55 protein-coding genes and 1 tRNA gene (1 of these 56 cut by a window edge) are annotated in these 56,137 nt (G+C 63.0%); 29 read left to right on the top strand and 27 right to left on the bottom strand.

Annotation, left to right across the window (positions count from 1 at the left end; genetic code table 11):
- Positions 1–504: 504 nt before the first annotated feature.
- Positions 505–1,602 carry an HD-GYP domain-containing protein gene (locus JQ597_RS27845; protein WP_212268690.1) on the top strand — a complete coding sequence of 366 codons (1,098 nt, stop codon included), beginning with the start codon at positions 505–507 and terminating at the stop codon, positions 1,600–1,602.
- 144 nt (positions 1,603–1,746) lie between these two features.
- Here the strand turns inward: JQ597_RS27845 and JQ597_RS27850 are convergent, their stop codons facing one another.
- On the bottom strand, positions 1,747–3,333 hold the full coding sequence (locus JQ597_RS27850; protein WP_212268691.1) for an AMP-binding protein: 1,587 nt from the start codon (positions 3,331–3,333) through the stop codon (positions 1,747–1,749).
- Between the two features lie 199 nt (positions 3,334–3,532).
- Positions 3,533–3,952, bottom strand: a complete 420-nt coding sequence (locus tag JQ597_RS27855; RefSeq protein WP_212268692.1) for a VOC family protein — start codon at positions 3,950–3,952, stop codon at positions 3,533–3,535.
- A gap of 132 nt (positions 3,953–4,084) precedes the next feature.
- Between JQ597_RS27855 and JQ597_RS27860 the strand changes: the two genes are divergently transcribed.
- The 11 genes from JQ597_RS27860 to JQ597_RS27910 all read left to right on the top strand — a co-directional run bounded on the left by JQ597_RS27860 (position 4,085) and on the right by JQ597_RS27910 (position 11,640).
- Complete coding sequence (locus JQ597_RS27860) at positions 4,085–5,062, top strand: Bug family tripartite tricarboxylate transporter substrate binding protein (RefSeq protein ID WP_212268693.1); 978 nt, start codon at positions 4,085–4,087, stop codon at positions 5,060–5,062.
- Positions 5,063–5,154: 92 nt separating this feature from the next.
- Positions 5,155–5,412 carry a DUF3551 domain-containing protein gene (locus JQ597_RS27865; RefSeq protein WP_212268694.1) on the top strand — a complete coding sequence of 86 codons (258 nt, stop codon included), beginning with the start codon at positions 5,155–5,157 and terminating at the stop codon, positions 5,410–5,412.
- A gap of 58 nt (positions 5,413–5,470) precedes the next feature.
- Positions 5,471–5,938 (top strand): ArsR/SmtB family transcription factor, encoded by a 468-nt coding sequence (locus JQ597_RS38345; protein ID WP_212268695.1) that lies wholly within the window; start codon positions 5,471–5,473, stop codon positions 5,936–5,938.
- Positions 5,905–6,282 carry an SRPBCC family protein gene (locus tag JQ597_RS27875; RefSeq protein WP_212268788.1) on the top strand — a complete coding sequence of 126 codons (378 nt, stop codon included), beginning with the start codon at positions 5,905–5,907 and terminating at the stop codon, positions 6,280–6,282. Before JQ597_RS38345 ends, JQ597_RS27875 begins: the two co-directional genes overlap by 34 nt.
- Positions 6,283–6,304: 22 nt before the next feature.
- Positions 6,305–7,042, top strand: a complete 738-nt coding sequence (locus JQ597_RS27880; protein ID WP_212268696.1) for a DUF899 domain-containing protein — start codon at positions 6,305–6,307, stop codon at positions 7,040–7,042.
- Positions 7,043–7,100: 58 nt separating this feature from the next.
- Entirely contained in the window at positions 7,101–7,460 is a 360-nt protein-coding gene (locus JQ597_RS27885) for a DUF1428 domain-containing protein (RefSeq protein ID WP_212268697.1), read from the top strand.
- A gap of 125 nt (positions 7,461–7,585) precedes the next feature.
- Positions 7,586–8,203 carry a hypothetical protein gene (locus JQ597_RS27890; protein WP_212268698.1) on the top strand — a complete coding sequence of 206 codons (618 nt, stop codon included), beginning with the start codon at positions 7,586–7,588 and terminating at the stop codon, positions 8,201–8,203.
- The gene (locus tag JQ597_RS27895) at positions 8,187–8,570 is read left to right on the top strand and encodes a transcriptional regulator (RefSeq protein WP_409363595.1); all 384 of its coding nucleotides are present in this window, start codon (positions 8,187–8,189) and stop codon (positions 8,568–8,570) included. Before JQ597_RS27890 ends, JQ597_RS27895 begins: the two co-directional genes overlap by 17 nt.
- A gap of 34 nt (positions 8,571–8,604) precedes the next feature.
- Positions 8,605–9,351 (top strand): di-trans,poly-cis-decaprenylcistransferase, encoded by a 747-nt coding sequence (locus JQ597_RS27900; protein WP_212268700.1) that lies wholly within the window; start codon positions 8,605–8,607, stop codon positions 9,349–9,351.
- A gap of 148 nt (positions 9,352–9,499) precedes the next feature.
- Positions 9,500–11,026, top strand: coding sequence for a magnesium-protoporphyrin IX monomethyl ester anaerobic oxidative cyclase (gene bchE / locus JQ597_RS27905; protein ID WP_212268701.1), 1,527 nt, complete (start codon positions 9,500–9,502; stop codon positions 11,024–11,026).
- Positions 11,027–11,205: 179 nt separating this feature from the next.
- Positions 11,206–11,640 carry an aminoacyl-tRNA deacylase gene (locus JQ597_RS27910; RefSeq protein ID WP_349628889.1) on the top strand — a complete coding sequence of 145 codons (435 nt, stop codon included), beginning with the start codon at positions 11,206–11,208 and terminating at the stop codon, positions 11,638–11,640.
- 84 nt (positions 11,641–11,724) lie between these two features.
- Here the strand turns inward: JQ597_RS27910 and JQ597_RS27915 are convergent, their stop codons facing one another.
- The 3 genes from JQ597_RS27915 to JQ597_RS27925 form a co-directional block, all read right to left on the bottom strand.
- Positions 11,725–11,928 (bottom strand): hypothetical protein, encoded by a 204-nt coding sequence (locus JQ597_RS27915; RefSeq protein ID WP_212268702.1) that lies wholly within the window; start codon positions 11,926–11,928, stop codon positions 11,725–11,727.
- Between the two features lie 163 nt (positions 11,929–12,091).
- Positions 12,092–13,213 (bottom strand): amino acid ABC transporter permease, encoded by a 1,122-nt coding sequence (locus JQ597_RS27920; protein ID WP_212268703.1) that lies wholly within the window; start codon positions 13,211–13,213, stop codon positions 12,092–12,094.
- Positions 13,214–13,217: 4 nt separating this feature from the next.
- Complete coding sequence (locus JQ597_RS27925; RefSeq protein ID WP_502754664.1) at positions 13,218–14,405, bottom strand: amino acid ABC transporter permease; 1,188 nt, start codon at positions 14,403–14,405, stop codon at positions 13,218–13,220.
- 95 nt (positions 14,406–14,500) lie between these two features.
- Between JQ597_RS27925 and JQ597_RS27930 the strand changes: the two genes are divergently transcribed.
- The 4 genes from JQ597_RS27930 to JQ597_RS27945 all read left to right on the top strand — a co-directional run bounded on the left by JQ597_RS27930 (position 14,501) and on the right by JQ597_RS27945 (position 18,496).
- Entirely contained in the window at positions 14,501–15,376 is an 876-nt protein-coding gene (locus tag JQ597_RS27930; RefSeq protein WP_212268705.1) for a MurR/RpiR family transcriptional regulator, read from the top strand.
- Between the two features lie 5 nt (positions 15,377–15,381).
- Entirely contained in the window at positions 15,382–16,731 is a 1,350-nt protein-coding gene (locus JQ597_RS27935; protein ID WP_212268706.1) for an aspartate aminotransferase family protein, read from the top strand.
- Positions 16,732–16,742: 11 nt separating this feature from the next.
- A complete protein-coding gene (locus tag JQ597_RS27940; protein ID WP_212268707.1) occupies positions 16,743–17,753 on the top strand; it encodes an amino acid ABC transporter substrate-binding protein in 1,011 nt (336 codons plus the stop codon).
- 110 nt (positions 17,754–17,863) lie between these two features.
- A complete protein-coding gene (locus tag JQ597_RS27945; protein ID WP_212268790.1) occupies positions 17,864–18,496 on the top strand; it encodes an aspartate/glutamate racemase family protein in 633 nt (210 codons plus the stop codon).
- A 6-nt stretch (positions 18,497–18,502) separates the two neighbouring features.
- On the opposite strand, the gene JQ597_RS27950 is transcribed toward JQ597_RS27945, so the two are convergent.
- Both JQ597_RS27950 and JQ597_RS27955 read right to left on the bottom strand, forming a co-directional pair.
- A complete protein-coding gene (locus JQ597_RS27950; protein WP_212268708.1) occupies positions 18,503–18,880 on the bottom strand; it encodes a hypothetical protein in 378 nt (125 codons plus the stop codon).
- 65 nt (positions 18,881–18,945) lie between these two features.
- Positions 18,946–19,022, bottom strand: a tRNA-Arg gene (locus JQ597_RS27955).
- Positions 19,023–19,205: 183 nt separating this feature from the next.
- Between JQ597_RS27955 and JQ597_RS27960 the strand changes: the two genes are divergently transcribed.
- A complete protein-coding gene (locus JQ597_RS27960) occupies positions 19,206–19,679 on the top strand; it encodes a universal stress protein (protein WP_192736345.1) in 474 nt (157 codons plus the stop codon).
- A 39-nt stretch (positions 19,680–19,718) separates the two neighbouring features.
- On the opposite strand, the gene JQ597_RS27965 is transcribed toward JQ597_RS27960, so the two are convergent.
- The gene (locus JQ597_RS27965; RefSeq protein WP_212268709.1) at positions 19,719–20,123 is read right to left on the bottom strand and encodes a YccF domain-containing protein; all 405 of its coding nucleotides are present in this window, start codon (positions 20,121–20,123) and stop codon (positions 19,719–19,721) included.
- Between the two features lie 169 nt (positions 20,124–20,292).
- Here JQ597_RS27965 and JQ597_RS27970 point away from each other — a divergent pair, with 169 nt between their 5' ends.
- A complete protein-coding gene (locus tag JQ597_RS27970) occupies positions 20,293–21,372 on the top strand; it encodes an LLM class flavin-dependent oxidoreductase (RefSeq protein ID WP_212268710.1) in 1,080 nt (359 codons plus the stop codon).
- A gap of 24 nt (positions 21,373–21,396) precedes the next feature.
- Here the strand turns inward: JQ597_RS27970 and JQ597_RS27975 are convergent, their stop codons facing one another.
- From JQ597_RS27975 to JQ597_RS27985, 3 genes are all read right to left on the bottom strand, one after another.
- On the bottom strand, positions 21,397–24,504 hold the full coding sequence (locus JQ597_RS27975) for a bifunctional diguanylate cyclase/phosphodiesterase (protein WP_212268711.1): 3,108 nt from the start codon (positions 24,502–24,504) through the stop codon (positions 21,397–21,399).
- A gap of 211 nt (positions 24,505–24,715) precedes the next feature.
- Positions 24,716–26,533 (bottom strand): putative bifunctional diguanylate cyclase/phosphodiesterase, encoded by a 1,818-nt coding sequence (locus JQ597_RS27980; RefSeq protein ID WP_212268712.1) that lies wholly within the window; start codon positions 26,531–26,533, stop codon positions 24,716–24,718.
- A gap of 181 nt (positions 26,534–26,714) precedes the next feature.
- Positions 26,715–27,692 carry a sensor histidine kinase gene (locus tag JQ597_RS27985; protein WP_212268713.1) on the bottom strand — a complete coding sequence of 326 codons (978 nt, stop codon included), beginning with the start codon at positions 27,690–27,692 and terminating at the stop codon, positions 26,715–26,717.
- Between the two features lie 182 nt (positions 27,693–27,874).
- On the opposite strand from JQ597_RS27985, the gene JQ597_RS27990 reads away from it, so the two are divergent.
- The 3 genes from JQ597_RS27990 (at position 27,875) to JQ597_RS28000 (ending at position 30,646) form a co-directional block, all read left to right on the top strand.
- Positions 27,875–29,131: a serine hydrolase domain-containing protein gene (locus tag JQ597_RS27990; protein ID WP_212268714.1), complete on the top strand. Its 1,257-nt coding sequence runs from the start codon at positions 27,875–27,877 to the stop codon at positions 29,129–29,131.
- Positions 29,132–29,163: 32 nt separating this feature from the next.
- Positions 29,164–30,000 carry an SDR family NAD(P)-dependent oxidoreductase gene (locus JQ597_RS27995; RefSeq protein WP_212268715.1) on the top strand — a complete coding sequence of 279 codons (837 nt, stop codon included), beginning with the start codon at positions 29,164–29,166 and terminating at the stop codon, positions 29,998–30,000.
- Positions 30,001–30,142: 142 nt separating this feature from the next.
- Complete coding sequence (locus JQ597_RS28000; protein ID WP_212268716.1) at positions 30,143–30,646, top strand: cupin domain-containing protein; 504 nt, start codon at positions 30,143–30,145, stop codon at positions 30,644–30,646.
- Between the two features lie 120 nt (positions 30,647–30,766).
- On the opposite strand, the gene JQ597_RS28005 is transcribed toward JQ597_RS28000, so the two are convergent.
- Positions 30,767–32,143: a cytochrome P450 gene (locus JQ597_RS28005; RefSeq protein ID WP_212268717.1), complete on the bottom strand. Its 1,377-nt coding sequence runs from the start codon at positions 32,141–32,143 to the stop codon at positions 30,767–30,769.
- Positions 32,144–32,334: 191 nt separating this feature from the next.
- Here JQ597_RS28005 and JQ597_RS28010 point away from each other — a divergent pair, with 191 nt between their 5' ends.
- Positions 32,335–33,150: an SGNH/GDSL hydrolase family protein gene (locus JQ597_RS28010; protein ID WP_212268718.1), complete on the top strand. Its 816-nt coding sequence runs from the start codon at positions 32,335–32,337 to the stop codon at positions 33,148–33,150.
- 48 nt (positions 33,151–33,198) lie between these two features.
- Here the strand turns inward: JQ597_RS28010 and JQ597_RS28015 are convergent, their stop codons facing one another.
- The gene (locus JQ597_RS28015) at positions 33,199–34,440 is read right to left on the bottom strand and encodes an LLM class flavin-dependent oxidoreductase (RefSeq protein WP_212268719.1); all 1,242 of its coding nucleotides are present in this window, start codon (positions 34,438–34,440) and stop codon (positions 33,199–33,201) included.
- A gap of 187 nt (positions 34,441–34,627) precedes the next feature.
- On the opposite strand from JQ597_RS28015, the gene JQ597_RS28020 reads away from it, so the two are divergent.
- Both JQ597_RS28020 and trpS read left to right on the top strand, forming a co-directional pair.
- Positions 34,628–35,332, top strand: a complete 705-nt coding sequence (locus JQ597_RS28020) for a VOC family protein (RefSeq protein WP_212268720.1) — start codon at positions 34,628–34,630, stop codon at positions 35,330–35,332.
- A gap of 263 nt (positions 35,333–35,595) precedes the next feature.
- On the top strand, positions 35,596–36,621 hold the full coding sequence (gene trpS / locus JQ597_RS28025) for a tryptophan--tRNA ligase (RefSeq protein WP_212268721.1): 1,026 nt from the start codon (positions 35,596–35,598) through the stop codon (positions 36,619–36,621).
- A gap of 216 nt (positions 36,622–36,837) precedes the next feature.
- On the opposite strand, the gene JQ597_RS28030 is transcribed toward trpS, so the two are convergent.
- On the bottom strand, positions 36,838–37,818 hold the full coding sequence (locus tag JQ597_RS28030) for a formylglycine-generating enzyme family protein (RefSeq protein ID WP_212268722.1): 981 nt from the start codon (positions 37,816–37,818) through the stop codon (positions 36,838–36,840).
- Between the two features lie 103 nt (positions 37,819–37,921).
- Here JQ597_RS28030 and JQ597_RS28035 point away from each other — a divergent pair, with 103 nt between their 5' ends.
- Positions 37,922–39,538 (top strand): hypothetical protein, encoded by a 1,617-nt coding sequence (locus JQ597_RS28035; protein ID WP_212268723.1) that lies wholly within the window; start codon positions 37,922–37,924, stop codon positions 39,536–39,538.
- Between the two features lie 47 nt (positions 39,539–39,585).
- Here JQ597_RS28035 and sthA read toward each other — a convergent pair whose 3' ends face one another.
- A complete protein-coding gene (sthA, locus tag JQ597_RS28040; protein WP_502754666.1) occupies positions 39,586–40,968 on the bottom strand; it encodes a Si-specific NAD(P)(+) transhydrogenase in 1,383 nt (460 codons plus the stop codon).
- 165 nt (positions 40,969–41,133) lie between these two features.
- Here sthA and JQ597_RS28045 point away from each other — a divergent pair, with 165 nt between their 5' ends.
- Both JQ597_RS28045 and JQ597_RS28050 read left to right on the top strand, forming a co-directional pair.
- Positions 41,134–42,555 carry an MFS transporter gene (locus JQ597_RS28045; RefSeq protein WP_212268724.1) on the top strand — a complete coding sequence of 474 codons (1,422 nt, stop codon included), beginning with the start codon at positions 41,134–41,136 and terminating at the stop codon, positions 42,553–42,555.
- 126 nt (positions 42,556–42,681) lie between these two features.
- Positions 42,682–43,929, top strand: coding sequence for an extracellular catalytic domain type 1 short-chain-length polyhydroxyalkanoate depolymerase (locus tag JQ597_RS28050; protein WP_212268725.1), 1,248 nt, complete (start codon positions 42,682–42,684; stop codon positions 43,927–43,929).
- Between the two features lie 27 nt (positions 43,930–43,956).
- On the opposite strand, the gene JQ597_RS28055 is transcribed toward JQ597_RS28050, so the two are convergent.
- From JQ597_RS28055 to JQ597_RS28065, 3 genes are all read right to left on the bottom strand, one after another.
- A complete protein-coding gene (locus JQ597_RS28055) occupies positions 43,957–44,661 on the bottom strand; it encodes an MBL fold metallo-hydrolase (RefSeq protein WP_249148257.1) in 705 nt (234 codons plus the stop codon).
- Between the two features lie 102 nt (positions 44,662–44,763).
- The gene (lpxD, locus tag JQ597_RS28060) at positions 44,764–45,813 is read right to left on the bottom strand and encodes a UDP-3-O-(3-hydroxymyristoyl)glucosamine N-acyltransferase (protein WP_212268726.1); all 1,050 of its coding nucleotides are present in this window, start codon (positions 45,811–45,813) and stop codon (positions 44,764–44,766) included.
- 243 nt (positions 45,814–46,056) lie between these two features.
- The gene (locus JQ597_RS28065) at positions 46,057–47,193 is read right to left on the bottom strand and encodes a vWA domain-containing protein (protein ID WP_212268727.1); all 1,137 of its coding nucleotides are present in this window, start codon (positions 47,191–47,193) and stop codon (positions 46,057–46,059) included.
- A 159-nt stretch (positions 47,194–47,352) separates the two neighbouring features.
- Here JQ597_RS28065 and JQ597_RS28070 point away from each other — a divergent pair, with 159 nt between their 5' ends.
- Positions 47,353–47,838 carry an MmcB family DNA repair protein gene (locus tag JQ597_RS28070; RefSeq protein ID WP_192736364.1) on the top strand — a complete coding sequence of 162 codons (486 nt, stop codon included), beginning with the start codon at positions 47,353–47,355 and terminating at the stop codon, positions 47,836–47,838.
- Between the two features lie 40 nt (positions 47,839–47,878).
- On the opposite strand, the gene JQ597_RS28075 is transcribed toward JQ597_RS28070, so the two are convergent.
- The 5 genes from JQ597_RS28075 to JQ597_RS28095 all read right to left on the bottom strand — a co-directional run bounded on the left by JQ597_RS28075 (position 47,879) and on the right by JQ597_RS28095 (position 51,915).
- Positions 47,879–48,061: a hypothetical protein gene (locus tag JQ597_RS28075; protein WP_212268728.1), complete on the bottom strand. Its 183-nt coding sequence runs from the start codon at positions 48,059–48,061 to the stop codon at positions 47,879–47,881.
- A gap of 191 nt (positions 48,062–48,252) precedes the next feature.
- Complete coding sequence (locus tag JQ597_RS28080) at positions 48,253–49,110, bottom strand: 3-hydroxybutyryl-CoA dehydrogenase (protein WP_212037907.1); 858 nt, start codon at positions 49,108–49,110, stop codon at positions 48,253–48,255.
- A gap of 138 nt (positions 49,111–49,248) precedes the next feature.
- Positions 49,249–50,706, bottom strand: a complete 1,458-nt coding sequence (locus JQ597_RS28085; protein ID WP_212268729.1) for a DUF5107 domain-containing protein — start codon at positions 50,704–50,706, stop codon at positions 49,249–49,251.
- 143 nt (positions 50,707–50,849) lie between these two features.
- On the bottom strand, positions 50,850–51,431 hold the full coding sequence (locus tag JQ597_RS28090; protein WP_212268730.1) for a CAP domain-containing protein: 582 nt from the start codon (positions 51,429–51,431) through the stop codon (positions 50,850–50,852).
- A 124-nt stretch (positions 51,432–51,555) separates the two neighbouring features.
- Entirely contained in the window at positions 51,556–51,915 is a 360-nt protein-coding gene (locus tag JQ597_RS28095; RefSeq protein WP_212268731.1) for a hypothetical protein, read from the bottom strand.
- 262 nt (positions 51,916–52,177) lie between these two features.
- On the opposite strand from JQ597_RS28095, the gene JQ597_RS28100 reads away from it, so the two are divergent.
- On the top strand, positions 52,178–52,615 hold the full coding sequence (locus JQ597_RS28100; protein ID WP_212268732.1) for an ester cyclase: 438 nt from the start codon (positions 52,178–52,180) through the stop codon (positions 52,613–52,615).
- 244 nt (positions 52,616–52,859) lie between these two features.
- On the opposite strand, the gene JQ597_RS28105 is transcribed toward JQ597_RS28100, so the two are convergent.
- The 4 genes in view from JQ597_RS28105 to JQ597_RS28120 are tightly spaced (at most 24 nt apart) and all read right to left on the bottom strand, a layout consistent with a single transcriptional unit that may run on beyond the window.
- The gene (locus tag JQ597_RS28105; protein ID WP_212268733.1) at positions 52,860–53,867 is read right to left on the bottom strand and encodes a zinc-dependent alcohol dehydrogenase family protein; all 1,008 of its coding nucleotides are present in this window, start codon (positions 53,865–53,867) and stop codon (positions 52,860–52,862) included.
- A gap of 24 nt (positions 53,868–53,891) precedes the next feature.
- Entirely contained in the window at positions 53,892–54,662 is a 771-nt protein-coding gene (locus JQ597_RS28110; protein ID WP_212268734.1) for a glucose 1-dehydrogenase, read from the bottom strand.
- 15 nt (positions 54,663–54,677) lie between these two features.
- On the bottom strand, positions 54,678–55,445 hold the full coding sequence (locus JQ597_RS28115; protein WP_212268735.1) for an SDR family NAD(P)-dependent oxidoreductase: 768 nt from the start codon (positions 55,443–55,445) through the stop codon (positions 54,678–54,680).
- Positions 55,442–56,137: the 3' portion of an ABC transporter ATP-binding protein gene (locus JQ597_RS28120; RefSeq protein WP_212268736.1), read on the bottom strand. The gene runs 420 nt beyond the window's last position; 696 of the gene's 1,116 nt are visible here — the last part of the coding sequence; the start codon falls outside the window, past its right edge — the gene reads right to left on this strand; the stop codon is at positions 55,442–55,444. The genes JQ597_RS28115 and JQ597_RS28120 overlap by 4 nt, the downstream gene beginning before the upstream one ends.

The raw sequence follows: 56,137 nt of genomic DNA on the forward strand, positions 1-56,137 counted from the left end.
AGCTAACGCTTCCGAGGGGCGACGGTGGCAATAGAGGCCGTCTCACCGGGGAGAGCGCGTCATAAGCCGTAAAGCCATTGCGCAGGGAATGTCGGATGCTCTCCGCTGCCCTGTATGCTCGTGTGCACCATCTTGTTGCACAATCGCACACGAGACCGCGGGTGCAGCGCGCATCCGGCATTCCCTGCGCCCTCTGAAATTTTGGGGGCGAAGAATTTGAAAGCCTCGGGCGCAATGCGTCGCGAGAATGCGAAACTATATCCACGTCGTCCCGGCGAAGGCCGGGACCCATACGCCGCGGCCTATCGGTTAGAGCGCCGGCGTTAGTGACCTTCGACAGCAACGACCGCCGCGGCGTATGGGTCCCGGCTCAAGGCCGGGACGACGAATCCCTAAAATTCTATCGATCCCGATCAATCAACATTCACGATACGTCTTAAGCCACAAGGAACTCCTTATCCGGTAGCTTGGCGGACGGTCATCACCGCAAGGCCCTGGGGTCCTATGACAGCATTAACCAACAAGACTCCGTCCAAGCGCCGGCTGCTGCTGGCGTCGGATCGGAGCGATCAAAGCAGCGAACTGGCCGGCATTCTGCAGTCGGTCGGCCAAGTGGACATGATCGCCACGACGGATATTCCCGACGCGCCGGCGCGCGATCTCTCCGGCATCGTGGTCGACATCAATTTGCGCTCGGCCGAGAGCGTGCAGATGGTGCGCAACAAGCTGCGCACCGAAGCCTATCGCGAAATGCCGCGGCTGTTCGTGCTGGCGGACGCGCTGCATCACGGGTCGATGCAGGCCTGGGCGCTCGGCGCCACCGACACCATCGCGCGCCCGTTCGACGCGCAGGGCATCCTGCAGCGCATCCGGGCGGCCTTTCCGGACGACAGTTCATACAACGAGACCGACCGCGGCAAGGCGCTGAACCGGGGCGTCGAAGCCGCGCACGGCGTCATGGTCAGGATTTTCAACGGCATGCGGGCCGGCGAGCCGCTGAAATTCAGCGACATCGTGCAGGCCGAAAACAAGATTCTGAAAGCCATCAAGCACACCTCGCTGCGTGAATGGCTGACGACCGTCGGCTGCCACCACACCGACAGCTATCGGCATTGCCTGTTCGTGACCGGCTTTGCGGTCGCGTTCGCCCAGCATCTCGGCATGCGCGAGGACGACCAGCGCCGTCTCGCCCGCGCCGCGCTGTTGCACGACGTCGGCAAGGCGTTCATCCCGGTCGCGATCCTCGACAAGCCGGATCCGCTGACGCCGGAGGAAATGGAAGAGATGCGCCAGCACCCGCGGCGCGGCTATGACGCGCTGGCGGCGCAAGGTGGTTTTCCGCCGGAAATGCTCGACGTGGTGCTGCACCACCATGAATTCCTCGACGGCACCGGCTATCCCGACGGCCTCTCCGGCAAGGAGATCAGCGACATCGTGCGCCTGACGACCATCGTGGACATCTACGCCGCCCTCGTCGAGAAACGCGCCTACCGGCTGCAGTTCACCCACGTCAAGGCGTTCGGGGTGATGGAAGAGATGGGCGACAAGCTCGATCAGCACCTGCTGCAGGCCTTCCGCCCGATCGCGTTCGGTTATGGGTGAGAGCCCGTCATTCCGGGGCGATGCGCAGCATCGAACTACGGTGCGCAATTGCGCACCTGAGAATCTCGAGATTCCCCGGTGCGCAATTGCGCACCTGAGGTCTGGTCCTTCGGACCATCCCGGAATGACGTGCTAAGGCGCACGTTACTCCAGCAACTTCCGCAATTCCGCCTTCGCCACCTTCTCCAGCGTCGAGCGCGGCATCTCGTCGACGAAGATGATCTCGCGCGGCACCTTGAAATCGGCCAGCGCATTGCGACAGGCCGCCATCACGGCATCATGCAGATCGGCCGGCGCGGCCGCGACGCCCGCCAGCGGAATGATGAACACGACCGGCACCTCGTCCAGCATCGGATGATTCTTCGCCACCACCGCGGCCTCGCGCACTCCGGGCACCAGCGCGACCACCTGCTCGATCTCGGAGGCCGCGACGTTCTCGCCGCCGACCTTCAGCATGTCCTTGGCGCGGTCGCCGAACTTGATGAAGCCGTTGTCCAGCAGCGTGACGCGGTCGCCGGTGATGAAATAGCCGTGCTCGTCGAAGCTCTCGCGCGTCGCCTTGTCGTTGTGCAGATACTCTGAGAACAGCGACAGGCCGGGAATGCCCTTGATCAGGGGATTGCCGGTGTCGCCGACTTCGGTCGGCCGGCCGTCGTCACCGGTGATGCGGATCTCGTATTCCGGCGCCGCGCGGCCGATCGACATCGGCGTGTTGGGCTGATCGACCTCGCCGACGATGCCGTGGGTGATGGTCTCGGTCATGCCCCACCAGCCGATGGTCTTGACGCCGAAGGCGGCGAAAGGCGGCGGATCGTTCACCGCCGTGCCCCAGAGCCGGAATTTGTGATGCTTCGGAATCTCGTGCTCCAGCAGCGCCTTCAAGCAGAACGGGATCGTCGAGGTCCAGGTGCAGCCATGTTCCAGCGCGACGTTCCAGAACCGGCTCGCGGAAAACCGCGGCTGGATCACGCAGGACGCGCCGACCCACAGCGTTGCGAGCATCGAATAGGCCAGCGCGTTGGTATGGAACAGCGGCAGATAGGTCTGGTGCACGTCGCCCTGATGCAAGTCCTCATGGGCGGCGTTGATCTTGCCGCCCCACAGCGCGTTGGCATGCGTCCACAGCACCGCCTTCGGGCGCGACGTGGTGCCGGAGGTATATTGCACGCTGCAGGGCGCAAACGGGTCGGTGGCGCGGCGCGGCCGGTCCGTGCTGTCGGCGAACAACGATTCGAAACTATCGCCGCGCGGCGCGCCTTTGCCTTGCGCGGGCACGGCGCCGGCGTCATGCGAGATCACGGCGATCCAGCGCAGGTCGCGGCAATGGGCCGAAATCAATTCGGCATAGGCCGGCTGGGTGATCGCGGCGACCGCGCCGCAATGGCCGGCGAAATATTCCATTTCGGCAGCGGCCGAGCGGGTGTTGGTGGTGACGGCGATGGCGCCGAGCTCGACGCAGGCGAACCACGCCAGCATCGCCTCGATGCAATTGTCGAGATGAACAAGCACATATTCGCCGGGCTTGATGCCGCGTTTGACGAGGCCCGCCGCGAGCGCGCCGACGCGTTCGTGAAATTCGCCGTAGGACCAGCTCCGCGCCGGGGCCTCGAACGGCGCCCAGATCAGGAACGGATGGTTGCGGCGGCTCTCGGCCCGCATCCGCAGCAGCCATGGCACGTCGAGGCCTGCGAATGGTCCGACGACGCCCGGCACGGCCTGTGAAATAGACATATCTTCTCCCCGGTGCAGCTTCGACCGCTGCCTTGGTTATTGCTTGGGAGCAGTTCTGCCATTGGATGGCGGGATGATCAAATCGTAGAAGCTCGTCATGCCCAGGCTTGTCCCGGGCATCCACGTCTTCACGGTATGGCGGCGAGAAAAGACGTGGATGGCCGGGTCAAGCCCGGCCATGACGGAAAAGCAAAACGCCTTACGTCACATCCCCCTCATACGACGAAATCTCAATCAAACTCCCGTCCGGATCCCGGCAATAGACCGAGCGCAGCGTGCCGCGCGCGCCCTGCTTGGCGACCGGGCCTTCCTCGATCGCGACGCCGTTGGCCTTAAGGTGCGCGACCACCTGGTCCGGCGTGCTCGCGGTCAGGAAGCACAGATCGTCGCTGCCGGCGGTCTCATGATCGGCCGTGAACCATTCGACCTTGTCGGCATCGCGCGGCCGCACGTTGATCTTCTGGTTCCCGAACACCAGCGACGTCCGCGGCGTTTTGCCCGGACCCGGATCGAACACCTTGATCTCCATGCCGAGGATGTTCCGGTACCACTCGGCGGAACGCGCCACGTCGGAGACATTGATCACGAGATGATCGAGCGCATTCACCTTGACGGACATGCCTAATCCTTTGGTCGCGCCTGTGGGCGTTGCGTCGCACTGGTCGCATGGATGTTTGTTTGTTACAACGCGGCCCTTGTTCAGTTCAATAGAAACGGCCCGGGTGAACCCGGGCCCCAGGGAGAATAACTCATGATTTCACGCCGTACCGCGATCTGCCTGACGGCCATCGGCCTTTCGATGGCCGCTTCGATCGGCACTGCCTTGGCGGCGGATTATCCGACGCGGCCGGTCAAGTGGGTGGTCGGATATCCGCCCGGCGGCGCCACCGACATCATTGCGCGCCTGCTCGGCCAGCGGCTGTCGGAGCGGCTTGGCCAGCAATTCGTGATCGAAAACAAGCCCGGCGCCGGCAACAACATCGCCACCGAATCGGTGATCAACGCCGAACCGGACGGCTACACGCTTCTGCTGGTCAATCCGGCGAACTACATCAACGCATCGCTGTACGCCAACCTGAAATTCAACGTCGTTCGCGACATCGCGCCGGTCGCGGCGTTCAATCGCGTGCCGAACGTGATGACGGTCAACAATAACGTTCCGGCGAAGACGGTTGCCGAGTTCATCGCCTATGTGAAGGCCAACCCCGGCAAGGTGAACCTGGCGTCATCGGGCAACGGCACCTCGGTGCATCTGTCCGGTGAAATGTTCATGATGATGGCGGGCACCAAGATGCAGCACGTGCCCTACCGCGGTGCCGCGCCCGCGATCACCGATCTGCTCGGCGGCCAGGTCCAAGTGATTTTCGACAACATGCCCTCGATCCTGCAGCACATCCGTGCCGGTTCGCTGCGCGCGCTGGCGGTGACCTCGACGGTACGGTCCGAGCTTCTGCCCGACGTGCCGGTCCTCGCCGACACCATTCCGGGCTACGAGGCGAGCGCGCTGTTCGGCATGGGGGCTCCGAAGAACACGCCCAAGGAGATCATCGAGAAGCTGAACAAGGAAGTGAACGCGGTGCTGGCGGAGCCTGCGATCAAGGCGAAGCTGGTCGATCTCGGTGGTGAGCCGCTGATCGGGCCGCCCGAAGCGTTCGGCAAGATGATCGTGGAAGAAACCGAGAAGTGGAAGAAAGTGATCGACAGCGCCAATATCGAGAAGGTGCAGTAAAGCACCTCTCGGGAACCTTCTCCGGGTCGCGAGGTTTTGAACCTGAGGCGACCCGGCGATGCGGTATATTTACCGTGGAGGAGGATTCGATCATGCGCAACGCGAAGCTGGCCATGTTGGTTTTGCTGGCGACTGGAACGGCCACGGTGGCTGGCCCGACGCCGGCCGCCGCTTACGATTACCCCTATTGTGTTCAGGGCCGGGGCGTCGGCATTCCCGGCGACTGTTCTTACCAGACCTATCAGCAGTGCATGGCCTCGGCCTCCGGCCGCGGCGTTTATTGCAACGTCAATCCGCGCGCGGCGTTGAACCAGCAGCCGCGGCGCGGCCGGGTCTATCGGGATTACTGATCAGGAAAATCAGCAGCAGGCGCTTGACGCCTGATCTTTTGCGCATATACTAAACCATATGGTTAAGTATCAAGAAGATGTCCTGGACCGTACCTTCGCAGCCCTCGCCGATCCGACGAGGCGCGCGCTGGTGGCGCGGCTCGGCGACCGCGAAAGCCTATCCGTGAGCGAACTGGCGCAGCCCTTTGCGATGTCGCTGCCCGCGATCATGAAGCATCTCGACGTGTTGTCGGATGCCGGCCTGATCGCGCGCGAGAAAACCGGCCGCACCGTGGCGTGCCGATTGACCGCCAAGCCTATGGAGCAGGCGATGGACTGGTTGAACCGCTACCAGCGCTTCTGGTCCGACAATCTCGACCGACTTGCAGCTTTTGTGGAGGAAGACCCATGGCCACCCAGTCAAGCATCCAGCCGGATTCCCGCCGCGACACCGGTCTCGCAACCAGCCCAAGCCTCACCCTCAAACGTCGTATCAGTGCGACGCCGGCGAAAATCTACGCCGCGTGGACCGACCCGGAAAAACTAGCGGCGTGGTTCGGGCCCTCGAAGGTCAGGGAAGGTTCGGTGCAGGCGGAGACCGATCTGCGCGTCGGCGGCCGCTACCGCATCAGCTTCCATGCCACCGACGGCGAGTATTTTCAGGCCGGCGGCGTTTATCGCGAAATCGTGCCGAACGAGCTGCTGGTGATGAGCTGGGCCTGGCATTCGACACCGGAACGCGAATCGCAGCTCACCATCACGTTGAAACCGGACGGTGCCGGCACGCTGCTGACGCTGCATCACGAGCAGTTCTTCAACGAGGCCGCGCGCGACGGCCATGAGAAGGGCTGGACCGAATTGCTCGGCAAGCTCGAACAATTTGTCAGCTGAACGATCAACACAGGAGCCGCCTATGCAGCCGCATATCGTCGTCTCGCGCGAAGCGTGGATCGCCGCGCGCAAAGCCCATCTTGCGCATGAGAAGGAACTGACCCAGGCGCGCGAGCGCCTGAGCGAGGAGCGTCGCGCGTTGCCCTGGGTCAAGGTCGATAAGGATTATTTGTTCGACGGACCCGGCGGCCGGATGACGCTGGCCGACCTGTTCAAGGGACGCAGCCAGCTCGTGGTGCAGCATTTCATGTTCGCCCCGGACTGGAACGAAGGTTGCAAGCACTGCTCGTTCTGGGCCGACGGATTTGAGCGCATCATTCCGCATCTTGCCGCGCGCGACACCACGCTGGTCGCGATTTCGCGCGCGCCGGTCGAAAAGCTAGCCACGTTCAAGGCGCGGATGGGCTGGACCTTCGACTGGCTGTCGTCGGGGAACAACGATTTCAACTACGATTATGAGGTGTCGTTCACGCCGGAGGCGCTCAAGTCAGGCGACAACAGGTATAATTTCGGCACCACCCGCTTCGGCACCGAGGAAGCACCCGGCATCAGCGTGTTCTATCGCGACGAGGCCGGGAACATCTTCCACACCTATTCCTGTTTCGCGCGTGGCCTCGACATGATGAACGCCGCCTATCATTATCTCGACCTGACGCCGCTCGGTCGTCACGAGGAGGGTCTGCCATATCCGATGGATTGGGTGCGGCTACGTGACCAATACACACCGGCGCCGGTTCAGGCATCCTGCTGCCACTCCTAACAGAAGTCGTCGCTTGCGCTCCTTGCAATGACGCGAACAAACAGAGGGAACAAAACCCATGGCCTATGTCGACGGATTCATCGTCGCAGTTCCAAAGAAGAACATCGCGGCCTATCGCAAGATGTCCACCAAGGCCGGCAAGGTCTGGCGCGAATACGGTGCGCTGGATTACTGCGAATGGGTTGCGGACGACGTCAAGGTCGGCAAGCTCACCTCGTTTCCGCGCAGCGTCAAGCAGAAGCCGGGCGAGACCGTGGTGTTCGCCTGGATCACCTACAAGTCGCGCGCGCAGCGCGACAAGATCAATGCCAAGGTGATGGCGGACCCCAGACTCAATTCGATGGGCGACATGAAGTCGATGCCGTTCGACCCCAAGCGGATGATCTACGGTGGGTTCACAAGCCTGGTAAAGGTCTGAAGCCGCCGTCGGCCGTCGCGCATGCACAAGTCGATGATTTAACCACGCAATCGCGGGCTTCGCGCATCCCCCTTGCATCTACTTTGTAATCCGGTATACTTTGCAATACAAAGTAAGGGTGATCGATGCGCGACCTCGACAAGGCGTTGGCCGATATCCTGGCGATCCGCAGCCAGATTGCGGCCGGCACCGCGTTTCGCGGCTATGGTCCGGCAACGGTTGCCGCCACCAGCGGCATCGCTCTGCTTACCGCGATCCTGCAATTCCTCTGGCTCAACGATCCGACCGGGCAGCCGGTCATTTTCTTTGCCGGTTGGGCGGCCGCCGCGCTGTTTTCCGGCGCGCTGATCTGGATCGAGATGCTGGCGCGCTCGCGCCGGCACCATTCGGGCCTCGCCGACGCCATGATCCAGCAGGCGTTCGAGCAATTTCTCCCGCCCGGCGTCGCCGGCCTGCTGCTGGGGATCATGCTGTGGAAGTTCGCGCCCGAAACGCTGTGGATGCTGCCGGGGCTGTGTCAGGTGCTGGTCAGCCTTGGCGTGTTCGCCTCGGTGCGCACACTGCCGCGCAGCATCGCCTTCGGTGGTGCCTGGTATTTCGTGTCGGGCTTTACGGTCCTCCTGCTCGCCAGCCAAAACCATCTGCTGTCGCCCTGGATGATGGGCGTGCCATTCGCGGTCGGGCAGCTCCTGATGGCCGCACTGCTGCATTTTGCGTCCGGAGAGAATGATGCCGAAGACTGAACCCAACAACGCGCCGTTCTCCTATGACGGGCTCGATCGCGTGATCCACGAGAAGGCGCGGCTCGGGCTCCTGACCTCGCTGATGGCTCATCCCAAGGGATTGGCCTTCGCCGACCTCAAGCAACTCTGCGGCCTCACCGACGGCAATCTCAGCCGGCATCTGCAGGTTCTGCAGGAGGCAGGCCTGGTCGAGGTCACCAAAGGTTACGAAGGCAACCGTCCCCACACCACCTGCCGCCTGACCAAGAGCGGCCGCCGCCGTTTCCTCGATTATCTTGCCGTGCTGGAGCGTCTGGTGCGCGACGCCGCCAAGGCCGCCGGCAAGGAAGACACCGCCATCGCCCGGCTCGGCATCCTGCCGGTCTGACCGCCATCCCCTTTTTTTAATCGGAGACTTTGTGATGCAAAGTAATCTCTCGCCCAAACTTGGAGACACGCCCGACGCGCGGCTGCATGTCGGCATCATCATGGATGGCAATGGCCGATGGGCGACGCGGCGCGGGATGTCGCGGTTGCGCGGCCACGAGGCCGGCGTCGAAGCGATCCGGCGCGTGGTCGAGGCCGCGCCAGGGCAGGGCGTCGGTGCGCTGACGCTGTATGCTTTCTCCAGCGATAATTGGCGTCGGCCGAAGACCGAAGTCTCTGCGCTAATGGCGCTCTTGCGATTCTATCTCGCCAACGAGGTCGAGGCGCTGGTCCGCAACGGCGTTCGTCTCACCGTGATCGGACGCCGCGATCGCATTCCCGAAGGCATCGCCCATGCCATCACCCACGCGGAGGCGGCTACCGCCGCCGGCGACGCGCTGCATCTGCGCATCGCGATCGATTACTCGGCCCGCGACGCCATCCTCAACGCCGCAACGCGCGCGGCGGGCATTGTCGATCTCACCCGCGAAAGGCTTGCCGAACTCATCACCGGCGAAAAAAACCTTCGCGACGTCGACCTCATCATCCGCACCAGCGGAGAAAAGCGGTTGTCGGACTTTCTGCTCTGGGAAGGCGCCTACGCCGAGCTGCACTTCACCGAACGGATGTGGCCGGAATTCGAGGCGCAGGATCTTGCCGAAGCCCTCGGCGCGTTCCATCGCCGCGAGCGCCGCTTCGGCGGTCTGCAGGCGATCGCACCGGAAGAGGTACCGAGCCTCTAGACTCTTGTCTTGACGCGTTTTCTTCACGCGAACCGGTGTCCACTTCGCTCGAAAACGCTCTAGTACCTCACCAAGCGCCGGCCGGGGGGCCGGGCTTTTCCACGCATGCGGGGACGAACGATGACGCCAACAAAGCGGAGCGACGTCCATGCGCATTCTTCTGATCAACGTGCCACACTCTTCGATCGGCAGCCGGATCCCCGATGACCATTTGCCGCCGCTCGGCCTGCTGTCGATCGGCGGCCCCCTGATCGACGACGGCCACGAGGTTCGCCTCATTGATGGCGAGTTCGGCCCGATGCCGGTACGATCAATCAAAGCCGAGGCGCTGGCATTCGCGCCGGACGCCGTGCTGTTCGGCCATTCCGGCTCGACCTCGGGCCATCCCGTCATCGCCGAGATCGCGCAGGCAATCGTGCGCGCCATGCCCGATGTTCTGATCGTCTATGGCGGCGTGTTCCCGACCTATCATTGGCGCGAGGTCCTGCGCGAGGAGCCCTATGTCACCGCGATCGTGCGCGGCGAGGGCGAGGAGACCGCACGGCGACTGATGCGCGCGCTCGAATTTGGCCACGAGCTCGGCAATGTCGCGGGCATCGCCTTCCGCGACGGCAACGATGTCAGCGCCACTCAGCCCGCGCCCGTGATCCGCGATCTCGATGCCTACCGGGTCGGCTGGGAACTGATCGATCACGCGCGTTACAGCTACTGGGGCGGCCTGCGCGCCGTGGTGGTGCAGTTTTCGCGAGGCTGTCCGCATCTGTGCAATTATTGCGGCCAGCGCGGCTTCTGGACCCGCTGGCGCCACCGCGATCCCGTCCGATTCGCAGCTGAGCTGGCGCGCCTGCATCGCGAGCACGGCGTCAAGGTGATCAATTTCGCCGACGAGAATCCAACGGTATCGAAGAAGGCCTGGCGCGCCTTTCTCGAGGCGCTGATCGCGGAGAATGTCGATCTGATCCTGGTCGGCTCGACCCGCGCCGACGACATCGTTCGCGACGCCGATATTTTGCACCTATACAAAAAGGCGGGCTGGCAGCGCTTCCTTCTCGGCATGGAGAACACCGACGAGAAGACGCTCGAACTGATTCGCAAGGGCGCCACCACCACCACCGACCGGGAAGCGATCCGCTTGATGCGCCAGCACGGCATCCTGTCGATGGCGACATGGGTGGTCGGCTTCGAGGAGGAGACCGATCGCGATCATTGGCGCGGGTTGCGGCAGCTGTTGTCGTACGATCCCGACCAGATCCAGATGCTCTATGTCACGCCGCACCGCTGGACGCCGTATTTCCGGCTCGCGGCCGATCGCCGCGTGATCCAGACCGACCGCCGGCGCTGGGATTACAAGCATCAGGTGCTGGCGACGCGCCATATGGCGCCGTGGCGCGTGCTGCTCTGGTTCAAGTTCACCGAAATGGTGCTGCAATGCCGCCCGAAGGCGATCCTGCGCGTCCTGTTTCATCGCGACGCCGGCCTGCGGCACGCGATGCGCTGGTACACGCAGATGGGGCGCCGGGTCTGGCCGCATGAGATTTGGGGATTTCTGCGCGACATCAGGCTGAAGAATGGACCGACGGTGGCGCAATTCTGGGGCACGCCGCAGGACAGCGAGGAGGAATCGATGTCAGCAGCGCGGCCCGAGCGCCGCGTCGGCGTGCGCGAGGCTGCATGAAAGCCCGCGCATGCCGCTCTGCGGAATTGCAGAGGCGGCCGCTTGTGAAAGCAATGCGTAAGCCCTTATCAAGGCTGCGGATAACTGGCCGCGGCTGCTGGACGGGTGCCTTAGCGAGGAAATACTCTCGCCTCCGATCGCACAGAACAAAAAGAACCGTCGCGGTCCGAGGCGTTGGCGTGAGCATACAGGTTGCTATTCTGAAGGTCCTGGCCAGTCACGGCAGCGGCCGGGCCACGCTTGCTTCGCTCAAGCGAGACGTCGTCATTCTCTCCGCCAGCGGCCCGGACTGGGACGCGCGCATCAAACGCTTGGCCCGACGCGTTCCGGCGATTGACATCTTTGGCGCCGGCTATGTGCTGCGTGACGACGAGGGATGGCAAATCACACAAGCGGGCCGCGACTTTCTCGCGGCGCTCGAAGCCGTGAGTCAGGATAACCAGCCCCCTGAAACGCATTTGCCTGCATCGCAGGCGGCCGATGGCGCCGGGCGTCGTCAAGGTGCCCTCATCGTCGTCGGTCACCGTTTCAAAAACCGGATCCGCAGGGATCGCGATCCCGCCCAGCTGCAACGCGATCAGCGCCGGCGTCCGCGACACGATTCAAACGCCTGACCATCGTGGCAATGTGCGGGCGCCGTCAGTCCGTGTTCAGCGTCAGCGTGGCTGCGATGAACAATCCTCGCGCCATCCTGCGCATCAGGACGCCTTCGCCACGATCTGTATCAGCGATGTGACGATCAGGAAGATGCCGGCGATACGGCAGGGCATGCCCCAGCGTTCCTGCCAGGCGATCCATTCGAGATGCTTCGGGCCGGCTGGGACCGGGCGCCAGCCGTAATAGGCCGCGAGGATCCCAGCGGCGAAGGTCATGCAGGCATCGATTGATTGGGCAAGTGCCATCGTACTATCTCCGAACGAGCCTCTTGGTCGGAGACCGTCCGCGACAGGTTCAATGAGTTTGCGGGTTGGCTCGGCGGGGGGGCCGGCAGGTCGGCGACCCGACCCGGGCCTCCCGGGGAAATCCGAAGCCGCGCATAGGTAGTGGCCGGCACGCATTCCATCGTCAGGACGGTCTCGCCTGCGCTTCAAGGTGCCGGCTGTAGCGCGACATGGCAAAGCAGAAGGCAAAATAGATCAGGCTGACGAAGATGTAGACTTCGACGCTGAAGGATTGCCAGGCGGGGTCGATGATCGAGGTCTTGGCGGTCGTCAAGAGATCGAAGATGCCGATGATCAGGACCAGGCTGGTGTCCTTGAAGAAGGCGATGAACGTATTCACCAGCGGCGGGATCACGTGGCGGATCGCTTGCGGCAGGATGATCAGGCCGTTTTTCTTCCAGTAGGACAGCCCGAGCGCGTCGGCAGCGTCGTACTGCCCGCGCGGAACGGCCTGCAGGCCGCCGCGAATGACCTCGGCGAGATAGGCGCCGGCGTAGAGCACGAACGCGATCTGGGCCCTGAGCAGCTTGTCGATATTGACGCCGTCGGGCATGAACAGCGGAAACATCACGCTCGCCATGAAGAGGAGGCTGATCAAGGGGACGCCGCGGATCAACTCGACATAGAGCACGCATAGCGACCGGATCGCGGGCAGTTTAGAGCGGCGCCCCAGCGCGACGAGGATCCCGAGCGGGAAACCGAAAGCCAGCCCGAAGGTCGCGAGGATCAACGTCACCGGGAGACCGCCCCAGCGGTCCTGCGAAACGTAAGTCAGATCGAAGATGCCACCCCACATCAGGACGCCGATCAGCGCCAGCGCGCCGATCCACAGCAGCACGAGCTTGCGGCCCCAGAAGCTGGGGCGGGTTGAAAAATAAAACAGCGCGATGAACGTCAGCGTCGCCAGCGCCGGTCGCCACTGCTCATTGAAGGGATAGGTGCCGAACAGGATGAAGCGATATTTTTCCGGGATGACGGCCCAGCAGGCGCCGATGCCGCGGAGCGCCCGGCAGGGGCCGGTCTGGTCGCCCGAGACGATCCAGATCGCGTTCACATAGCCCCATTGCACGAGGCTGATCAGCGCCTTGCCGAGCACCGCGATCAGCAGCAGCGAGATGATGGACGAGGGGATCGACGCAAACAGATTGGCGCGCAGCCATCCGATGAGGCGGCCGGCCAGGGTCCTGCGGTGTTGCGGCCGTCCGAGCGGCAGCGGATTTTCCGGGGCTGATGCTACCGACGTCATGGGATCATCGCTCCACCAGCGCGATGCGCGCATTGTACCAGTTCATGAACAGGCTGATGCCGAGGCTGATGGTGAGGAACACCAGCATGATCAGCGCAATCGCCTCGATCGCCTGCCCGGTCTGGTTCAAGGTCGTGTTCGCGATCGACACGATGTCCTGGTAACCGACCGCGACCGCGAGCGAGGAATTTTTGGTCAGGTTCAGATACTGGCTGGTCATCGGCGGGATGATGACGCGCAGCGCCTGTGGCAGCACGATGTGGCGCAGCATGAAGCTGCGGCGCAGGCCAAGCGCCTTTGCCGCATCCCATTGGCCCACATGGACGGCCTGGATGCCGCTGCGCACGATTTCTGCAATAAAGGCCGAGGTATAGGTGACGAGCGCGATCAGCAGCGCGAAATATTCCGGCGCCAGCGTCAAGCCGCCGACGAAATTGAAGCCGCGGAGTTCAGGGAACGTGACGGTCCAGGATGCAGCGAGTGTCCATGACAGCAGCGCTGGCAGCCCGACCACCAGCAGCAGCGCGTAGGGCCAGAGAGGGCGTGTCCGGCCGTCGGCCATCTGCTGCGCGATCAGCCGTCGCCGCAGGAAATACGATGCGATCAGCCCAAGCGTCGCGGCGCCGATGACCCAGAGGTTTGCCCCCTCGATCGGAACCGACGGCAACACTAGCCCCCGGTTGGAAAGAAAGACACCGTCGACCGGCTTCCAGGCGGTGCGCGCCGCTGGAAGGCCCTGCATCAGGACGTACCAGAACAATAATTGCAGCAGCAGCGGGACGTCGCGCAGCACCTCGACGTAAACCCCCGCCAGCCGCGACAGCAGCCAGTTCGAGGACAGCCGGGCAATGCCGATCAATGTTCCGAGCACCGTCGCCAGCACGATGCCGATCACAGCGACCCGCAGCGTATTGACGATGCCGGCGAGGAAGGCGCGCGCGTAGGCATCCTTCGGGCTGTAGGCGATCCAACTGTCGGCAATCGGCATTCCCGCCTCACGGCCGAGAAAAGCAAATCCGGTCGAGATGCGGCGGACCGAGAGGTTGTGCAGTGCGTTCGACCACAGCCAGCCGACGCCGGCGATCACAATCCCCACCACCAATAGCTGCCACAACAATCCGTTCAGGCGCCGCCTGTCCTGCAGAAAGCGCCACAGCGCGCGGCGCGGCGATCGGGGCGTCGATACCGTCACGGCATAAGAATCCTTATTGCAGCAGCGATCTTCGGCTATGCGCCGGGTACGTTTCATATGTTGCACTAAATCGTAAAACATGCAACATATGTTTCATGGCCCAACCGCAACTGAAACCTTCCCCGCTGAATGAGCTGTGCAGCGCCTTGCCGTCATTGCCGGCGCGGCTGCAGCAGGTCGGACGCTTCGTCGCGGCCAATGATTATGACGCCACGACGCGTTCGATGCGCGATCTGGCCTCCGAGGCGGGCGCCGATCCTGCCGCCTTCACCCGGCTCGCAAAAGCGCTCGGCTATTCCGGATGGGACGGCCTGCGCGCCGCCTTGACCGAGGCGCGGCGGCCGGAATCGCCGTCACCGTTTTCGGGCCGCGCCAAGGGGCGCCGCCCCGGGCCGAACTCTGATGTATCGTTGATCGCCGACAAGCTGGAAGCCGAAGCGGCAGGTCTTGCGCGCATCGATATCGGGTCTATCGCAGGTGCCGCGCGCGCGTTGCACACGGCGCAACGGATCTGGATTGCCGGCTTCCGAAGCTGCCGCAGCGTAGCCGAGCTGCTCAACTATCAGCTTCGTCTGTTCCGGCCGCACGAGGTGCAGCTGGTCGGCGGCTCCGGCCCTGAAGATCTCGATCTCGGCGCTTTCCGCAAAGGCGATGCGGTCGTCGTTGTCGGCTTTGCACCCTATTCCACCGCGAGCGTGCTGTCGGCGCGCGCGGCGCATCAGTCCGGCGCCACGCTGATCGCGATTGCCGACACCATGTCGGCGCCGATGGCGGAGGGGGCCGAGCATCCGTTGCTGTTCGAAGCGGCGGCGTCGCCGGGATTCTTTCCAAGCCTGACCGGAGCGATCGCCATTGCGCAGTCGCTTGCCGCGGTCACGTTCGCGCTGGGCGGCGCGGCCGCGAAGCGCCGGCTGGAGGAAACCGAAATCCGCCTCGCCGCGATGTCGCAATATGTTGCCGAGAAGGGTTGAAAGCCATGGCCGGTCAAAAGAGCCGCGTGCTTCATCGTAGTTTGCGTGAGACCCCACCCAAGGCCATTGGCGGCGAAGGCATGTGGCTGATCGCCGAAGACGGACGCCGGATTCTGGATGCGTCCGGCGGTGCTGCGGTCTCATGCCTTGGTCATCAACATCCGCGCGTGCTCGAGGCGATGTCCCGTCAGGCCTCGAAGCTTGCTTACGCCCATACGGGTTTCTTCTCCTCCGAGCCGGCGGAGGCGCTGGCCGAGCATCTGGTCGGCGAGGAGCCCGGCGGTCTGGCCTATGCGTACTTCGTCAGTGGCGGATCGGAAGCGATCGAAGCCGGCATCAAGCTGGCGCGGCAATATTTCATCGAGCGCGGCGAGCCGCAGCGCCAGCGCTTCATCGCCCGCCGGCAGAGCTATCACGGCAATACGCTGGGCGCGCTTGCGGCGGGCGGGAACGCCTGGCGGCGCCAACCTTATGCGCCGCTGCTCTCGGATGCCTTCAGCCATGTAACGCCGGCTTTCGCCTATCATGAAAAGCGCGACAATGAATCCGAGCCGGATTTTGTGGCGCGGCTGGTGGCCGAACTGGAGGCCGAATTCCAGCGTCTCGGCCCCGACACGGTGGCCGCGTTCGTTGCCGAACCGGTGGTAGGCGCCACCGCCGGATGCGTGCCGGCGCCGGAGGGATATTTCCGCGCCGTCCGCGACATCTGCAACCGGCACGGCGCGCTGCTCATTCTCGACGAGGTGATGTGCGGCATGGGGCGTACCGGCACGCTGCATGCGTGGGAGCAGGAAGGCATCGCGCCCGACATCCAGGCCGTCGCCAAGGGATTGGGCGGCGGCTATCAGCCGATCGGCGCCATGCTCGCGAGCGGGGCGCTCATCGATACCATCCGGCAGGGCTCGGGTGCGTTCCAGCACGGCCATACCTATCTCGCGCATCCGATGGCCTGTGCCGCGGCGCTCGGGGTGCAGCAGCTGATCAGCGAGGAGCGATTGCTCGACAGGGTGAAAGTCCTTGGCGCGCATCTCGAGCATCGACTGACCGAGCGCTTCGGCAATCACCGGCATGTCGGCGACATCCGCGGGCGTGGCCTGTTCCAGGCCATCGAGCTGGTGGCCGATCGCGCCACGCGCACGCCGTTCGATCCCGCGCTCAAGCTCAATCAGCGGATCAAGGCCGCGGCGTTCGAGGGCGGGCTGGCCTGCTACCCGGCAGGCGGGACCATGGACGGCCGCAGCGGCGATCATGTTCTGCTCGCGCCGCCCTACATCGCAGCGACTGAAGATATCGACATGATCGTCGACAGATTGGGCCACGCCGTCGACAGCGCATTGAAGTCTGTTGGTCATTAGGAGGAGCAGAGATGAAGAGAATTGTCATCGCGACAGGTTTGCTCGCTATTTCGTTTACGGCCGCGCCGGCGGCCACGCTGGACACGGTCAAGCAACGCGGCGCGCTGGTGTGCGGCGTCAGCGCCGGCTTCGCCGGTTTCTCCACGCCGGACTCCCAGGGCAATTATAAAGGCCTCGATGTCGACTACTGCCGTGCGCTCGCCGCGGGCGTGCTCGGTGATCCCAGCAAGGTTCGCTACGTCGCGCTGACCGCGCAGAACCGGTTCACCGCCCTGCAATCCGGCGAAATCGACGTGCTCTATCGCAATTCCACGCAGACTTATCTGCGCGGTGCCACGCTCGGCCTGCGGCAGGGGCCGATCAATTTCTACGACGGGCAGGGTTTTCTCGTGAAGCGCGACAGCGGCGTCAAGGAGCTGAAGGATCTGAAGGGCGCCACGGTTTGCGTCGCACAGGGCACCACCCATGAGGTGACGCTCGGCGATTACGGCCGCTCCAACGGCATCGACTGGATGCCGCTGGTGTTCGATCGCACCGATACGATGTACCAGACCTTCTTCGGCGGCCGCTGCGATGTCATGACCCAGGACGCTTCGGCGCTGGCGGGTGCGGTGACGACGGCGGCGCCGAATCCCGCCGACTATGTCGTGCTGCCGCAGACGATCAGCAAGGAGCCGCTCGGCCCGTTCACGCGCAACGGCGACGAAGCATGGTCGGACATTATCACCTGGCTTCATTATGGCCTCGTCGAAGCGGAAGAACTCGGCGTGACATCAGCCAATGCCGACGAAATGGCGAAGTCGGGCGCGCCGGCGACGCAGCGCCTGCTCGGCACCGCCGGCGACCTTGGATCGCGGCTCGGCCTCGACAACAAGTGGATGCTGCAGGCGATTAAGGCGGGCGGCAATTATGCCGAAATCTTCGAACGCAACGTCGGCAAGGCAAGCCCGATGAAGCTCGATCGCGGCTTGAACGCAACCTGGAACAAAGGCGGGCTGATGTACGCCCTCCCGTTCAAGTGAAGTATTGCCTTTGAGGCAAGTATTGCCGTTCAAGAGAAGTCTGTCTCTTTAGGTAAGGCATGGCGGCGCACCGGGTTGACACGGATCGCGCCGCCGTCACACTGATCGGCATGCGCATCACCCTCATCCACGCCCTGAAACACTCGATCGTGCCGATCGAGGCCTCATTTGCAAAACTTTGGCCTGACGCTCGGCTGATGAATTTGCTGGACGACAGCCTGTCGGCCGATCTGGCGCGTGATGGCGGGCTCACCGAGGCCATGACCGAGCGCTTCCTGCAACTTGGGCGCTACGCGGCGGGCACTGGTTCGGACGCGATCCTGTTCACCTGTTCCGCCTTCGGTCCGTGCATCGAAGCGGTGGCGCGCGCGCAAGCGCCGATGCCGGTGCTCAAGCCCAACGAGGCGATGATCGAGCAGGCCGTCACCAGGGGCCGCAAAATCGGCCTGCTGTCCTCGTTCCCGCCGACGCTGGTGTCGATGCCGCGGGAATTTCCGGCTTCGATCGAGCTGGTGCCGAAACTGGCTGATGGCGCCATGGCCGCCCTCGACCGCGGCGATCGCGCCACGCATGATCGTCTGGTGGTGGAGGCGTCCTGGGACCTGCGTGGTTGCGACCTGATCGCGCTGGCCCAATACAGCATGGCGCCCGCCGCCGAGATGGTCGCGCAAGCCTCAGGCCGCCCGGTCGTCACCACGCCTGACAGCGCGGTGCTGAAGCTGAAGGAAATGCTGCGCGGCTAGCCGCGCTCAGGCCTTTTTCTTTGCCGCTTTCTTCTGGGTCTTCTTCGCGGCCTTTGCAGGCTGCTTCTCAACCTTCTTCTCGGCCTTCGTCTCAGTTTTCTTGGCGAGCTTCATCGCCGCGATCTCTTCCGCGGCGTTCTTGACCGCCCGCGCGTAGCTGTCGGCGGCGTTGTCGGCGGAGTTCTGCAGCCGTTTCGCCGCCGCCGTGCCATGGAGCATCGCGCTCTGGGCGAGCAGCTTGAACCGCGCCTTGGCTTCCTTGTCCTTGGCCGAGGCGGCCTTGGCCATAAACAGGCCCTGCCGCTTTTTGGCGGCGACCATCAGGCTCTTGTTCTGTGCTTTGGCGAGTTGCCGGATTACGGCGTCTAGATCAGCTTCAGCCATTCCGGATCACTCATCACTCCGCTACGTGACCCCCGGGGAAACACGGTATTGGGGGTGCACTTTATTGGCGCACCCGACACGATTCGAACGTGTGACCTTTGCCTTCGGAGGGCAACGCTCTATCCAGCTGAGCTACGGGTGCAGTGGGGCTTCATTTAGCCGATTGGTCTGGCATCGGCAACGGCCTTTGGGGCACCTTGAGGCGCCCGGCAATACGAAGGTGGCAGGACGGCGGGCCTCATCCCCGTCAAAAATCTGATCCGTTCTGCCGGATTGGTGCTAGTCTTGGTTTGTTGATCTTCTCGACCATCGATGGGGACGTCCGATGTATAAGAAGGTTCTTCTGGCCTATGACGGGTCTGTTGAGGGCCGGCGCGCCCTGCGGGAGGGCGCCAAGCTCGCGCAAATGTGCCGTGCCGAGGTCTTCCTGCTGGCGGTTGTCGAGGTTTCCTCGATCATGACGCCGGAGGCCGGGCTCACCATTCCGATCGAACTGCAAACCGAAGACTACAAGGCGATCCTGGCCGAAGGCACGGAGCGGCTGAAGGCGGTGGGCTTTACGCCGACCTCGCGGCTGGAGGTGGGAGATGCCGGGCAAAAGATCGCGGAAGTGGCCGAGGAAATCGGCGCGCATCTCGTGGTCGTCGGGCATCGCCCGCAAGGGCCGCTGGCGCGGTGGTTCGGTTCCGTCGGCAGCTATCTGGTCAAGCGGCTGCGCTGCAGCGTGCTGGTCGCCCAGACCGAGATCAGCGACGATGAATTCGAGCGGCTGAAGCCGCCGGCCGAGACGGCAGCCTAGGCTCAGTTTTGCACCGCGCCGGATCGATCGAAGAGATCGTTACGCCGGAACGATGATCTTGCCGATCGGCCATAGCGCGATGCCGGCGAGTTTGAGGTGTGCCCAGGCGAAGGGAATGCCGATGATGGTCACGGCCAGCACGATCGCCGTGACGACATGCGCGAGCGCCAGCCACCATCCCGCCAGCACCAGCCAGATGATGTTGCCGACGACGCCGAGCGGCCCGGTGCCGATATCCTCCTCACCGGTATAGAGGTCGCGCGACACCGCCCTGAACCCGAACGGAAACAGCGTGTAGGCCGCGATATTGAACGCCGCCCGTGCCCAGGGCAGGCCGATGATGGTGATGGCCATGATCACGGCGGCCACCAGCCAGCCGAATGCCATCCACGCGCCGCCAAGCACGATCCAGACAATATTCAGAAGTAGCGAGACCGGTGACATGGCCCATCTCTACCGTGCCGGGGACGCCATTGAAACTCAAAAAGCCCGCTGCGGCAGGAATTGGCTTGTGCGCGTCGGCATCCGGAACTCGATTGCCGCAGGCCGTTCAGGCGCTAAACTGCTTTCCAATACGATCCGAACAACAGGCGTCCTTTAGGGAGAAGCGTCGATGCGTCCGCTCGAATTCGGCTGGTATCTGCCCACGCATGGCGACACCACGGCCTATGGGCTGATGGAGGCGCAGGTCGCAGGTTCCCCTGAACTCTGTGATCGCGTGGTGCAGGCGGCGGAAGCGGCCGGATTCGAATATTTGCTGATACCGGTGGGCTCGGTGTGCTGGGAGGCATGGATCACGGGCGCGTTCATGGCGGCGCGGTCGCGGACGATCAAGCCGCTGATTGCAGCAAGGCCCGGCTACATCAATCCGGTGCTGCTGGCCAAGATGATCTCGACCTTCGACCAGATGTCGGGCGGCCGCATCTGCATCAATCTGATTGCCGGCCAGAACGAGAGCGAGGTCGAAGGCGAGGGCGTGCGTTACGCCAAGGAGGAGCGCTACGCGCTGATGGAGGAGGAGGTCTCGATCCTCAAGGCGCTGTGGACCACGCGCGGCCCGGTGACGTTCGAAGGCAAGTTCCACAAACTGTCGGGCGCGCATATCAGGCCGCGTCCCTTGCAGCAGCCATTTCCAAAATTCTATCTCGGCGGCGGCTCGCGCCAGGCCTGGGAATTGTCGGCGAAACATTCCGACGTGCATCTGTTCTGGGGCGACCTGCCGGAACGGATCGCCGGAAACATCGCCGAGATCAAGCAGATGGCCCGTGCCCATGACCGCGAGAACGACATCGGATTCGGCATGCGGCTGCAGGTGATCTGCCGTGAAAACGAAGCGGACGCCTGGGAGGCCGCCGATCAGCTGGTGCGTCACGCCACCGACCGGCAGAAGCAGGAGATGAAGACGCTCTACAACAAGTCAGAGGCGAACCTGCGCGTGCAGCAGCTTGCCCGCGACCATGGCGACCTGCTGCTGCCGCATCTATGGACCGGCATCACCAAGGTTCGCCCGGGTGCCGGCATCGCCGTCGTCGGCAATCCCGCGCAATGCGCGGATACGCTGCAGCAATTCATCGATGCTGGCTGCCATTCGTTCTGCCTGTCCGGCTATTTGCACGACGAGGAGGCCGAGCGTTTCGGCCGGATGATCCGCCCCATCCTCGCCGAGAACAATCGGGGTCGCTGGGCTGCGTAGGGCCGCGCGGGTCGACATCGCGGGTCAGGCCGAGGCGAGCGCGGCTTCGCTGCCAACGCCGATCAACCGCCGCACCTCGGCAGCCGGCTTGGGGGCACTGAACAGGTAGCCCTGCATCTGGGTGCAGCCGAGCCTCTTCAGCAAGGCCTTCTGCTGTTCGGTTTCGACGCCCTCGGCGGTCGTGATCATGTTGCGCGAAGTCGCAATGTTCACCACCGCCTGCACGATCGTCTCCGAGCCGTCGACCTCGATGTCGCTGACGAAGCAGCGGTCGATCTTGATCTTGTCGAACGGGAAGCGCTTCAGATAGCTCAGCGAGGAGAAGCCGGTGCCGAAATCGTCGAGCGCGATGCGCACGCCGATGGCGCGGAGCTGATGCAGGATCGCCAGCGCGGTCTCGTCGTCATGGATCAGGACCGCCTCGGTGATTTCGATTTCCAGCCGATCTGGCGGCAGGCGGGAGGTGGCAAGTGCGCCCATGATCCGAAGTGCGAGTGTCTGGGATCTCAACTGGACTGGCGAGACGTTGACGGCGAGTCGCACATGGGCCGGCCAGCTGGCGGCCTCGATGCACGCCGTCTGCAGCACCCAATCGCCGAGCTCGTTGATCAGGCCGATATCTTCCGCCAGCGGGATGAATTCCGCCGGCGAGACCATGCCGCGTCCGGGGTGGCGCCAGCGCAGCAGCGCCTCGCAGCCCACCACCTCGTTGCTGCCGAGGTCGAGCAGCGGCTGATAGTGAATTTCGAAACCGCGATCGACCATCGCCTGCCGCAGGTCCTGCTCCATGGTCAGCCGCGCCTTGGCGCGGGCATCCATGACCGGCTCGAAGAAACGATGGGTGCGGCGGCCTTCGGCCTTGGCGCCGTACATCGCCAGATCGGCGCTCTTGATCAGCTGGTCGAGATCGGTGCCGTCCTGCGGCGCCAGCGCGATGCCGATGCTGGCGTCGGTCGAGAGTTGATGGCCGAGGCAATGATGGGGTTGCCGGATCGCCTCCTGGATCCGCGTCACGAATTCGACGACGTCGTCGCGGTCGCCGGCCGCGGTCTGGATTACGGCGAATTCGTCGCCGCCGAGCCGCGCAATCAGATCGGTCGGCTTGAGGCAGTCCTTGATACGGGAGGCGACGGCCTTCAACAGTTCGTCGCCGACATGATGCCCGAGCGAGTCGTTGATGCCCTTGAATTCGTCGATATCGATATAGAGCAGCGCGAATTGTTCGCCGCCGACGGCCTTCTGCAACTCGCGCTCGATCTGTTCGCGGAACAACACCCGGTTCGGCAAGTCGGTCAGCGCGTCGTAATGCGCGAGATGGGCGATCTTTTCATCGGCGCGGCGACGCTCGGTAACATCCTCGACGACATGGACGATGTAGCTGGGCTCGCCGGCCTGATTGCGAATTCCGAGCCGTCTGGAGGTGATGTAGCGACGGCCCATCGCCTGGGTTTCCCAGAGATGCTCGTCCTTGAACAGGCCGTCGGCGGATCGCAGCGCCTTGTCGTCGTCGGCCGTGACGATCTCGGCGGATGCTTGCGGAAATATGTCGAAGGCGGTTTTGCCGATGATGCTGTCGCGGGAAATGCCGAATTGAGTTTCGGCCACGCGGTTGGCCAGAAGGTAGCGGCGATCCCGGGCGCCCTTCACGGTGATCTGCGAGGGGATGTGATCGATGATCTGGCTCAGGAAAGCATGGTTGCGGTCGCGTTCCTGCTCGAGTTTGCGACGCTCGGTGACATCTTCGATGGTGGCGATCCAGCAGCCATGCGCCAGCGGCCGGCTGATGGCCAGGAAGCTTCGCCCGTCCGGGCACTGCATCATGCTGTGGTCGGCCTCACCCCGTGCGATATTCCGCAAAACGCCGGAACAGAATTCCTTGACGTCGCCGCTAAAGGCTCCCTTGTCCTTGCGGTGCTGGATCAGGTCGGAGAAATGACAGCCGGGCTTTACGATGTCCGGCGACAGGTTGAACATGTCGATGTAGCGCTGGTTGACGGTGACGATGCACGCGGAGGCGTCGTACATCACCAGGCCCTGGATCATGTTGTTGAGCGCGGTGTCGAGCCGGTGCCGTTGCGATTCCAGCCGTTGCTGCGCCTCTTTGCTCTGCCGGGTCATCTGCCGGATGATGAGGAACAGGATCAACGCGATCGTCGATGCCGACAAGATGGCGGCGCTGACCAGGAACCTGGTCTGGGCCTCCCAATCGGCCAGCGCGGCGGTCATCGAATTGGTCGCGATGACGATGATCGGGAAGCGGCTCAACTGGGCCGCGGACCCGAGCCGTTCCCTGCTGTCGATCGGGCTTTTGACGCGCAGCGTCTGCTGACCGCCCTGCGTCAGGACACGCTGCAGCAGCGGCGCCGATTTGAAATTTTGTCCGACCAGGTGTTCGGCGCGCGGATGTCGCGCCAGCAGGGTGCCGTCGGCGTGAAACATCGAAACGGCGGCGTCCGCTCCGATCGCGACGGAAGCAAAGAACTTCACGTAATTGGAAGGATCGATGCGCCGCGTCATCACGCCGAGAAAGACACCATCTTCGCCGGTCAGCCGATGGGCAACGACCGTGTTCAGACTGCCGCTGACAAGGCTGCGAAGCGCCTCGGTCTGGATCGAAGGTGATTGCGGATTGAATTTGAAGGACTTGAAGTAGGCGCGTTCGGAGATGTTGAGGGCCGGCGTCGGTAACGGCCGCGACCAATTGATGATGTTGCCGTCGGCGTCATAGATCGAAATGTCGCCGAGATAGGACAGGACGCCGGCTTTGGATCTGAGGATTTCGTGAGCTTCCAAACTCGACATCAATTTCCGGAACGCCTGCGGCGAAGCGATGCCGGGAATGTGCAACCGCGCTATCACGTCGGCGGCGATGGTGTCGGAGTCCTCGAATTGCTGGTCGAAGTGACGGGTGAGCAGCAGTACGGTGTTTTGCAATTCGCGTTCGCTGTTAGCCAGCGCGCGCTCGCGGAATTCCGCGACCATCATGATCGTGCCGGCAAAAATCGCCGCAACCAGCAGGGCCCCGCAAACGGTCAGCCACAGCACCGGACCACGGATCGTCGTGCCGAGACGCCGACTGGCCGCCGCGGCTCGGGACACCATGCTTTTCAGGTCGCGAAACAGAACGCGCATTCCCCCTTCTCCCCGGGAACTACATACGATGCGCTCATGTCATAAGCCGTTAGGAAATCCGGTTACCTAAGGTTTAATCCAGCCCTCTAGGCACCGTTTGCGGCCGCACTGCGCGCATGGCCGGCTGCGTGGTGCGCAAGGTGGTATCTGTCTACTTTTACAACTTTCGGGATTGGGGTCGGCGGGGGCGATGCGCGGACGCTAAGCTGCCTCAGCGGCGATAGCCGCTGGCGCGGGAAAAGGCCGGGCGGGTTTCCTGTGCCGGGCGGCTCGACAGGCTGGCGCGCGTTTCGCTGGCGAGCGGTGCGGCCGGCCTGAGATCTTCCAGGAAGATCGGCTTGGAGAAGTAATAGCCCTGCGCATAGCGGATCTTGGTCGCGGCCTGCAGATAGGCCAGTTCCTCGAAGGTTTCGAGGCCTTCGGCGATCACGGTCATGCCGAGCGCTTCGCTCAGCGATTCGATCGCCCGCAAAATGCCCTGGCTGCGCGGCCGCAGATGGATGTCGGTGATGAAGGAACGATCGATCTTGATTTCGTCGGCGGTGATGTCGGCCAGCGCCGACAGCGACGAATAGCCGATGCCGAAATCGTCGATCGAGATGCCGACGCCGAGCTTGCGGAAGATCGGCAGGATTTCATCCTGGAAATGCGTCTTGGTGACGAAAGCGTCTTCGGTCACCTCGATCATGAAGCGCTTCGGAAATCCGGTCGCCTCCAGCGCCTGCGCGAACGGCCGCATGAATTCGGGATTGCCGGCCTGCTTGGCCGCGACGTTGATGCTGATCGTGGTATCGGGACCGAAGGTCTCGTTGATCAGGTCGATCGACTTGACGATCTCCGCCAGCACCAGATGGGTCAGTTCGTCGATCAACCCCAGTTCGACGGCGAGCTTGATGAAGGTGCCGGGGGCCTGAATCACGCCCTCATCGTCCCTGAGCCGCACCAGCGCTTCGATGCCCTTGACGGCCTTGGTGCGGATGTCGACCTTGGTCTGGAACGCACAGCAGAAGCGCTTTTCCAGGATTGCCAGCCGCAGCGATTGTTCGACCTTCATCCGCGCCAGCGCCTCGCGTTCCATGCTGGAGTCGAAGAACGCTGCCCCGCCCTTGGCTCCGTTCTTGACGCGGTACATCGCGATATCGGCATTTTGGCGCAGCGTGTCGTAGGTCTTGCCGTGCTCGGGATAAAGGCTGACGCCGATCGACGTCGAAGCGAATATCTCCGATTCGTCGATGAAGAACGGCGCCTTCAGCCGTTGCAGCATGAAATGGATGTATTCGGCGACTTCGCTCTCGCTTTGGACCGGATTGAGCAGCAGCATGAACTCGTCGCCGCTGATCCGCGATAGGATGTCGGATTCGCGCAAATCCATGCCCAGCCGCTTGGCCATTTCGACCAGCAAGGCGTCGCCGATCGCGTGGCCGTAATAGTCGTTGATGTGCTTGAAATTATCGACGTCGAGAAACGCGAGCGCGAAGTGGCCGTGGACATTGCCTTGTTGCAAATGGCCTTGTTGCAAATTGCCTTGGGCGCTGTCGCGCGCGAGCAGCGTGTTGACGCGGTGTTCGATCACCCGCCGGGTCGGCAATCCCGTTAGTTCGTCATAATAGGCCGAGCGGAACAACGAATCCTCGAACGCCTTTTGTTCGGTGATATCGGCGGAACTCGAGAGCAGCAAATTGCGTCCGGCGATCTGGATCGGCCGGTGTGAGGTGAGAAATACGTGCTTGGCCGGACCGGAGGTCACGGCCTCTTCCAGTGTGGCCGCGTGGCCGCTGCGGAGCAAATCGAGACAGGTCTCCTGGCGATCGCTCAATTGCGAGGGCGCAGGCGCGGCCGCGGCCATCTGCAGTAACGCCGCGGCGGCGTCGTTCACCAGCAGGAACTCGCCTTGCTCGTCCTGAACCGTCACGCCGGTCGGAAGCAATCTGAGGACATCCCGCAGAATGCTCAATTCGGTACCAAAAGCGCCTTCGTTACCGGCGCCAGTCGCTGCCGCCTGAAGGTCATGTTTATAGGGACTATGCATGCAGCGGAGCTTGCCAAAGTCCCTTCTAATTTTGGTTAAGTGGAACTGTGAAAAACCGCGACACTCCTAGAAGTTGGCGCTTTCGGACCACGCGGCCGCAATCGTCATTAACAGAATCTCAATTCGGAATGCGGCCGCGTGCGATAATTGCGAATTGTGCCTTCAGGTTGTGCAACCGCGTTCAGCTTGCGGGGATGCGACACTGCATCGTGCAATGAACGCCGGTCTTCAGGAAACTGACTTCGGTCTTGCCGTCGAACGAGCGGAGTGCCGATTGTAACAGCTTGGTGCCGAAGCCCGGCGCTCCGATTTTTTCAACCGCAGGTCCCTCGGTTTCGTCCCAGGTGATCTTGAGCCAAGCCACATTGAGTTTGTCGTCTGACACCGTCCACGACACCTGCAACATGCCATTCGCAGCGGAAAACGCGCCGTACTTCCCGGCATTGGTGGCCAATTCGTGGAAAATCAGCGCCAGGCTGACCGCCAGCTTGGCCGGAAGGAATAGCGGATCGCCGTTCAGGTTGAATCGGACATGGCCGTAAGGCCCGAGTTCGGAGCGCAGCAAGTCCTTGATATCACAGCCGCTGCCATCGACCCGTGCGATCAGATCGTCGGTTGCCGACAGCGCGCGGATCCGGTGATCGATGCTGTTCCAGACCTGCGGTTCATCATGCAAGACCTGGTGCAGAACGGCGTGAATCGTCGATGTCTTGTTCTTCAGCCGGTGCTGCAGCTCGTCGACGATCAGCTTGCGGTATTCCTCTTCCTCGGTCAGGCGTTTGGCGATCTGCCGCTGTTGTACGACGATGGTCCGGTAGTGCTCGACGCCCCATATTGTGAGGCCGCAGACCGCCCAGAAAATCAGCAGCAACGCCAGGCGCGCGGAATCGGCCACGGTGCCGCTGAAATTGATGGCGACGCCAAGCGTGCCGCCGGCAAGCGCCGTTGCGATCCCGATCCGGAAGCCGCCAAAGGCGGTGGCAAAGAACACGGCCGGAAAATACGGCGTGAAGAATACGTCGGGGCGGATCTGGGCCAGTCCCCACCGCGCCAGGGTCGCCAAAACGAGGCAACAGACCGCAAAGGCGGTGCTGAATAGCGGTGAGGGCTGGGAAATTCCCTGCCAGCCATGCCTGAACTCGTCGATCAATTTCGTCATCGGTGTTGTCACTTCACGTGATCAGCGAATCCAAAATAAGGCCGACCCTAACGGAAATCGGGGATATCGAGCCCGCCGGCAACGACGAGGCGGTCCTGCCATGGCGATGTCAGCGCGATAAGCTCGCTTGCGTTGTTCCCGGCGGGCGGGAATATTGGCATCAACAAAAACGGGAGGAATGGATGAACCGTCTCATTCGCGCGTTCGGCGCATCGGCCCTCTTTGTCCTTACGGCCACCGGGAACAGTTGGGCGGACCCGGTGCTCCCCATGGCTGTGACGCCCGAAGACGTCGGCCTGTCCTCCAGTCAGCTGGCGCGCATCGAGGCGGTGACCCAGAAACACGTCGAAACCGGGCTGGTGCCGGGCGCCGTGATGCTGGTGGCGCGGCGCGGCAAGGTAGCCTGGCACAAGACCATGGGTTTCCGCGACCGCGCGGCGAAAGACCCGATGCGACCGGACTCGATCTTCCGCATCTATTCCATGACCAAGCCGATCGTCTCGGTCGCGGCCATGATGCTGGTCGAGGAGGGAAAGATGCAGGTCAGCGATCCCGTCTCGAAATATATTCCGGAAATCGGCCGCATGAAGGTGGGCAAGGAGACCACCGAGAACGACAAGGCGGTGCTGCAATTGACCGATCCCGCCCGCGAGATGACGGTGCAGGACCTGTTGCGGCACACCTCCGGGCTGATCTACGGCACGCGCGGCAAATCGCTGATCAATGCAGCCTATATCGAGGCCAGGATCGGTGGCCGTGATGCCAGCAATGAGGAGTTTGTCGCGAAATTATCGAAGCTGCCGCTGCGGTTCTCCCCCGGCGAGCGCTGGGAATACGGGGTGTCGACCGACGTGCTGGGACGCGTGGTCGAAGTCGTCTCGGGCAAGACGCTGGGCGAATTCCTCAACGAGCGCATCCTGACGCCGCTCGGCATGACCGACACGGGCTTCTCTGTGCCGTCCGACAAGCTCAATCGCGCCGCCCAGCCCTGGCAAATGCCCGAATCGCCGCCGATGACGCCGCGCTTCGACGTGGCGCAAAAGCCCCGTTTCGAATCCGGCGGCGGCGGCCTTACCAGCACGATGGACGACTACCTGCGCTTTGCGATCATGCTCGCCGATAGCGGCGAATTCGCCGGCAAGCGCCTGCTCGGCAACAAGACCGTCGATTTCATGACGGCGGATCATACTTTGGCGCGGCCGGGCCGGCCGCCGGGGCTGGGTTTTGGCCTCGGCTTCGAGGTTCGGACCAGCGTCGGGGATGCCGCCTTGCCGGGCTCGCTCGGGGAATATGGCTGGGCCGGCAACGCCGGCACGCTGTTCTGGATTGATCCCAAGGAACAATTGATCGCGATTTACATGGTGCAGGTCGATGACGGCGTGCGGATCATGCTGCGCAATCAGTTCCGGACCATGGTCCAGTCCGCGATCATCAACTAGGATTTCTCAGGTTTCGCAAAGGGGATGGTGAAATGGGACGGCTGGACGGCAAGGTCGCGGTGATCACGGGCGCGACCAGCGGCATCGGACTGCATACGGCGGAAATTTTCGTCGCCGAAGGCGCGAAGATCGTCATCGCCGGGCGCCGCGCGCCGGAGGGCGAGGCGCTGGCCAAGAAACTCGGCGCTATCTGCATCTTTCGTCAGACCGATGTCACGGTCGAGGAGCAGATGAAGGCGCTGATCGGGCTTTGCGTGGAAAAGTTCGGCAGGATCGATTGTCTGTTCAACAACGCCGGCGGTCCGGCCCAGACCGGCGGCATCGAAGGCCTTGAGGTCGATCGCTTCGATGCGGCGATGGCGACGCTGGTGCGCAGCGTGATGCTCGGCATGAAGCACGCAGCACCCCAGATGCGCAAGCAAGGCTCCGGCAGCATCATCAACAATGGCAGTATCGCAGGGCGGCTTGCCGGCTTCTCGTCATCGATGGTCTACGGCGCGGCCAAGGCCGCCGTCATCCACCTCACCAAATGCACGGCGATGGAGCTCGGCGAATCCAACATCCGCGTCAATTCGATCTCGCCGGGTGCAATCGCGACCGGCATCTTCGGCAAGGCGCTGGGCCTTTCGGTGGAAGCCGCCGAAAAGACCCCGAGCGTGATGCGTGAGGTCTACAAGACCGCGCAGCCGATCCCGCGCGCCGGATTGCCAGCGGATATCGCGCATGCCGCGGTGTTCCTCGCCAGCGACGAATCCTCTTTCATCAACGGCCACGATCTCGTTGTCGACGGCGCCATCACCGGCGGCCGCAACTGGACCCAGCAGCAGCAGGGCTATGTCGCGCTGCGCAAGGCATTCGATCAGGGATAGGTACTTTGCCGTCATTGCGAGCGAAGCGAAGCAATCCATTCTTCCTTCGTTGCGCCATGGATTGCTTCGCTGCGCTCGCTAGCACAAACGCTTTGCGTTTGTTGCAGGCAATGACGACGAGATAGTGGAAGGAGAAGAAGAAATGTCTGCAACACTTGGTTTGTCACCCGCCAGCCCCCAAGGGCGGCCGTTTTATCTCGCCGTGATCGCCGGGCTCGCCTGCGCCTTCGTGATCGGGAAGACCTTGCCCTCCACGATGGATGCGATCTCGGCGATTATCGAGCCGCTTTGTTCGAACGCTGCGGCCGCAGGCTCGCCGCTCGATACCGTCGAGCCGATCGGCTCCTACGCGCTCCCGAACGTGCCGGGCAAGAGGGTGACGATCGTGCGCGTGTTCTACGGGCCCGGCGGGTTCACCCGCGCGCACCGGCATGCCGGCTCCGTCACCGCCTATGTCACCAAGGGCGAAATCCGCTCGCAGCTTGCCGGCGGCGTCGTCGAGACGTTCAAGGTGGGCCAGTCGTTCTTCGAACCGCCCGGAGCCGTGCACCTGGTTTCGGCCAATGCCAGCATGACAGAGCCCGCGGAATTGATCGCGGTATTCGTCGCCGATGAAGGCGCGCAGCTCACGACGTTTGTGGAGTAGCTGGGGATCGTAGATCGTAGGGTGGGCAAAGCGAAGCGTGCCCACCATTCTGCCAACGGCCTCGGATAGATGGTGGGCACGGCGCGAAGTGCGCCTTTGCCCACCCTACGCATTCCTCTGTCACACTGCCTTCAGCACGACCTTCAGTCCGTCCCGCGGTTTTGGGATCGGCCACATCTGCCAGTCCGGCTTGTAGCCGGGCTCCAGCGAGACACTGAGATTCTGCAGGAAATGCCGTGCAAAGCATTTCGCCTGCATATAGGCAAAATGCAGCCCGAGGCACATATGCGCGCCGCCGCCGAACGGCACCCAGGCGAAGCGATGACGGTTGCGCTGCGCCTCGTCGGTGAAACGCATCGGATCGAATTTGTCCGGATCGGGCCAGATCTCGGCCATGTGATGGGTGAACAGCGGATTGACGCCGACCAGGGTGCCGGCCGGGATCGCATAGCCCTTGAAGGTGAAATCGCGGACGGCGCGGCGCGGCATCGAGGGTACCGGCGGCTTCAGCCGCAACGCCTCCTTGAACGCCATCTCGCTCAGCGGCATTTTCTCAAGATTGTCGATGCTGGAGGGGTCGTTGGCCTCGATGCCGAGCCCTTTGACTTCCTCGCGCAGCCGCGCCTGCCATTCTGGATGCGCGGCAAGCTCGCCGACAAAGGAGGTCAACGACGACGTTAGCGTGTCATGCGCCGCCATCATCAGGAAACTCATATGATCGATGACGTCCTGGGTCGACAGCAGCGCGCCGTCCTCATGGGTGGCCTGGCAAAGCTGCGAGAACAAATCGTCGCCGCCGCCGCGCGCGCGGCGGATCGGAATTTGTTCGGAGAAATAGGCGACGATCCGCTTGCGCCCCGCGACGCCGCGGCCCATCTGCGTGAACGGCAGCGGGTATCGGATCGGTGCCACGGCCGCCGCCACCATGTCGACGAAGGCGCGCGTGATCTCGTCCACCTCGGGACCGATCTCGGCGCCGAGAAACGATGTTGCCGCCAGATCGAGCGTGAGCTGCTTCATCGCGGGATAGACCAGCATCTCGCCGGGTTGCGCCTTCCATTGCTTGACGCGCACGGCAATGCCGCGGTCGAGATCAGTGAGGTAGGATTTCATCGGTCCCGACTTGAACGCAACCGACAGCGCACGGCGGTGCAAACGATGTTCCTCGAAGTCCAGCAGCATCAGCCCGCGCGGAAACAGCCGGCCGAGGATCATGCCCCAGCCATGGGTCGAGGAAAATTGCTTGGCCTGGTCGAACAGCAGCAGTTCGTTGGCCTCGGGGCCGAGCAGGTTGATGCTGGTCTCGCCGAACACGTGGCTGCGATAGACCGGGCCAAATTTGGCGTGCATCCGCTCGACCTGCCCTTTGGGATCGGCGAGGACCTCCAGCGTCTTTCCGATCACCGGCCAGCCTTCGTCGCCAGGTATGTGCTTGAGTGAATTACGCTTCGGCGGTGTAAGGGTGATCGCGGGGGAGGCCACATTCTGCATCGACATGGCGATTTGCTCCGGTTCGGCTCTGGCCCATTATGTGGGATCATCGGCATAACCAAGGCTGGAAAATAACGCTTTGTTGCGTCGATGCAAAGCCGTTAGCGCCGGTGGCGCGCCGCTTCATCCAAACCGCGCCACAAGGCCGCGGGCCGTGCTAGGGTGTGGCAAAATCAAGCCGGGCAGGGAGAACTGATATGTCGAGACTATTGGGTGTGATTGCCGTCACGCTGGCGGCGATGGTCGCCGGACCAATCGCCGCACAGGCGCAGACCATGCCCGCCATCACCAGCTTTGGTCCGGATTTCCCCAAAACCGGAATCTTCATCGGCAACAGCTTCTTCTATTACAACAACGGCCTGCCGGGTCATCTGTCGTTGATGGAAAAGGCCGCCGACCCCGAGAACGTGCAGGCCTACCGCAACACCATGGTGACGATCGGCGGTTCCGGCTTCGACTGGCATGATATCGAAAGCTATTTCCGGCCCAATGCGATCGGCAGCTATTCCTTCGACCCGAACAACAATGTCGTCTTCAACAAGCTCGACCGGCTGTTCGACGTCGCCGTCATGATGGATTGCAGCCAGTGCCCGATCCATCCCACGCTCAAAACCGTATTCACCGACTATGCGAAGAAGAACAGCACCATCGTGCGCGCCAGGGGCGCCAAGCCCGCGTTCTTCATGTCCTGGGCCTATGCCGACAAGCCGGAGATGACGGCGCAATTGGCCGAGGCCTACACGATTGCCGGCAACGAGAACAACGCGCTGGTGATTCCCGCAGGCCTTGCCTTCGCACGCGCCATCAGCAAGCAGCCCGAGCTCAACCTCTATGCGCCGGACAAGCGTCATCCGTCGTTGGCCGGCACGTATCTCGCGACTTGCGTGGTGTTTGCGTCGCTGACCGGGCGCTCGCCGGTCGGCAACCCGTATCTCGCCGGCATCGATGCGCCGACCGCGAAATTCCTGCAAACCGTGGCGTGGGAAACCGTGCAGAGCTATTACGCGAAGTAGAAATTCTGGAGTGGGGCGCCGCGGAGAGCATCCGCGGCGCTCGAAACGTCAGGCCTTGCGCTTGGCGGCTTCCTTTTGCAGGTCCGGCGCATTGATGGTGGGGATCGCCACCCGTCCGGGGCCGGTGACCGCGAGGGCCGCGGCGGCCTTGTCGTTTTCCATGATCTTGGCCATCACGGCTTTTCCTGCGCGCTCGAACACCGCGCGGTTTTCGACCAGGAATTTCTGCGACTCGCGCAGTCCCTTCACGTAGCCGTTGATCTCCGGGATCACGTAGCGCGCCACCATGTCCCAGCTGCGTCGGGTGTTTTCCGGATTGGCCCAGTCATGCACGAAGCCGACGATGGTGCCGACGCCGCCGGAAACCGCCATCAGATTCTTGATGGTCTTGATCAGGTCGTCAGGTGTTCCGATGGTGGAAGCGGCGGCTTCGCCGCCCGCGGTTTTCTCAAGCGCGTCCTCGGGTGACTTGAACGGCTCGAGGCCCGGCCGTTGCAGCGTGCCGACATTATATTCATTGTGCCACTTCATCAGGCCCGGGCCGGCCTCGCGATAGGCCTGTTCGCGCGTTTCGGCGATGTGCCAGGAGAGCAGCACGCGCCAGTCGGCGCGGCTCACGGTGGTGCCGGCCTTCTTGGCGGCGTCCTCGGCAAAGCCCCATTGCGTCGGCAGCGCCATCAGGCCCTGCGTCGACATCGAACCCAGCGAGATGATGCCGATGCCGTATTTGCCCGCCAGCGTCATGCCCGAGGGCGAAATCTGCGACGCCACCACGAACGGCATCTCTTCCTGCAGCGGCAGCAATTGCAGCGCGGCGTCGTTCATCTGAAACCAGTCGCTCTTGGCGGTGACGCGCTCGCCCTTGAACAGCCGGCGGATGACCGCGATCGCTTCGTCCTGGCGGTCGCGCTGCGTCATCGGATCGATGCCGAGGGTATGCGCGTCGGAGGCCAGCGCGCCCGGACCGGAGCCGAAGATGGCGCGGCCGCCGGTCATCCAGTCGAGCTGCACCATGCGCTGCGCGACATTGTAGGGATGGTGATACGGCAGCGACACCACGCCGGTGCCGAGCTTGATGCGCTTGGTGCGCTCGCCGGCGGCGGCCAGGAACATTTCCGGCGAGGCGATCATCTCCCAGCCCGAAGAATGGTGCTCGCCGCACCAGAATTCGTCGAAGCCGAGCGCGTCGATCTGCTCGACGAAGTCTAGGTCGCGGCGGAATTGCAGCAGCGGATTCTCGCCGATCGGATGATGCGGGGCGAGAAAGGCTCCGAATTTGAGGCGCGCCATGGGGTTTTCTCTCCGGATTTATTGTTCTTTGGAATTGCTCGGTGCCAAACTACGGGGTGGGGCAGGGCAAGGCAATCCTCCAAGCCCGCCGCTGGCGCATGGTTGTCGCGCAAGTTTGGCTGACATACCGTCGGCCGGAATTACTGCCACTCACCTCAGGGACCACCATGAATCGCATCCTCGCCCGATGAATCTGGCAAAACCCCGCATCGACATCGGCTTTGCCACCAATCACGCTCCGGCAGCGCTTGCGTTCTGGCAGAACGAGATCGGCCTACGGTTCGACCACACCCAACCGATCCGCCGCGGCTACAAGCAGCACCGCCACGATCTCTGCGGCTCGATCCTGAAGATCAATCAGGTCTATGAACCGCTGCCGGACAATCCGCCGTCGGGTTACCTCGAACTGCTGATAGCACGCGATGGCCTGACTGCGCCGCAGCCGATGGCCGATCCCGAGGGCAACCGCGTCTCGCTGGTGCCGAGAGGCATGTACGGCATCGAGCGCATCGGCATTCGCCTTGGCGTTCGCGACGTCGCGGCGCATCGCCGTTTCTACACCGAAGCACTGGGATTGCCGTTAGGTGAAGCCAACGCCAATGGCGCCGAGACGTTCCTCGCCGGCGACACGGTGCTAATCGTCGAGCCCGCGGCCGACGCGCCGCATGATGCTGCTTTTGAAGGCAAGGGTTGGCGCTACATCACGTTCCAGGTCTTCGAAGTCGACCGCGAGCACGCTCACGTGCTGTCCCATGGCGGCCGCGAAGCCCGCGCGCCGGTGACGCTGGGGACCACGGCGCGGATCTCGATGGTGCGCGATCCCGACGGCAACTGGATCGAGCTGTCGCAGCGGGCGTCGCTCACTGGTTCGCTGGAGCCTTCGCATGGATAGGTTTATGTGACGATGATCCGTAGGGCGCATCAGCAGATTTTGGGATACGCGTCGCCAAGTATCGCCTTGCCGGGCGCAGCCATCGATGGCATGCTCGGCATATGACGCCCAAATGCATTTCGCTCAAGGCACCTTGGTGGCGCTCCTTTTAAGGAGCGGCACGGCGTTACTATTTTCAACGACCTTCGCCGCCGTGATCGGGTGAGCCAAGGTCGTTTTCCGGCAAGTCTCCAATCGCGGCGGCTCCAATCAGGAGAAGCCATATGCTTGTCGAGACTGTGCGACCAATCATTCTCACCGGTGATCGCACCACCGGACCCCTTCACCTTGGCCACTATGCAGGCTCGCTGAGAAATCGGGTTGCGCTTCAGCGCACGCATCGACAGTTTGTTTTGCTGGCCGATGCACAAGCCTTGACGGACAATATCGACGATCCCGAAAAAGTGCGCAGCAATGTGATGGAAGTGGCCCTCGATTACCTGGCCGTCGGCATCGATCCGGGCGAAACGACCATTTGCGTGCAATCTGCATTGCCGGCGCTTGCCGAACTTGCCCAGCTGTATCTCAATTTTGTTTCCGTGGCCCGGTTGGAGCGCAATCCGACGATCAAGGATGAAATTCAGATGCGGGGCTTTGAGCGGGACATTCCCGCGGGCTTCCTGTGCTATCCGGTGGCGCAGGCCGCAGATATTACGGCATTCAAGGCGACCGTCGTGCCGGTGGGGTTGGATCAAGCTCCGATGATCGAACAGACGAATGAAATCGTTCGTCGGATCAATCGGCAGGTCGGTCGTGAGCTGTTGGTGGAGGCAAAGGCGCTCATTCCGGCAACGGGACGACTTCCCGGCGCTGATGGAAAGGCGAAAATGAGCAAATCCCAGGGGAATGCGATTTCGCTTTCAGCTTCGCCCAACGAGATCAGGGCTTTTGTAAATCGCATGTACACGGACCCGAATCACTTGCGCGCATCCGATCCCGGGGTCGTTGAAGGCAATGTTGTCTTTGCATACCTTGATGCGTTCGACACCGACCAAGCCGCCGTTGATGAACTGAAAGCGCGCTATCGGCGCGGAGGGCTTGGCGACGTCACGGTCAAGCGCCGCCTTGAAGACGTGTTGCAAGAGCTGCTGAAGCCGATCCGCGAACGTCGCCAGGCTGTGTCCAATGATCTCGGCTACGTGCTTGATGTGCTGCGTTCCGGCACGTCCAGGGCGCGCGCGATCACTCAAGCCACCTTCGATGAATTGCGCTATGGCTTGGGCCTGTTTTCGTTAGCCGGAACAAGATGAGATCGGCTGCTTGCATCATCGTAGTTCTACGGAGGGCGATGCATAAAGGCTTAAGGAACTTTGACTAGGTCTGTCAGCAGCATTCCAGAACAGAACGCGAAGGTCCCGGTCCTTCTGTGGCGGTCGAGCCGGGGTCTTGCTTCCAATGAATCAGTTACCCGCAGGCGGCGCCGTACTCAGCGGCGTCGCCTGTTATTTCATGACCGCACCTTTGCCTTACTGCACCGGCACGTTCAGCGAGCGCACCACGCGAAAACTGTAGCCGCCGCCGTCGACGATGCCGTTTTCGCGATAGCCCGCGCGAACCATGTTGGCCATCCAGTCCCAGGTGCCGCCGCGCAGCATACGCCGCTCGCAATTGCCCTCGAGCCAGGGCGAGCCATCGACCGGCGTATCTTCATTGTAGCGCTTGTTGAAGCAGTCCTCGGTCCACTCGAACACGTTGCCGTGCACCTGATACAGGCCGAACGGGTTGGGCGGATAGGAGTCCACCACCACGGGCCCCTTGCTGTCCGCACCGCGCGGCCCGGCGCCATAGGGGATCGATGCCTTGTAGTTGGCGTCCTGCGCGCTGATGGTGTTGCCGAACCAGAACGTCGTCGAGGTGCCGGCGCGGGTGAAATATTCGCGCTCGGATTCGCTCGGCAGCCGGTAGGTGCGGCCGACCTTCTTCGACAGCCACGCCAGATAGGATTTCGCGGCCACGAAATTGATGCCCTGCGCCGGCATGCGGCCGCGGCCAAAACCCTTGTCGTCGCCCTTGTCGCGGCCGCAGCCGCCGTCGGCGAGACAGGCGTCCCATTCGTCGAACGAAATGGTGAAGCGGCCCACTGACGGCTTTGCAAAACTGACGCGATGAATCGGATCCTCGCCCTTGAAGCGGTCCGGCTCATCGGCGGGCGTCCCCATCATGAACGAGCCCTTCGGCACCACCACCATTTCAGGACAAACATCGCATTCCTTGAAACTGTCCTTTGGAATGAGCGACTGCTCGATCTCGGGCGTCAGCGGCTGGACGCGCTTTTCCGGAAAGAACTGCCGGGGCGCGCGCGGACGCGGGGTCTGGCCTTCTTCCGCGACCGGTACCGGCGTCTGCATGCCCGGTGGCCACGGTTTTGTTGCCGACGCGCTGCCAGTGAATGAAACGGCGAGCACTGCGGCCATCGGCGCAAGGAGAAGCTTCGACACGAATTCCATAGGTCATCCCTTGCGCGGACCGGTAATGGTGCTTGGTCGCGGGCCAAGGGATTCGCGTTCACGGTAAATTTGAAGTCGTCGGGCGCCTAAGCTAGAGCAAGCCATGAGCTATTTTCCCGACGAATCCACCGGCCGCGCATGGGCACGATACGCAATATTGGCATTGCCGCTGCTCTACCTGATCGTCGCCCTGACCTATTCGGCATACATGGCGCCGTGGGGGCGTCAGGTCGATCCCGAGTCGGCTTATGCGATGAACGGTCTTGCCTGGGCGGCGGGCTATCCCATGATGAAGAACGATCATCCCGGCACGACGACGATCCTGCTCGGCGGGATCGTCATGAAGCTCTATGCATTCATCAGCGGCCGTTCCGACATCATCGAATTCGGGCTGAAGAACTACGACGCATTCATCTACGCGTCGCGGGCCGTCGAAGCCCTGCTGATGTCGCTCGCCTTGCTGGCCTCCGGCCTCATGGTGCAGCGCGTGACGCGAAGCGCGATTGCCGCTGTTCTGTTACAGGTCGGGCCATTCGTCCATTTCGAGTTGATGCACTTCGAACTGATGCTGACCCCCGAAAGCCTGATGATTTCATGTGTCGTTCTGGGAACCGGGCTGGTGCTCAAGTCGGCGCTCGGCCGGGAGCCGCCGACCGCAGGTCTCGGCGTTGCGCAAGGCCTCGTGTTCGCACTCGGGCTGTCGTCCAAATATTTGTATGCGCCGCTGGCTATTCTTTCCGTGGCGCTGCTGCGAAGCTGGCGGGCGTATGTGCTGGCGACGCTGGTCGGCGCGTTCGGATTTTTTGTCTTCAACAGGATATTGAATCCGTACGTCTTCACGAGCGGATTCCATTGGCTTGTGAGCATCGCAACGCACAAGGGTATCTACGGCGCCGGCGAGCCGGGCTTCATCGACTTCAACCTGTTCTGGTCGAACATGGGCCAGATCATCGCGGCGAGCCCCCTGATCTCAGCGGTGTTCGTCCTTGGCGGGTGCGTTGCGCTGGCGCGAATGCTGACCAGCCGCGATTACCTGAATCCGGTCAGCCTGACGCTGCTGGCGTGTTTCGTCGCCTTTGCGGCGCAGCTGCTCGCGACGTCCAAGCATTTCAACCTGCATTACATGGTTGCGTCATGGACGCTGACCGGCGGCGTTCTCGTGCTGAGCATCATTGAGATGCGAAGACTGTGGCCCGCGCTGTCGCCACGCCTGCTTGCCGGCGCGGCAGGATTGATTTGCATTGCCCTTCTTTCCACGAGCCTGATCAGGCTCAAGGACGAAGCGGTGACATGGAGCGGCCTCAACAGGACCGGCGCCAGGCTGTCGCAAGCCGTTGTCTCCGTCGCGCCGACCTGCGCCAATGTCTCCAGCATGTTCGTGCGCGCGCCTGAGAACGAGTTGAACCACGGCGCGGACATGACACTCGGCACCCCGAAAATGACGGCCGACTTCTCGGAAGCCTATGCGCGGGCTTTCAAGGAGCCGTTGCTGGATCACAACTTCTACCGCAATGTCCCGCTGCGGAATTTCATCGTTCACGGCTACGATCAGCTCGCCCGTGACTATCCGTGCATCGTCGTGCGGACCTCGCAGGAACTCAACGCCAGTACGTCGAGTGGTCTTCTGGAGTTGCGGCCCGATCATTGTGTCGTCGAGAGCATCCACGTTTACACGGTCGGGATGGCGTGCAGGAAAATCCAGGACGCCATGGCGAGGTGAGCGTGTTCTGGGCGCCAGTCGGAGCGCCGCGAGGCAGTCCTACCGCGTCATCCTGTTCCACGCATCGAGCCCGGCGATTTTGTAGGCTTCCGCCAGCGTCGGTAATTAAAAGTGTTCTGGATGAAATAGTCGATCGTGCCTTTGAGGTTGAGCACGGCCTGGCCGATATGGATCAGCTCGGTGGCGCCTTCGCCGAGGATGTGCACGCCGAGCAGGCGGCGGGTCTTGGTCGAGAAGATCATCTTCATCATGCCGCTGTTCAGCCCCATGATGTGGCCGCGCGACGTCTCGCGAAACCGCGCGACGCCGACCTCATAGGGAATGCCGCGCGTGCGCACCTCTTCTTCGGTCAGCCCGGTGGTCGAAATCTCCGGCACCGAATAGATGCCGTAGGGAAAAAATTCCGGCGGTGCCAGCGGCTCCATGCCGAGCGCATGGCAGGCCGCGACGCGGCCTTGCTCCATCGAGGTCGAGGCCAGGCTCGGAAATCCGATCACGTCGCCGGCAGCGTAGATATGCGGCACGCAGGTTTGCAGTGTCAGTGGATCGACCGTGATGCGGCCGCGATGATCGACCTCGATCCCGGCGGAGCCGAGATTGAGCCGGTCGGTGGCGCCGACGCGCCCGGCTGCGAACAACAGCATCTCCGACGTCACGACGCGGCCGTCGGCAAGCTTGGTCTGGATGCCGCCGCCCGCGCTGTGTTCGATCGAGTTCACCGCGGAGCCGAGGCGCAATGCGACATTGCGGTCGCGCAGCTCGTGCATGAATTCCTCGATCAGTTCCTTGTCGATGAAATCGAGAAACGTCGGGCGCGGTTCGATCAAGGTCACGGCAACGTCGAGCGCGGAGAAGATGGTGGCGTATTCGACCCCGATCACGCCGGCGCCGATCACGGCTAGGCTGCGCGGCAGTTTCGGCAGGTCGATGATCTCGTCCGAGTCGAACACGGTCTTGCCGTCGAACGGTACGTAATCGGGGCGGAACGGCCGCGTGCCGCAGGCGATCAGGATGTGCGCGGCGGACACGGTTCGGGTCTCGCCATTGGCTGCCGTTATCTCGATCTGGTGCGGGCCGACAAAGCGGCCTTCGCCGGCGGCGGTGCGCACCAGATTGCGGCTGAACTGATGTTCGAGCACCTCGACCTCGTGATCGAGCGTCTTCTGCAGCCGCACGATCAGGTCCTGGGCGGCGATGTCCTGTTTCACCCGGTAGGACCGGCCATAGAAGCCGCGCTCGCGCCAGCCGGACAGATTGAGCACGGTCTCGCGCAGGGTTTTGGAGGGGATGGTGCCGGTATGGACGGAAACGCCGCCGACCCGGCGGCCCTTTTCCACCACCAGCACCGATTTGCCGAGCTTCGCGAATTGCACGGCGGCGCGGCGCCCGGAAGGGCCGGACCCGATCACCAGCATGTCATAGTCGTACATCTAGGCCGTCCCGAACTCACAAGCGCCTGAAAAAGCCGCAGGAAGCCTCAATCGCCATGCAGCAATCGGGCCAAATCCCGAGGGACCTTACCTCCCGGGTAATCGCTCGCATGACCGAAAGCTGTAACGGATGCGTGCAACAGATTTCGGACAAGGCCGCTGCCAATGCACCAGATCGTCGCAAACCCCGTCGATAACTCAGTCGATTCCTGGCGCCGCTGGTGGGTGCTCGCAATCGTGGTATCCGCGCAATTCATGTTCGGGGTCGACGCCTTCATCGTCAACGTCGCGATCCCGACCATCGCGGCCGAGCTGCAGGCGAGCGCAGCGCAGATCGAGGCCGTGATCGCGGTCTATCTGATCGCCTACGCCACGCTGGTGGTTACCGGCGGCCGGCTTGGCGACATCTACGGCACGCGCAACGTGTTTATGTCAGGTGTGTTCGGTTTCACCGTCACCTCGCTGTGGTGCGGACTGGCGCAGTCCGGCCCCGAACTCATCCTGGCGCGGCTGGCGCAGGGTGCCACCGCGGCGCTGATGGTGCCGCAGGTGCTTGCGACCATTCATCTGCTGTTTGCCGATAGCTCGCGCGACCGCGCCTTTGCCATCTACGGCATCGTGCTGGGGCTGGCGGGAGCTGCCGGTTTTCTTCTCGGCGGCATTCTGGTGACATCAGATCTCGCCGGTCTCGGCTGGCGCGCAGTGTTTTTCGTCAACGTGCCATTTGGCGCGGTCATCATCGCCGCCGCTTTGCGGTTGATGCCGACCGTGCCGCGCCGCGCCGGCACGCGGCTGGATATTCCCGGCGCGATGGTGCTGTTCGTGGGCTTGCTGTGCCTGATCGGTCCGCTGCTGTTCGGCCATGATCTGCACTGGTCGCCTTGGGTCTGGCTGATGATGGCAGCCGGAGTCGTCATCATCGCCGCGTTCCTGCGGCTCGAACGATCAGTCGCGCGCCGCGACGGCATGCCGCTGATCGATCTTTCGCTGCTGTCGGACCCCGCGTTCATGCGCGGGCTGGCAGCGGTGTTCTTTTTCTTCTTCGCCAATCTGTCGTTCTATCTGGTCATGACCATGTTCTTGCAGAAGGCGTTGCAGATTCCGCCGCTGCAGGCCGGGCTCGTCTTCATCCCGCTGGCGCTGACCTTTGTGATCGCTTCGCGCCACAGCGGCGTGCGCGCAAGGCATCGCGGCACGCTGGTGCTGATCGAAGGCTGCGCGGTGCAGCTCGCAGGTCTTGCCGCGCTGGTAGCTGTGATCGAATGGGGCAGCGCGCCATCAGCCATTGTGCTGGCGTTGGTGCTGACGATCTTCGGCTACGGCCAGGGATTGGTGATGGCGCCGTTGTCGAGCGCGGTGCTATCGACTGTAAAACCTTCGAGTGCGGGCGCGGGCTCTGGCATGTACGGCACCATTGCGCAGATCGCCAACGCTGCCGGTGTTGCCGCGATCGGCGCGGTGTTCTTTGCGATCGAAGCCGCGGGCGCGGCGCGACCGGCGCTTCTTGTCGCGTGCGCACTGTTCGCACTGTCGATCATGGCATGTGCCGCATTCCTGACATGGATGCGGCGCGCGACCTTGGGATGACAAATTAACGTCAATAACGAAAATTCAATTCTGGGGAACGACAGTGCACGGTCTTTTTATTTTGCACTGCAGCAACTATCTGGTTGAGGTGACGTTGTATGGACGATCACCTCCAGGAGCTGCCAGTTGTCCCTTACCAAGAACGTCGACTTTCTCCGCCATCTTCCTAAGCTGAGTGCCTTCAATGGCTTGTCGGGGTATGGCCGGAGCATTGTGCACAGCCCCCTGGTCGAAATTAACGATTTCGGCTCGAATCCGGGCGCGCTCCGGATGTTTTCATTCGTACCTGAACACCTCCCGCGCGCGCCTGCGCTGGTCGTCGTGCTGCACGGCTGCGGCCAGACCGCGGCCGGCTACGATCGCGGCGCCGGCTGGTCGACGCTTGCGACGCGCTACGGCTTTGCGTTGCTGATGCCCGAACAACAGGCATCGAACAACGGCAACACCTGCTTCAACTGGTTTAATCCGGAAGACATTTCGCGCGATGGTGGCGAAGCCGGTTCGATCCGGCAAATGATCGCGCGCATGGTCGACGATCACAACATCGATTCACGCCGCATCTATGTGACCGGGCTCTCCGCCGGTGGCGCCATGACCTCGGTGATGCTCGCGACCTATCCGGACGTGTTCGCGGGCGGCGCCGTCATCGCCGGCTTGCCATATGGCATTGCCGGCAATGTCCGTGAAGCATTGAGCGGCATGATGCAGTCGCCACAGCGCCCCGCGGCCGAATTGGGCGACCTCGTGCGTAACGCTTCCAGGCATAAAGGGCCGTGGCCGAAATTGTCGGTGTGGCACGGCAGCGCCGATCGCACGGTGAGCCCGGGCAATGCCGATGAGATCGTCAAACAGTGGCTCGATGTGCATCAATTACCGCTCGCGCCGATGTCGACGGGCGATGTCGACGGCTATCCGCGTCAGGTCTGGTGGAATGCCGACGGTGAGACCATTGTCGAATCCTACACCATCACCGACATGGCCCACGGCACGCCGCTTGGCGCGACCGACAATGACGAGCGCTATGGCGAGCAAGGTGCCTTCCTGATCGAGGCAGGCATCTCGTCGTCCTATCACATTGCGAATTTCTTCGGCCTGACCGACCAAATTCGTCAACCCAGGACAGTGCCCCATGCGGCTTCAAAGGCCGTTTCCAAGACCATTCCGGTCGACCCGACGGGCATCTCGCGCGAACGCGCCGGCGTCATCGCGATGACGGTTCCGGTGCCTGCACCCGAGCCGGATCTGGCCACGGTGTTGTCGCCGCGCCCGACGCGGGTTCACCACGCCAAGCGGGCGCAGCCCCCGCGCCGCCGCGGCATTGATGTCGGTGAAGTCATCACCCGCGCGCTGACCGCCGCGGGCCTGATGAAATAGCGCAGCCTCACGCAATTAGTTGCGTGTTCACATCTCGCCGGTGAGGAACGGATTGGTCATCCGCTCCTGCCCGATGCTGGAGCCGGCGCCATGGCCGCAGACGAAGCCGACATCGTCGCCGAGCGGCAACAGCTTTTCCTTGATCGAGCTGATCAGCGTGGCATGGCTGCCGCCGGGCAGGTCGGTGCGCCCGACTGAGCCTGCGAACAACACGTCGCCGACATGGGCGAAGCGCAATTCCTTGTTGTAGAATACCACGCTGCCCGGTGAATGGCCGGGGCAGTGCAGGATGTCGAAGGTCAGATCGCCGATCGAGACCTGATCGCCTTCGTCGAGCCAGCGGTCGGGCCCGAAATTGCGCACGCCGGTCATGCCGAAGCGCTCGCCGCTCGAGACGACATTGTCGAGCAGATATTTGTCGGCGATGTGCGGCCCTTCGATCTTCACGCCCAGCGCGTCGCGCAATTCGGCTGCACCGCCGACATGGTCGATATGGCCGTGCGTCAGCCAGATCTTCTCGACCGTGACGCCGGTCTGCTGGATCGCGGCCTGGATTTTTGGCACGTCCCCGCCGGGGTCGATCACCACGGCTTTCTTCGATGGCTCGTGCCAGATGATGGTGCAGTTCTGCTCGAACAGCGTCACCGGAACGATGATCGCGCCGGCCTTCGGCGGAACGTCATTCTGGTCGTGGTTCTGGTTTGGATTTTGGTTCTGGTTTTCCTGGGTCATGGCCGCAGATTGCCGATTTTTGGCCTCTCGCCAAGGAAAAGATTCGCGAAAGATTCGGAAAAGATTTGCGCATACGGCGAGCCAAGGACTGCCCGCAACCGATTAGGTCTTGGCTCGACCACGGCGTGCCGCCAGGTTCCGCAGCGCCAATATTTCGCGCAGCCACTGCCGTCTGGGCTGGGCGGGAAAGCCGCCCCAAACCGCGCCGGCGGGGACGTTGTCATAAACGGTGGACCTCGAAAGCAGCATCGCGCCCTTGCCGACGGTGATGTGCGGGATGATGCCGGTGCGCGGTCCCAGTACGACGAAATCCTCGATGGTGACGCTGCCGCTCAAGCCCGATTGCGCAACGATGATGCAATGACGGCCGATCATGCAGTTGTGCCCGATCTGGCACAGATTATCGATCTTGGTTCCTTCGCCGATGATGGTGTCGCGCAATCCGCCGCGGTCGATCTTGGTGCCCGATCCAACCTCGACATCGTTGTGAATGACGACGCGCCCGATCTGCGGAATCTTGATGTGTCCCTTGCCGTCCGACACGTAGCCGAAGCCATCCTGGCCGATATGGCACCCGGGGTGGATCACCACCCGGTCTCCGACCTGGGCGTGGGTGATAGTGCTGCCGGCGCCGATGGCGCAGTCGGTCCCGATCTGAACCCGTTCGCCGATCATGGCGTGCGCGGCGATCAGCGTGCCGGCGCCGATTTTGACGGAGGGCCCGATCACCGCGAACGGATCGATCGTAACGTCAGGTCCGATCTGCGCCGTGGGATGCACCACCGCGCTCGGCGCGATACCTTGCGTGCCGAACGCCGAGACCGGACGCAGCGCGCTGCCATACATCTGGCGTGCGACCGTGACGAAGGCCTCATAGGGCTTGCGAACGTTCAATGTGACGACCCCGGCAGGGGCCTGGTGGGCGAACCGTTCGGTGGTCAGGACGGCGCCGGCTCGGCTCGTCGCGAGCGCTTCGGCATATTGTGCGTCTTTGACAAAGGTCAGATCATCAGCGCCGGCGCGGTCGATCGGCGCGATGCCGGTGATGATTCGGGACAGGTCGGCGCCCGCACACGGGTTTGCTCCCGTGAGCGCGGCAATCTCTGCCACGCTCAAGCCCGAAGAGTTCGAGAAAAAACTGAACTCGACCACGAGCTCTACCCCCTGCGGATCACGATAGCCGGGCGGGCCCACGATCCCAAGTCTATTCGGAAGTCTATCGGGGCAGGGTCGCGCGAATCGTGCTTCCGGGACGGAACCGGCCGCCGGTCAAATCGTCGCTCCGCCGCGGCAGCGCCCTTTGCGGCCGACATATCGGGGGCCAACCCCGCCATCCCGGCCCGGTGCGATTGCGCACCAGGCCGCGACGACACGCGAAGGTTTAAGGCGCCGGCGTTACCGCTTGATCTGCGCCTTCAGCGTATCCTCGACCACGCGGTCGAACGATGACGCCTTCGCCGGAGCCTTGGCGCGCGCATCGGCGACATATTTGTCGCGCTTCGCCACCAGTGCGCCGAGCTTCTCATTGAGTGCCTTGCGCTGGCTCATCTGCTTGTTGACTTCGTCGACGCGCTGCTCGGGCTTCATCGCGCGCAGATTGTCGGGCAGGTCTTCCTCCTTGATCGAGGAAAAGCTGCTGCGGCCGGCCGAAACGTCGGCGACCAGATCGCCATCGCCGGTGACGGCTTCCGACGTCGCCTTGGAACGCTTGTTGATGTAGCTCGCCATTTCAGACGCCTGCGAGGGCGCTGCCGCCGCCACCTGCGACAATTGCTTTGTCTTGTCCTCGGTGCGCTTCTGCATCACGCGCGGTCCATAGGGGATCACGGTGCCGTTGATCTCCCGCTGCAGGATGATGATGTCCTCGTCATACGGCGTTTCGATCACGACCACCTGTCCGCCATCCTGCGGAATCGGAATGAAGCGGCCATTGCCGTTCTGGGCGATATCGCGCCACACCCGTTCGGTGTCGGCGGCGTTGCCGGCGAGCACCGCGTTGACGATGATGTCCTTCTGCTTCGCCACTTTCAGCGTTACCGGATATTTGGTGTCCTGCGCGTAGTCCATGTGCGGCGGCGCGTCGCCGACCAGGAACACGATCCGCCTGACATCGCCGCCGTCGGTCCATTGCAGCTTGTTGACGGCGATATCGAGCGCCTCGTTGACGCTTTCCGGCCAGTCGCCACCGCCACGGGCCTTCAACTCCAGGAGATTGGCGTAGAGATCCTGGATGTCGCGGGTGAGTTCGACCTTCCTGGTGACGTAATCATCGCCGATGTCGCGGTAGGCGACGAGGCCCATGCGGATCTCGGCGTCGGGATTGGAATCGACGATTGCGGTCGCGATCGACCAGATCTTGCGCTTGGCGCCTTCGATCAGGCCGCCCATCGAGCCCGTGGTGTCCAGAACGAACGCGACTTCGACCGTGGGCTTGGCGACGGCCTGCGACAGGCCGGCGGAAAGGGGTAGCGTAGCGAGAGCGAATGCGAGCGAGCGAAGCGTGATGCCGTGATCCCTGAAGCGTTGCTTCATGGTTTCTCTCCTCCATGTGTTCCGTCCCTCGGAACCCAGGTTCCCTCGGCTTCGCGGTGGCGTGTGGTCCAAATCAAGGCGGGTTGGGTACGAATTTGCGGCGCATTCCGCGCCGCAGCCCGGATGGCGACCGGTGCGGAATCGGATAGGCTAGGGAGCATGGAATCGCCCGCCCGCCAGGTCAGCCTCGTACCGCCGCCGGACCGCCGCCAATCGGAGACCGCGCTCGCGATCGCGCGCGGCACCGCCAGGATGCTGCGAACACTGGGTTTTTCCTGCATCAGTGAGTTGCCTTTGCCGTCCGGCCGGCGCGCCGATCTGGTGGCGCTGAACGAGAAAAGCGAGATCTGGATCGTCGAGATCAAGTCGTCGGTGGAGGATTTGCGCGCCGACCAGAAATGGCAGGACTACCGGATGCATTGCGACCGGCTGTTCTTTGCCTTCACGCAGGATCTGCCCTGCGAGATTTTCCCTGAGGGCACCGGCCTGATCGTTGCCGATGCCTATGGCGCCCATCTGCACTGCGAGGCGCCCGAGCATCGCCTGGCCGCGCCGACCCGCAAATTGATGACGGTGCGGTTCGCGATGGCCGCGGCGCAACGGATCAACCGGCTGGTCGATCCGCAGGGACATTCGGAGTTTTAGCAACCACCGTCACCGCGATGAAGTCAGCGTCAACGACTCGTTACTTGGGCCGGTTGATGATGGTGTCCTGGGTCGGCGTGACGATGCAGATGCTGCGATCGTTCCACTGGATGCCGTAGCCGAAGATGATGATGCTGCCCTTCGGCGACGCAAGTCCGCCACCGGCAACGATATCGAGCTCCTGCAGGCTCAGTTCGCGGGTCTCATGGCTGGTTGCGTTCATGTCCGTCTCTCCCTTGTCCCGGCGAGGGACCGTGTTGCCGTTCGCAAAACCTTAGGCAGCGGCACCGATCGTCGCTGTGACGGATGTCACACCGAGGCGGCGCGGGAGAGCAGGAAGATTTTGCGGCGCGCAATCCCGCACGATGGTCCGCGATCAGGCGGACCATCGGCGATCACACGGGTAAGAGCCGCTTACGCGGACTTGCCGTAATTATAGAATCCCTTGCCGGTCTTGCGGCCGAGATGGCCGGCGGCGACCATTTCCTTCAGCAGCGGCGCGGGCCGGTATTTCGGGTCGTTGAAGCCTTCATAGAACACCTCCATGACCGACAGCATGGTGTCGAGGCCGACCATGTCGGCCAGTGCCAGCGGGCCGATCGGGTGGTTGCAGCCGAGCTTCATGCCGGCGTCGAGGTCCTCGGCGGTGGCGATCCCTTCCTGCAGCGCAAAGATCGCCTCGTTGATCATCGGGCACAGGATGCGGTTGACTGCAAAGCCCGGGCTGTTTTTCGCCGTGATCGGCACCTTGCCGACCCGCTTTGCAAATTCTTCAGCCAGGGCGTGGGTGTCGTCGGACGTCTGCAAACCGCGGATCAACTCCAGCAGCGCCATCAGCGGCACCGGATTGAAGAAGTGCATGCCAATGAAGCGGTCCGGACGGTCGGTCGCGGCAGCGAGTTTGGTGATCGAAATTGAGGAGGTGTTGGTCGCGACGATCGCGCGCGGGTTCAGCGTCGCGCAGAGGTCCTTGAGGATCTTGATTTTCAAATCCTCCCGCTCGGTCGCGGCCTCGATCACGAGGTCGCAATTGGCAAGCTTTGCGTTGTCCGTCGTCGCGGTGATGCGCGCCAACGCGGCCTGCCGATCGGCATCGGTCATCTTCTGCTTGTTGACGAGGCGCTCCAGGCTGCCGGTCAGCGTCGCCATCCCCCGCGCCACTGCGGCGTCCGAGATGTCGATCATCGTCACCTTCAGCCCGGCCGCCGCGCAGACCTGCGCGATGCCGTTACCCATCGTGCCCGCCCCGATGATGCCAATCGTTTCAATCATAGCTTAGTGCCTCCACTGCTGAAGGCCGGTACCCAAAGATGCCGGCCTGCTCCAATCGCGTTGATGGCCATCGTTAGCAGAGCGCAGCGCTCATCGGTAGCAAAACCAGCCCGGCTTCGCCCACGGCGTCCACCGGCGTCATTTTATCCTCGCTTCTATCCTTGCCGCGGCGGCGATCAGCTCCTTGCCGTCAGAGGTCCTGATCGTCAGCTGGACCGTTTCGGCGCTGTTGCCTGCAGGAATCGGCGCAAAAATGCGATTTCCGTTTTTCGGGTCGGCCGTCACGGCATCGTCGAACAAGACTGCGTCGCTGCGTTTCATGATGATGCGCAGCGGCGTCACAGGTTCAATGCTGAAGAACTGAAGGGTGGCGCCGGACGCTTCGGCGACAAGATTGATCAGGATGTTCGCGTTCGCATGCGTCACGTTGCTCATGCCGACGGTTGGGCTGTAGGTTTCCGGAATCGACACCTCGCTCCGCGCCGGAAACTCGGCGCTGTGGAAAAATTCGTCCGACACCCCCGCCCATAACTCGACGTAAGGCCGCGCCGGGTTCGGATCCTTGCGCTGGTCGGTTTCGTTCGTGAACGAGGCAAATCCCCACGTCCACATTTTCAGGCCTCGCGTGATCGTGTTGTCCGCGATGCGGATGATCCCTTCTTCATTGTCGTGGTTGATCACGCCCCAGAAATTGCCGCCCTGCATATCCGGCGCCGCATAGGCGATGCCCATCGTCGGCCAGTTCTTGAAGTAGCGCAGCTTTGCGAATCGGGTGGTGCCCGCGCCGGCACTCGCGTCGCCCTCGGCTATATTCTTTGACCAGGCGGGCGTGCGGTAAGCCGCGACCGGCGCGATGATCTCGGCGCCGCCGGTGGTTTTGGGATTGTTCGGATCCGACCCCGGCGCCAGCGTCGTGCAGGTCCAGTATTCGTACGGGATCGTCTTGTCGTTTGGGTTCTTCAGCACCAGGCGCGCATCGACCGCGGCGCGATCGGCCTTCAGCGTCACATGGTAAGTCGCTTCGATGCCGCTCGATCCCTTGCTGAACTTCTCCGGTGCCGCCGGGTATTCGAAATTGTCCGTCAGCGACATCGACACCGTCACTTCGTCGGCACTCTCTTTCACAACCTTGAAATCCCACGGTTTTGGCCACGTCCTGCCGTGCTCGGCATCCGGAAAGGTGGGAAAGATGCCGCCATACACCATCAGCCAATCGTAATAGAAATTGCCTTCGCCCATTCCGTAGGGCACGCCGACTTCGGTGCGGTACAGCTGTTCATGGCCGGTCGGCTTGTAGATGATGGAAAGAATGCGCCCGCCGAATTCGGGCAGCAGCACGACCTTCAGGTAGCGGTTCTCGAGCACCCGGCCCTTGAACGTGCGATCGACGATGGTGTTCTTGTCGAGCGACCCGTTGACGAAGCCGTTCTCCCCGGAGGTCGCATATTTGACCGTGCTCCAATGCACCGTCTGCTCACTGAGCGACACCTGGTCCGGCGCCGCCGACGCCGCAAGCGCGGCATGAAATGTCCAGATCGCCGAAATCACGCCGGCCGTGAAGCGGAGACCGATACGCGAGGAAGCACCAATTGCCATTGACGTGGCCTTTGACTGACCGGGCGATCCTATCGTGCAACGGCCGGCTTGTTGAAGCGATTTGGTGCGATTTCTCCCCTGCCGGCTCGAAGTATCCCACTTCGTGCCAGGCGAGGGTAACGCTGTCGCCGCCGCGCTCCGCCTCAAATGCAAAGGCTGAGTATCTTGATGCGGCAGTCGCTTGATTTTGGCCGGGATGCGGGAGCGGCCTCGCGTTTCACAGCAACAAGCGGCTCCGTCTCTTTCTTGTTCTTGCCCTTGGGCCGCTTCGGCTCGTAATCGCCGGCGATCACCATGGCCCAGTAGGTGCGCTTGCCGCTGGCATCCCTGGCGCTCGCGATCCCGACGCGTGACGCATTTTGCAACAGCAGGTTCTTGCGGTGCCCGGAGGAGTCGATCCACTGGCCGAGCGTCTTCTCGAAACTCTCGTATCCGTAGGCAATGTTCTCGGCGGCGCGACCCGCACCCGCCGGCGCGACCCGTTTGGTGAACGGGCCGAGCACCTCATGACTAAGCTCATTCTTCGCCGCCATCGCGCGCGCCTGGTCCATCGCGATGCGGTCGAGCGTTGCATCGCGCACGACGCGGACCTGGCCATGCTTGAGGCGGAAGCCGGAGATCAGTTCGGCCGGCGACTCGGCGGCCATCGCAGGCGCGGCGAGCATTAAAAAGCCTGCCATCAGTCCGCCAACGGCGCGACGTGTCATCGTCCCCCAAATACCCATTGTTCAATAAACCAGCGCCATATCTGGCTGCTTATCCATCGTTAATGTGGACGACTCAAGGCACGGGGCGTGTATTCCCTGGCACTTGACCGACAGCCGGCGGGGGTCGCAGGCAATAGCTTGGTCAGCCGCAGTTCCAAACCGCGCCGATCGGCGTCCGCGTCCAGCACGGGCCAAAGCTGCCGCCATTGTAGCGGCCGCCGTAAAAACCGGGACGGCCGAAATAGCGCCAGGCGCCATCATAGCCGTAATAACTCGGGACCGGATCGATGTACCAGGGACGCTGGTTGCGGCGCGCGGCGCGCAAAACCGCAGCTCTCTGGGTGTAAGCCGGGCGGCTGTTGTTCGGAGGCTGATGATAGCCCGGCAGGAAGCCGTAGCCCTGCCAGCGTGGCGCCGGCCGCTTATGGGCAGGAGCAGCCGGCGCGACGACCGGCAGGAGTGACAGGACAACAGCAATCAATGCAAACACGAAGCGCGACATGCGCGCACCATAGACGGCCGGCTGTTGGGAGGCGATTCAAATCTAAGTGCACGGTCCAGCGCGACTATTTCCGGTTCGCTTGCGAGCGGCTGCATGCGCCAACAGCGGCTATTCCCCTCAACGGACATTGCGCTAGCGTATTTCAGCTCAATTGGGCCGGTTCTCGCTCGCCTCTTCGCCTCAAAGTGCTAGAATTTGGTGTGCTGGGGTTTGCAATGCTCAGCGCCGATCGGCGCCGGCTCACTCATAAGGGAGCGTGATCATGGCGAGTGTAATCGATATCGCAAAGGCCGCAGTCACCGCATACAACGAAAAGGACTGGAGCAAGGCCAGGGACATCCTGGCTGCCAACGCCGTGTACGACGAGAAGGGAACTAACCGTCGCATCAAGGGCGCCGGCGAGATCATCGAGGCCTGGCAGGGCTGGGCCAAGGCCTTCCCCGATTCGAAAGCCACATTCGTGCGTGAGTTCGCGAGCGGGGACACCGCGGTCCTCGAGCTTGTCTGGAAAGGCACTCACACGGGCCCGCTCCAGACTCCAGCAGGTACCATTCCGCCTTCGAACAAGCGGATCGAGGTGCCGGCCTGCCAGATCGTCCAGGTCGAGGGTGGTAAGGCCAAGAGCGCCGTGCACTACTTCGACCTCCTGACAATGCTCACACAGATCGGTGCCTCTGGCGCGGTAAAGACTGCCGCGTGAAAGGCAAAGCCGTTCCGTCCAATTGGAGAAGCCCGCCGGCGTGAGCCGGCGGGCGCGACGCAAAGGACGACGATCGAAGCCAAGCTCGTCCGCAGACTCTCGGGCAGCACCTCGATCGGCGAATGCGTCGGCACTGCCGGGCTCGGCTGCTACGGCTTTAATGCCATTCGTCCATCCGCTTCGCGCCAACATCGGTCGTCCGCTGGCCCCGCTTGCGGTCGAGCGCGAAGATAAAATCGTCAGCTTACGGAAACGCGATCGTGATCTTGCCGAAATGGCCGGCCTGCTGCATCAGCCGCAGCGCGTCAGGCACTTCGGTGAAACCAAGCGTTCTGTCGATCACGGGCTTGAGGCGGTTCTGCCCGATCGCCGCGGCCATGTTTTCAAACATTCTCCGGCTGCCGACGGAGAGCCCGATCACGTGCAGGTTCTTGCTGAACAGGGTAGGGATCGAGACCTGCTGGGAAAAGCCCGATAGCACCCCGATCACGAGGATGGTGCCGCCGACGCGCGCGGCCTCGAGCGATTGCTGAAAAGTGTCCTTGCCGCCGACTTCCACGATGTGATCGACGCCGCCGCCGGCCCAGTCCGCGGCAGCCTTGCCCCATTCGGCGACCGCGCGATAGTTGATCGTATGGTCCGCGCCGAGCGCTTTCGCGCGTTCGAGTTTTTCGTCGCTCGATGACGTCACGATGACCGTGGCGCCCGCCAGCTTGGCGAACTGCAGCGCGAAAATCGAAACCCCGCCCGTGCCCTGCACCAGGACGGTCTGGCCCGGCCGGAGCCGGGCTTCGTCGAACAGCGCGCGCCAGGCGGTGAGTGCCGCGCATGGCAAGGTGGCGGCCTCGGCAAAGGTCAAATGATCGGGAATGCGGGTGACGCCTTCGGCGTCAAGCAGCAGCAATTCCTGCAGCACACCCGGGCGCGTGCCGCCAAGCGCGAGGCGGCGGCCGCTGGCCGAAGGCCCGCCGTCGAACCAGGATTGAAAGAACATCGGGCACACGCGATTCCCGACCGAGACCCGGCTCACGCCTGGTCCCACGGCGACAATTTCGCCGGCTCCGTCGGAGAACGGGATCAGCGGAAGCCTGTACGCGCCGCCCTGGCCCTGCACGGTTATCAGGTCGCGATAATTCAGCGATGCCGCGCGCATCCGGACCACGACCTGGCCGGGGCCAGGCTCCGGCTCCGGCCGATCGACCAGTTCCAAGGCGTCGATCGACCACTCGCGTGCGACTTGCCAGACTTTCAACAAAGCCTCCTTTATTCGCCGATGCTACGCCGCGAAATACCCGCCGTCGACCACCTGCGACGCGCCGGTCATGAACGACGCCTTGTCGGAACACATCCAGACCACGGCTTCCGCGATTTCCTCGGGCACGCCCATGCGGTTCATCGGCACCTTCGCCAACGTGGCATCGAGCCGCGTCTCCACCACCTCCTTGGTCATGGGTGTGGTGATATAGCCGGGGTTGACGCAGTTCACGCGGATGCCGTCCTGCGCATATTCGATCGCCGCGGTTTTCGTCAGTCCCACCACGCCGTGCTTTGCCGCCACATAATGTCCCGAAGTCGCCAGACCAATCAGCCCGGCGATCGAGGCGGTGTTGACGATCGCGCCGCCACCGCCTTGCGCCAGCATTTGCGCGATCTCGTGCTTCATGCAGAGCCACACGCCGGTGAGGTTGATCGCGAGCATGGTGTCGAACGAGATCTGGCTGAGTTCGTGCAGGCGCTGGCGTCCGGGGCCAACCGATCCGCCGGCAACGCCGGCATTGTTGAACGCGCAGTCGATCCGTCCATAGGCCGCCACGGTGCGCGCGACCATCGCGGCAACGTCGCCTTCCGCGGTGACGTCGCCGCCGATCGCAATGGCCTGACCGCCGGCCGCGTTGATCAGGGCGACGGTGCCGGCCGCGTTTTCCTCGGTGCGGTCGGCCACCGCGACCCTCGCACCCTCGCGCGCCATGGCCAGCGCCGTCGCGCGTCCGATGCCCGAGGCGCCGCCCGTCACCAGCGCCACCTTGCGATCAAGAATGCCTGCCATGTCTGTTTTCTCCTGCTAGCCTAGGCCGCCATCGACCGTGAAGCACTGGCGAGTAATGCGCCTGCTCTCGTCGGACGCCAGAAACAACGCCAAGCACGCGATGTCGTCGGGCGTCACCGCGTCGGGAATGTCCTGACGCGTGCGAAGCTCGGCGATCTTCTGCTCGTCAGGATACCACAGCCGGCGCTGGCGCTCGGTGATCACCATACCGGGTGCGATGGCGTTGACGCGGATGCGGTCTGGTCCGACCGACCGGGCCAGGGAATTGGTGAAGCCGACAATCGCCGCTTTCGCCGCCGCGTAGACCGGCAGCGCCGGTGCGCCGCGGGTCCATGCCACGGATGACATGTTGATGATCGAACCGCCGCCGCGGGCCTGCATCTGCGGCACCACGGCCTGCGCGGCGAAGAAAACGTGCTTGAGGTTGACGGCGATCGACCAGTCGAATTCCGCCGGCGTCACTTCTGAAAGCACCTGGCGCTGGTCGTTGGCGGCGTTGTTGACCAGTACCGCGGCATCGCCGAGCGTGGCGTGGACCTTGGCCATCGCGGCGCGCAACGCGTCGATATCCAGCAAGTCGCAGGGCGCGAACAGCGGCGCGGAGCCGGACGCATCCGTCACCTCGCGCACCAGCGCTTCGCCGGCGACGGCGTCGATGTCGAGGAAGGCGACACGGGCCTTTTGTGCCGCGAACGCACGGACGAACGCGGCGCCGATGCCGCTGGCGCCTCCGGTGATCAACACGACACGGCCTGCAAGGCTGGGATAAAGGGCATGGGTCATGCGATCAGGCGCTCCGTCACCGGGTCGAACAGGCAAATCCGACGCGTGTCGAGCGCGAAGGCGGCAAGCTTACCCGGCTCAGGCCTGATGTCCGGCGAGATGCGCGCCAGCACCTGCTCCCCGCCGAGCCGCAGCAACACGATGGTCTCCGCGCCGGTGGGCTCGACCATCTCGACCGGCGCCTGGACGACGATCGGTGCGCCCGATGCGCCCGAAAAACTGCGGCTGCCCTCGGCAATGCATTCCGGCCTGATGCCAAGCACCACGTCGCGGCCGACAAAGGCTGCGGCCGCCTCGTACCCCTGCAGTCGAAGGCGGACCTCGCCCAGCCGCCCGGCGCCGATCACCACCACCGGCCCGCCATCTTCCGCTTCGAGCCGCGCCGGCATCGTGTTCATCGGCGGTGAGCCCATGAAGCGTGCGACGAACAAATTGGCTGGATAGCGGTACACCGTATCCGGATCGGCGAATTGCTGCACCTCGCCCTGATGCATGACGGCGATCCGCGTCGCCATCGTCATCGCCTCGATCTGGTCGTGGGTGACATAGACGATGGTCGCGCCGATGCGCTGGTGCAGCCGCTTGATCTCCATCCGCATCTCGACGCGCAGTTTGGCGTCGAGGTTGGAGAGCGGTTCGTCGAACAGGAACAGCAGGGGATCGCGCACCAGGGCCCGGCCCATCGCCACGCG

Source organism: Bradyrhizobium sp. AUGA SZCCT0177, assembly GCF_018130125.1.
GTDB lineage: Bacteria > Pseudomonadota > Alphaproteobacteria > Rhizobiales > Xanthobacteraceae > Bradyrhizobium.

Coding starts and splice junctions, on each gene's coding strand:
- JQ597_RS27850 (WP_212268691.1), bottom strand. CDS start 3,333: ATGTCTATTTCACAGGCCGTGCCGGGCGTCGTCGGACCATTCGCAGGC.
- JQ597_RS27880 (WP_212268696.1), top strand. CDS start 6,305: ATGCAGCCGCATATCGTCGTCTCGCGCGAAGCGTGGATCGCCGCGCGC.
- JQ597_RS28085 (WP_212268729.1), bottom strand. CDS start 50,706: ATGGCAATTGGTGCTTCCTCGCGTATCGGTCTCCGCTTCACGGCCGGC.
- JQ597_RS28075 (WP_212268728.1), bottom strand. CDS start 48,061: ATGAACGCAACCAGCCATGAGACCCGCGAACTGAGCCTGCAGGAGCTC.
- JQ597_RS27915 (WP_212268702.1), bottom strand. CDS start 11,928: ATGGCACTTGCCCAATCAATCGATGCCTGCATGACCTTCGCCGCTGGG.
- JQ597_RS27935 (WP_212268706.1), top strand. CDS start 15,382: ATGGCCGGTCAAAAGAGCCGCGTGCTTCATCGTAGTTTGCGTGAGACC.
- JQ597_RS27895 (WP_409363595.1), top strand. CDS start 8,187: ATGATGCCGAAGACTGAACCCAACAACGCGCCGTTCTCCTATGACGGG.
- JQ597_RS27945 (WP_212268790.1), top strand. CDS start 17,864: ATGCGCATCACCCTCATCCACGCCCTGAAACACTCGATCGTGCCGATC.
- JQ597_RS27940 (WP_212268707.1), top strand. CDS start 16,743: ATGAAGAGAATTGTCATCGCGACAGGTTTGCTCGCTATTTCGTTTACG.
- JQ597_RS28045 (WP_212268724.1), top strand. CDS start 41,134: ATGCACCAGATCGTCGCAAACCCCGTCGATAACTCAGTCGATTCCTGG.
- JQ597_RS28005 (WP_212268717.1), bottom strand. CDS start 32,143: ATGTCGATGCAGAATGTGGCCTCCCCCGCGATCACCCTTACACCGCCG.
- JQ597_RS27985 (WP_212268713.1), bottom strand. CDS start 27,692: ATGACGAAATTGATCGACGAGTTCAGGCATGGCTGGCAGGGAATTTCC.
- JQ597_RS28010 (WP_212268718.1), top strand. CDS start 32,335: ATGTCGAGACTATTGGGTGTGATTGCCGTCACGCTGGCGGCGATGGTC.
- JQ597_RS27995 (WP_212268715.1), top strand. CDS start 29,164: ATGGGACGGCTGGACGGCAAGGTCGCGGTGATCACGGGCGCGACCAGC.
- JQ597_RS27965 (WP_212268709.1), bottom strand. CDS start 20,123: ATGTCACCGGTCTCGCTACTTCTGAATATTGTCTGGATCGTGCTTGGC.
- JQ597_RS27900 (WP_212268700.1), top strand. CDS start 8,605: ATGCAAAGTAATCTCTCGCCCAAACTTGGAGACACGCCCGACGCGCGG.
- JQ597_RS27865 (WP_212268694.1), top strand. CDS start 5,155: ATGCGCAACGCGAAGCTGGCCATGTTGGTTTTGCTGGCGACTGGAACG.
- JQ597_RS28070 (WP_192736364.1), top strand. CDS start 47,353: ATGGAATCGCCCGCCCGCCAGGTCAGCCTCGTACCGCCGCCGGACCGC.
- JQ597_RS28110 (WP_212268734.1), bottom strand. CDS start 54,662: ATGGCAGGCATTCTTGATCGCAAGGTGGCGCTGGTGACGGGCGGCGCC.
- bchE (WP_212268701.1), top strand. CDS start 9,500: ATGCGCATTCTTCTGATCAACGTGCCACACTCTTCGATCGGCAGCCGG.
- JQ597_RS28095 (WP_212268731.1), bottom strand. CDS start 51,915: ATGTCGCGCTTCGTGTTTGCATTGATTGCTGTTGTCCTGTCACTCCTG.
- JQ597_RS27930 (WP_212268705.1), top strand. CDS start 14,501: ATGGCCCAACCGCAACTGAAACCTTCCCCGCTGAATGAGCTGTGCAGC.
- JQ597_RS28020 (WP_212268720.1), top strand. CDS start 34,628: ATGAATCTGGCAAAACCCCGCATCGACATCGGCTTTGCCACCAATCAC.
- JQ597_RS27860 (WP_212268693.1), top strand. CDS start 4,085: ATGATTTCACGCCGTACCGCGATCTGCCTGACGGCCATCGGCCTTTCG.
- JQ597_RS28090 (WP_212268730.1), bottom strand. CDS start 51,431: ATGGGTATTTGGGGGACGATGACACGTCGCGCCGTTGGCGGACTGATG.
- JQ597_RS27975 (WP_212268711.1), bottom strand. CDS start 24,504: ATGCGCGTTCTGTTTCGCGACCTGAAAAGCATGGTGTCCCGAGCCGCG.
- JQ597_RS27970 (WP_212268710.1), top strand. CDS start 20,293: ATGCGTCCGCTCGAATTCGGCTGGTATCTGCCCACGCATGGCGACACC.
- trpS (WP_212268721.1), top strand. CDS start 35,596: ATGCTTGTCGAGACTGTGCGACCAATCATTCTCACCGGTGATCGCACC.
- JQ597_RS28000 (WP_212268716.1), top strand. CDS start 30,143: ATGTCTGCAACACTTGGTTTGTCACCCGCCAGCCCCCAAGGGCGGCCG.
- JQ597_RS28030 (WP_212268722.1), bottom strand. CDS start 37,818: ATGGAATTCGTGTCGAAGCTTCTCCTTGCGCCGATGGCCGCAGTGCTC.
- JQ597_RS27920 (WP_212268703.1), bottom strand. CDS start 13,213: ATGACGTCGGTAGCATCAGCCCCGGAAAATCCGCTGCCGCTCGGACGG.
- JQ597_RS28080 (WP_212037907.1), bottom strand. CDS start 49,110: ATGATTGAAACGATTGGCATCATCGGGGCGGGCACGATGGGTAACGGC.
- JQ597_RS27980 (WP_212268712.1), bottom strand. CDS start 26,533: ATGCATAGTCCCTATAAACATGACCTTCAGGCGGCAGCGACTGGCGCC.
- JQ597_RS27855 (WP_212268692.1), bottom strand. CDS start 3,952: ATGTCCGTCAAGGTGAATGCGCTCGATCATCTCGTGATCAATGTCTCC.
- JQ597_RS28035 (WP_212268723.1), top strand. CDS start 37,922: ATGAGCTATTTTCCCGACGAATCCACCGGCCGCGCATGGGCACGATAC.
- JQ597_RS27890 (WP_212268698.1), top strand. CDS start 7,586: ATGCGCGACCTCGACAAGGCGTTGGCCGATATCCTGGCGATCCGCAGC.
- JQ597_RS28055 (WP_249148257.1), bottom strand. CDS start 44,661: ATGACCCAGGAAAACCAGAACCAAAATCCAAACCAGAACCACGACCAG.
- JQ597_RS28100 (WP_212268732.1), top strand. CDS start 52,178: ATGGCGAGTGTAATCGATATCGCAAAGGCCGCAGTCACCGCATACAAC.
- sthA (WP_502754666.1), bottom strand. CDS start 40,968: ATGTACGACTATGACATGCTGGTGATCGGGTCCGGCCCTTCCGGGCGC.
- JQ597_RS27960 (WP_192736345.1), top strand. CDS start 19,206: ATGTATAAGAAGGTTCTTCTGGCCTATGACGGGTCTGTTGAGGGCCGG.
- JQ597_RS28115 (WP_212268735.1), bottom strand. CDS start 55,445: ATGACCCATGCCCTTTATCCCAGCCTTGCAGGCCGTGTCGTGTTGATC.
- JQ597_RS28015 (WP_212268719.1), bottom strand. CDS start 34,440: ATGGCGCGCCTCAAATTCGGAGCCTTTCTCGCCCCGCATCATCCGATC.
- JQ597_RS27885 (WP_212268697.1), top strand. CDS start 7,101: ATGGCCTATGTCGACGGATTCATCGTCGCAGTTCCAAAGAAGAACATC.
- JQ597_RS27990 (WP_212268714.1), top strand. CDS start 27,875: ATGAACCGTCTCATTCGCGCGTTCGGCGCATCGGCCCTCTTTGTCCTT.
- JQ597_RS28065 (WP_212268727.1), bottom strand. CDS start 47,193: ATGAAGCAACGCTTCAGGGATCACGGCATCACGCTTCGCTCGCTCGCA.
- JQ597_RS27950 (WP_212268708.1), bottom strand. CDS start 18,880: ATGGCTGAAGCTGATCTAGACGCCGTAATCCGGCAACTCGCCAAAGCA.
- JQ597_RS27845 (WP_212268690.1), top strand. CDS start 505: ATGACAGCATTAACCAACAAGACTCCGTCCAAGCGCCGGCTGCTGCTG.
- JQ597_RS38345 (WP_212268695.1), top strand. CDS start 5,471: ATGGTTAAGTATCAAGAAGATGTCCTGGACCGTACCTTCGCAGCCCTC.